Here is a 56607-nt window from a genome sequence, read left to right as displayed (position 1 = left end):
GACACGAACACCCCACCGAGCGCCACCACCCGCTCCTTCATGCCGACCAGCCCATTGCCCCCCGACGGCAACCGCGCCGACGACGCCGACCCCACCTCCGGCGGCGGCCCGTTCTCCACCTGCATCGCGATCTCCGACACCCGGTACGCCAGACGCACCCGCGTCTTCGCGCCCGCCGCATGCTTGTGGACGTTCGTCAGCGCCTCCTGCACCACCCGGTACGCCGTCGCCTCCACCTCCGCGCCACACGAGCGCGCCTCTCCCTCGACCGACAGCTCCACCACCATCCCCGCGGCCGCCGACTGCCCGATCAGCTCCTCGATCTCCGCCAGACACGGCCCCTCGACCGCGGCCTCGTCACCGGCCGCCCGCGACGCCGCGGCCGCGGCCGCCACCCCCACGGCAGCCAGCGGCACGGACTCCTTCCGGGCACCCCCACCACCGTCGGAACTGCGCAGCACCCCCAGCATCTCCCGCAACTCCGTCAACGCCTGCCGCCCCATGTCCCCCACCAGCGCGGCATTCCTCACCGCCTTCTCGGGGTCCTTCCGCGCGACCGCCTGCAACGCCGCCGCATGCACCACCATCAGACTCACCCGATGCGCGACGACGTCATGCATCTCCCGCGCGATCCGCGTCCGCTCCTCGTTCCGCGCCCACTCGGCGCGCTCCTCGGCCCGCTCCGCCAGCAACTGAAGCTCCCGCTCCAGCGAATCGGCCCGTTCCCGCAGACTCTCCATGAGCCGCCGCCGCGCCCCCACGTACAGCCCCAGCAGCACGGGCGGAGCCGTCATCCCCAACGCCATCGAGATCGAGGCGAACGGCACGAACCAGTCCCCGACCTCCATGTCCCCGGTGTCCGAGGCCTGCCGCAACCGCACCAAGGTCACGATCAGCATGGCCACCAGCGACATCCCGGCGAGGGAGGCGATGATCCTGCGCGGCAGCTCGGAGGCGGCGAGCGTGTACAGCCCCACCACACCCATCAGGAACCCCATCTGGGCGGGCGTGACCGCGATCGACACCAGCACGACGGCGATCGGCCACCGCCGGCGCACCAGCAGGGTGACCCCGGCGAGGAACCCGAAGACGACCCCCGCCGAAACCGGAATCCCCGCATCCCGCGCGAACGGAATGCCCTCCACGGCACACTCCACCGCGGACACGGCCGCGAGCCCCCAGTCCAGCACCGCGGAACGCCACCGCGCCCACCACCACGGCCCGGTCCCGGCCGCGGAGTGGTCTTCCCCCGTCGTGGTCATGCCCCCAGCCTACGATCGCCCCCCGAGCGTTTTCCGGCGAGTTTCGAGCAGGACCGGAGGCGACGACTGCCACGGCTGCCTGGTCATCGGCGTGGCCCGCGGCGCCGACCTCTGCAACCGCATCGAGGGCTGGTGGAACGGAATCGTCACCCAGGGGCAGGCACGTCTCCGGTAAGGTCTGATGCGCTGTCCCCCGTGGTGTAACTGGCAGCACACTGGTTTTTGGTACCAGCAGGACAAGGTTCGAATCCTTGCGGGGGAGCTCTCAGCACACAAGACCTGGGTTCGGGCCCTGACAGCACTGTCGGGGCCCACTCTCATGTCCCTCACCAAACACCCCGGTATCCTGCGGATGTCCACCCCCACCCCACCACCAGCCGAAGGGCACCCCCGTGAGCGTCATCCGCCCGGCAGCCGTCGTCGTACTCGCAGCGGGTGAGGGCACCCGTATGAAGTCGGCCACACCGAAGGTGCTGCACGAGATCTGCGGTCGCAGCCTCGTCGGCCATGTGCTGGCCTCCGCCCGTCAGTTGGACCCCGAGAACCTGGTCGTCGTCGTCGGGCACGCGCGCGAGAAGGTCACCGCGCATCTGAACGAGATCGACCCCGGCGTCCGCACCGCCGTGCAGGAGCAGCAGAACGGCACCGGGCACGCCGTGCGGATCGCGCTGGAGCAGCTGGGCGGGGCCGTCGACGGGACCGTCGTGGTCGTGTGCGGGGACACCCCGCTGCTGACCGGCGAAACCCTCACCGCGCTGGCCGCGACGCACTCCGCGGACGGCAACGCCGTGACCGTGCTGACGGCCGAGGTGCCGGACGCGACGGGGTACGGGCGGATCGTGCGGGACGACTCCGGCGCGGTGACGGCGATCGTGGAGCACAAGGACGCCTCCGAGACGCAGCGGGAGATCCGGGAGATCAACTCCGGGGTCTTCGCGTTCGACGGTGCGCTGCTGGCGGACGCGCTGAAGAAGGTGCGGACGGACAACAGCCAGGGTGAGGAGTACCTGACCGATGTGCTGGGCATCCTGCGCGAGGCCGGGCACCGGGTCGGCGCGTCGGTGGCCGGTGATCACCGGGAGATCGCGGGGATCAACAACCGCGTGCAGCTGTCCGAGGCGCGGCGGATTCTGAACGAGCGGCTGCTGACGGCCGCGATGCTCTCCGGCGTCACGGTGATCGACCCGGCGACCACCTGGGTGGATGTGACGGTGACCTTCGAGCAGGACGTCGTCGTGCATCCGGGGACGCAGCTGACCGGTGCCACCCACCTGGCGGAGGGCGCCGAGGTGGGTCCGAACAGCCGGCTGAAGGACACGCGGGTCGGCGCCGGGGCGCGGGTGGACAACACCGTGTCGGACGGGGCCGAGGTGGGCGCGGAGGCGTCGGTGGGTCCGTTCGCGTATCTGCGGCCGGGGACGCGGCTGGGCCGCAAGGGCAAGATCGGTACGTACGTGGAGACGAAGAACGCCGAGATCGGCGAGGGGACGAAGGTTCCGCACCTGTCCTACGTCGGTGACGCGACGATCGGCGAGTACTCGAACATCGGTGCCGCGAGCGTGTTCGTGAACTACGACGGTGAGAAGAAGCACCACACGACGATCGGCTCGCACTGCCGTACCGGTTCGGACAACATGTTTGTGGCGCCTGTCACGGTCGGGGACGGTGCCTACACGGCTGCCGGCTCTGTGATCACCAAGGATGTGCCGCCCGGTTCGCTGGCCGTGGCCCGTGGTCAGCAGCGGAATATCGAGGGTTGGGTGGCGCGCAAGCGTCCCGGGAGCGCGGCGGCGAAGGCGGCCGAGGCGGCGTCCCGGGAGTCGGGCAACGAGGACTGACCGGAAACAGGTGCGTCGAAGACGGCGTACCGTGATAAGTGCACACACCCGCACCCACCAGCTGAGACGGCCTGCCGCCGCGCCCCAGCGGCGAGGTCTCTCGACACCCAGCTGAGAACACCTCTGAGGAGACAGTGCTGTGACCGGGATCAAGACGACCGGCGAGAAGAAGATGATGTTCTTCTCCGGCCGCGCCCACCCCGAGCTTGCCGAGGAGGTCGCCCAGCAGCTGGGTGTCGGGGTCGTCCCGACGAAGGCCTTCGACTTCGCCAATGGTGAGATCTATGTCCGTTACCAGGAGTCCGCTCGTGGTGCGGACTGCTTCCTGATCCAGAGCCACACGGCTCCGATCAACAAGTGGATCATGGAGCAGCTGATCATGATCGACGCGCTGAAGCGCGCGTCGGCCCGCTCCATCACGGTCATCGTGCCGTTCTACGGTTACGCGCGGCAGGACAAGAAGCACCGGGGTCGTGAACCGATCTCGGCGCGTCTGATCGCGGATCTGATGAAGACGGCGGGTGCGGACCGCATCCTGACCGTGGATCTGCACACGGACCAGATCCAGGGCTTCTTCGACGGCCCCGTCGACCACCTGTTCGCGCTGCCGCTGCTGGCGGACTACGTGGGTGCGAAGGTGGACCGGGAGAAGCTGACGGTGGTGTCTCCGGACGCGGGCCGGGTGCGGGTGGCGGACCGGTGGTGCGACCGTCTGGGTGCGCCGCTGGCGATCGTGCACAAGCGGCGTGACAAGGACGTGGCGAACCAGGTGACCGTCCACGAGGTCGTGGGTGAGGTCAAGGGCCGGGTCTGTGTGCTCGTGGACGACATGATCGACACGGGTGGCACGATCTGCGCCGCCGCGGACGCGCTGTTCGCGCACGGTGCGGAGGACGTCATCGTGACGGCGACGCACGGTGTGCTGTCGGGTCCGGCCGCGGACCGGCTGAAGAACTCGCGGGTCAGCGAGTTCGTGTTCACGAACACGCTGCCGACGCCGGGTGAGCTGAACCGTGAGCTGGACAAGATCACGGTGCTGTCGATCGCGCCGACGATCGCGTCGGCGGTGCGTGAGGTGTTCGAGGACGGTTCGGTGACGAGCCTGTTCGACGAGCAGTAGGCGTGCACTGGACGTGCAGTAAGGGTTCTGCAGCCCTGGGCTGTTGATCCTTTTGGTGCGGCCTCCCTGTGCCGAGTAGACTGCTGCAGTTGCTCGGCGAGGGAGGCCGTATCCATGTGGTGCGGCGGTCCGTAATCGACGCGCTCTTCGTAGCAGGCCGTTCGTTGGCCGGGTGACCTCCCCCAAGCTCCAAGGAGCAGGGGGTACCCCCAGTCCGATTTTCCGCTTCCTACGAGGAGTGATCAGCATGTCCGAGGTGAAGCTCGCCGCCGCCACGCGCACCGAGTTCGGCAAGGGTGCCGCGCGTCGTATCCGCCGTGACAACAAGGTCCCGGGTGTTCTGTACGGTCACGGCGCCGAGCCGCTGCACCTGACCCTGCCGGGCCACGACCTGCTGCTGGCGCTGCGTACGCCGAACGTCCTGATCGCCCTGGACATCGACGGTCAGCGCACCGAGCTGGCGATCCCGAAGGCCGTGCAGCGCGACCCGCTGAAGGGCTTCCTGGAGCACGTGGACCTGCTGCTGGTCAAGCGCGGCGAGAAGGTCACGGTCGAGATCCCGGTGCACACCGAGGGCGAGCTGGCCCCGGGTGGCAACCTGCTGGAGCACGTGCTGAACGCCCTGCCGGTCGAGGCCGAGGCGACGCACATCCCCGAGGCCGTCACGGTGTCCGTGGAGGGCCTGGAGGCCGGTGCCTCCGTCCACGCCAAGGACATCGCCCTGCCGAACGGCGTGACCCTGGCCGTCGACGAGGACGCCGTCGTCCTGCAGGTCCTGGCCGCGCAGGTCGAGGAGGCCGCCGAGGGCGCCGAGGGTGAGGGCGAAGAGGCCGCCGAGGCCTGATCCTCGCCGTCGTCATCGACTGACCAGCCGCCGCTTCCCTCGCAGGGAGCGGCGGCTGGCGCGTATCAAGGAGACATGGACGTGACCACCCCTGCCAGTGCCCCCTGGCTGATCGTCGGGCTCGGCAACCCGGGCCCCGAGTACGCCATGAACCGGCACAACGTCGGTTTCATGGTGGCGGACCTGCTCGCCGAGCGGATCGGGGGGAAGTTCAAGCGGGCCGGCAAGGCGCAGGCGCAGGTCGTCGAGGGGCGGATCGGTCCGCCCGGGCCGGCGGGCCGGCGGGTGGTGCTGGTGAAGCCGATGTCGTACATGAACCTGTCGGGCGGTCCGGTGAACGCGCTGCGGGAGTTCTACAAGGTGCCGCTCGGCAACGTGGTGGCGGTGCACGACGAGCTGGACATCGACTACGGGACGCTGCGGCTGAAGCTGGGTGGCGGGGACAACGGCCACAACGGGCTGAAGTCGATCTCGAAGGCGCTGGGGCGGGAGTACCACCGGGTGCGGTTCGGGATCGGGCGGCCTCCGGGCCGTATGCAGGTGGCGGACTTCGTGCTGAAGGACTTCTCCTCGGCGGAGCGCAAGGAGCTGGACTACTTCGTGGACCGGGCGGCGGACTCGGTGGAGTGTCTGGTGACGGAGGGTCTGGAGCGGGCGCAGAGCGCGTACAACTCCTGATTTGTCCCTTACGTGAGTTGACCGGTGCGCGGGGATGGCGAATGATCCCGGCCATGCCTGCTGCCATAGCCACTCGGTCCCGCCAGGCCTCCGTCGCGGCGCTGCGTTTCGGCCGCCTCGCCGCGATGGGCACGGTCACGGCGCTGATCCTCATCGCGGGGGTGTGGGCGTCGTGGGGGACGGCGCAGCACGTGATGCTGACCAAGGGGCGGGAGCGGGGCACCGTCGTGGTGACGCGGTGCGGTGAGCATGTGTGCAGCGGGCCGTACACGCCGGCGTCGACGGGGTCGCAGGCTCGGCGCAGCGTGGTGATCGACGACACGCTCGCGGTGCGCAAGGGCCGTACGTACGCGGTGGTGGTGAAGCCGGGCAGTGACGAGGTGGTGCGTTCGGGTCCGGCCGGGGTCCTGTACGCGTGGGTTCCGCTGGGCGGGGCGCTGCTGCTGGCGTCGGTGGTGGTGGCGGGCGGGCTGCGGCTCACGCGGGCGGCCTGGGTGCTGGCGGGGGCCGGGGTGGCGTTGCTGACGGCCGCGTTCGTGACGGTCTGAGGGGTATTGGCGTTCTCCAGGTTGTGGAGAGTGTGAGTGTTGCCTGTTCGTGATTGACCTGGTCATGGCACTGGCAGGAAGCTGAGCCGCCCCCTCCACATCTTCCCGTTCGTTTCTCGAAGATGGACTGCCCATGCGTACCCCCACTCGCGTCGGCGCCGTGTGCGCCCTCGCCGCCGCCGCTTTTCTGACGGCCCCCTCCGCGCACGCGACCGCGCCCGGCGACAACGGCACGGTCAAGATCCACGATGCGTCGACCGGCGAGGAACTGCGCCGGAACGAGCCGCACGTGTGCACGTTCTATCTGGACGCCTTCGGTTTCGACGGCGGTCAGCAGGTGTCCTGGCACATCGAGTCCTGGGCGCCGACGGCCGGTGTGAAGGGCGAGACGGTGAAGTCCGGCTCGCTCGCACTGGACGGTTCCGGTCACGGCCGGACAGAGGATCTGTCGCTGCCCGACGGGCACTACAAGCTGTTCTGGAACTTCGCCGGTGAGAAGGGTGCGGCGAAGCACAAGGTGTTCTGGACGGACTGCGAGAAGTCCGAGGGCGGTGCGGCGCCGTCGGCGTCCGCGTCGGCGTCGGTCTCGGCGTCGGCCGGGGTGTCGGCGTCGGCGGCTCCGTCGGCGTCCGCGTCGGCGGCCGCCGGTGAGGCCGCCCCGTCGGCGTCCGCGTCGCCGTCGGCGCAGGGCGGTGTGGGCTCGGGTGACCTGGCCGAGACCGGCAACGGCGCCCCGGTGGGGCTGCTGTCGGGTGTGGCGGCCGCGCTGGTCGCGGGCGGCGGGTTCCTGGTGCTGCGGCGCCGTAAGGCGGCGCGTGGCTGACGCCCGCTGAAGACGGACGGTGCCCCCGAGCAGCGTGGCTCGGGGGCACCGTCGTGTCCGGGGCCGGGTCAGCCGGTGTTGCGCAGGCCGGCCGCGACTCCGTTGACGGTGAGCAGCAGGGCGCGGGAGAGCAGCGGGTCGGGCTGCTCGCCGGCCGCGACGGCGTCGCGCTGCCGCTTGAGCAGGGCGACCTGGAGGTAGCTGATCGGGTCGAGGTAGGCGTCGCGGATGGCGAAGGTCTGCTTCAGCACGGGCTGGGCGTCGAGGAGCTCGCTCTCCCCGGTGACGCGCAGCACCTCGGCGACGGTCAGCTCGTGTTCGGCCTTGATGGTGTCGAAGACGTGCTTGAGCTCGTCGGGGACGAGGGTGTCGACATAGTGCTGGGCGATGCGCAGGTCGGTCTTCGCCAGCGTCATCTCGACGTTGGAGATGAAGTTGCGGAAGAAGTGCCACTGCTCGTGCATCTCGTCCAGGACGGTGTCGAGGCCGGCCTCGCGCAGGGCCTTGAGGCCGGAGCCGACGCCGAACCAGCCCGGGACGATCTGCCGGGACTGAGTCCAGCCGAACACCCACGGGATGGCCCGCAGTCCGTCGAGGGAGACGCCGGAGCCGGGGCGGCGGGAGGGCCGGGAGCCCAGGTGCAGTTCGGCGAGCTGGTCCACCGGCGTCGAGGCGAGGAAGTACGTCGGCAGGTCCGGGTCCTCGACGAGGCGCCGGTAGGCGGCGTGGGCGGCTTCGGAGACGACGTCCATGGCGGCGTCCCAGCGGGCGAGGGCCTCGGTGGACTGGCGGGGGGCGGTGTGCAGGGCGGACGCCTGCAGGGTGGCCGCGACCGTCAGTTCCAGGTTCTCCCGGGCCAGGGAGGGGATGAGGTACTTGTCGGAGATGACCTCGCCCTGCTCGGTGACCTTGATCTCGCCCTCCAGGGTGCCCCAGGGCTGGGCGAGGATGGCGTCGTGGGAGGGGCCGCCGCCGCGGCCGACGGTGCCGCCGCGGCCGTGGAAGAGGCGCAGGCGGACGCCGTAGCGGTGGGCGACGTCGCGCAGGCGGCGCTGGGCGCGGTGGATCTCCCACTGGGAGGTGGTGATGCCGCCGAACTTGGAGGAGTCGGAGTAGCCGAGCATGACCTCCTGGACGTCGCCGCGCAGGGAGACCAGGCGACGGTAGGAGGGGTCGGAGAGCATGTCCTCCAGGATGGTGTCCGCGGCCTTGAGCTCGTCGGTGGTCTCCAGCAGCGGCACGATGCCGATCTTGGCCCAGCCGGCGTGCAGGTCGATCAGCCCGGCCTCGCGGGCGAGCACGGCGGCGGCGAAGACGTCGTCGGCGCCCTGGCACATGGAGATGATGTAGGACTCGATGACCTCGGGGCCGAAGACCTCCAGGGCCTTCTTCACGGTCTGGAAGACGCCGAGGGTCTTCTCGCCGGCCGCGTCGACGGGGGCGGGGCTGGGCGCGAGGGGCCTTCTGGAGCGCAGCTCCTTGGCGAGGAGCTTGGTGCGGTAGTCGCGGGGCATGTCGGCGTAGCGCCAGGACTCCTCGCCGAGCCGGTCGAAGAGCTGGCCGAGGGCGTGGTGGTGGGCGTCGGCGTGTTCGCGGACGTCCATGGTGGCGAGCTGGAGGCCGAACGCGGCGAGGGTGCGGATGGTGCGGGCGAGGCGGCCGTCGGCGAACAGCCCGCCGCGGTGCTCGCGCAGGGAGGTCTGGATGATGCGCAGGTCGGCGACGAGCTCGGAGGTGCCGAGGTAGTCGCGGCCGGCCTCATGGGGGGTGCCGGTGGCCAGGCGCTGCTTGGTGTTCTGCAGCTTCTGCCGGATGCAGGTGGCCTTGAGCCGGTAGGGCTCCTCGGCGTTGAGGCGCTTGTAGCGGGGGCTGATCTCGGGGAGCAGCTCCAGGTCCTTGTCCAGGGAGTCGAGGAGTTCCTGGGTGGCGCCGGTGTAGCGGATGGAGTTGGACAGCAGGCCGCGCAGCTCGTCGATCATGTCGAGGGCGTCGTTGATGCCGTGCTCGTGCTGGAGGATCAGCACGTCCCAGGTGACCTGCGGGGTGACGTTGGGGTTGCCGTCGCGGTCGCCGCCGATCCAGGTGCCGAAGGTGAGGGGGCGGGTGTCGTCGGGCAGCTTGACGCCGACGCGCTCCAGTTCCGCGGTCAGGTCCTCCAGGACGTCGCCGACGGCACCGGCGTGCAGTTCGTCCAGGTAGTAGATGGCGTTGCGGGCCTCGTCGGCCGGCTCGGGCCGTACGACGCGCAGCTCGTCGGTCTGCCAGACGAGGTCGATGTTCTCGGCCAGCCGGGTGTCGTGACGGCGGCGGTCGGAGTCGAGGACGGGCTCTTCGAGGAGCGCTGCGATGCGCCGGAGCTTGTTCAGCACGGAGCGGCGCGCGGCCTCGGTGGGGTGCGCCGTGAACACGGGGCGGACGTTCAGGTTCTGAACGGTCTGGCGCAGGTGCTCGGGGTCGGCGTCCTTGAGCCGGTCGGCGGTGCGGGCGAGGAGGCCGCCCTCGGCGGCACGCCTGGCGCGCAGTTCGCGGCCTCGGTGGACCTGTTCGGTGACGTTGGCCAGGTGGAAGTAGGTGGAGAAGGCGCGGACCAGCTTGGCCGCGGTCTCCAGTTCCGTGCCGCGCAGCAGTTCGGCGGCGGCGTCGCCGTCCTCTCGGGTGAGGCGGCGGACCTTCTCCACCAGTTCCAGGAGCTCGGGGCCTTCCTGGCGGACGAGTGTCTCGCCGAGGAGATCGCCCAGCCGGCGGATGTCGGCGCGCAGCTCGGTGCTGGTGGTGGTCCGGTCGTCGGCACTGCTCACAGGTGCGGCTCCTTGCAGTGTTGAAGCTCGTCTGGGAGGGGAACCCGGACGAGCGTCTCGCGCGGCGGGCGCCGCTTACGGGCCGGACGTCCGGGAAAAACTTCAGAGCGGACCGCGCTGTCCGACCGACTACAGGATAGGTGCCGGTCGGAAGGCCCAGGCCCTTGGGCTCTTGCCGCCGCGCAACACGCTGACATACTTACGATGCCGTAGGTTACGGAACCGTAGGAACGAGTGCGGGTTCCCGCAGCTCGGCATCGCCCAGACCCTCTACCCCACAGGGGACCGCGTATGACCACTAGTTCCGATGTGATCGCAGACGCTCCGAAGGCGCCCGACGACACCCTCGCACCGCCCGCCACGCTCGGCGGCGAGCAGAAGCGTTCGATCGAGCAGATCGCGCTGCTGCTGTTCATCACCGTCCCGTTCCTGGCGCTGGTGGCGGCCGTGCCGTTGGCCTGGGGATGGGGCGTGAGCTGGCTGGACCTGGGCCTGATGGTCTTCTTCTACTACCTGGGCTGCCACGGCATCACCATCGGTTTCCACCGTCACTTCACCCACGGTTCCTTCAAGGCCAAGCGCCCGCTGAAGATCGCTCTGGCGATCGCCGGGTCGATGGCGGTGGAGGGGCCGCTGGTGCGCTGGGTGGCGGATCACCGCCGGCACCACAAGTTCTCCGACGCCGAGGGCGACCCGCACTCGCCGTGGCGCTACGGGGAGACGGTTCCGGCGCTGATGAAGGGCCTGTGGTGGGCACACATCGGCTGGATGTTCGATGAGGAGCAGACTCCGCAGGACAAGTACGCCCCGGATCTGATCAAGGACCCGGCGCTGCGGGCGATCTCCCGGCAGTTCGTGCTGTGGACGGCCGTGTCGCTGCTGCTGCCGCCGCTGATCGGCGGGCTGGTGACGATGTCCTGGTGGGGCGCGTTCACCGCGTTCTTCTGGGGTTCACTCGTCCGGGTGGCGTTGCTGCACCACGTGACGTGGTCGATCAACTCGATCTGCCACGCGGTGGGCAAGCGCCCGTTCAAGTCGCGGGACCGCTCGGGCAACGTGTGGTGGCTGGCGATCCTGTCCTGCGGTGAGTCCTGGCACAACCTGCACCACGCCGACCCGACCGCGGCGCGGCACGGTGTGATGCGCGGCCAGCTCGACTCCTCGGCGCGCATCATCCGCTGGTTCGAGCAGCTGGGCTGGGCCTACGACGTGCGCTGGCCGTCACGCTCCCGTATCGATTCGCGCCGCAACGGCGGTGAGGACGGCTCCCGGCGGCGGAAGGTGACGGCCGAGGCGGCATGATTGACGCCGTGGCGACCGACTCCAGCAGCAGCTCAAGCACCGACAAGCCGCGGCGTACGCGCCGTACCCGGATGACCGGCGCGGAGCGCCGCCAGCAGCTGCTGGAGATCGGTCGGACCCTGTTCGCGGCGAAGGGCTTCGAGGGCACGTCGGTGGAGGAGATCGCGGCGAAGGCCGGGGTGTCCAAGCCGGTGGTGTACGAGCACTTCGGCGGCAAGGAGGGTCTGTACGCGGTGGTGGTCGACCGCGAGATGCGGCGGCTGCTGGACATGGTCACCAGCTCGCTGACGGCCGGCCACCCGCGTGAGCTGTGCGAGCAGGCGGCCTTCGCGCTGCTGGACTACATCGAGGAGTACACGGACGGGTTCCGCATCCTCGTCCGTGACTCCCCGATCCCGCAGTCCACGGGCTCCTTCGCCTCGCTGATCTCGGACATCGCCACCCAGGTGGAGGACATCCTGGGGCGTGAGTTCAAGTCCCGGGGCTTCGATCCGAAGCTGGCGCCGCTGTACGCGCAGGCGCTGGTGGGGATGGTGGCGCTGACCGGGCAGTGGTGGCTGGACGTGCGCCGGCCGAAGAAGGCGGAGGTCGCCGCGCATCTGGTGAACCTGGCGTGGCACGGGCTGGACGGGCTGGAGCCGAAGCCCCGGCTGATAGGTCACCGCAAGAGCTGACCCCGTAGAGCGCGTGCGAAGGCCCCCCGGATCGTCCGGGGGGCCTTCCCATTAGGCGGCTCAGTGCTTGAAGACGTCCTTGGTCTTCTCCTTGGCCTGGCGGGCGTCGCCCTTCATCTGGTCGGCCTTGCCCTCGGCGGTCAGGCGCTCGTTGCCGACGGCCCTGCCCGCCGCCTCCTTGGCCTTGCCCTTCATCTGTTCCTTCTTCGACCTGGACTTCTCCTCGCCTGCCACGATCATCACTCCCAGTGAGGTCGTCGTCTGTGTCGTCACACCGGGTGGCCAGGCAGGCCGGGCTCAAACCTGGGGCTGTCGTGGGGCTGGAGAAACTCCAGGCGGTTGCCGACCGGGTCCCCGGCGTAGAAGCGCAGGTGGCCGGGCAGGCCGTCGTCCCAGGTGACCTCGGTGCCGCACGCGGTGAGGTGGGCGGCGTAGGCCCGGATCCGGGTGACGCGCAGGCCGGGGTGGGCCTTGCGGGCGGGACGGAAGCCGTCCTCGATTCCGAGGTGGAGCTGGACGGCGCCGGCCTGGAACCAGCAGCCGCCGCGGGCCGCGAGCACCGGCGGCTTGGGGATCTCGGTCATGCCGAGGACGCCGGTGTAGAAGGCGCGCAGGGCGTCCTCGCTGCCGGGCGGGGCGGCGAGCTGGACGTGGTCGATCGCGGCGATCACCGTCAGGCCTCCTTCACGGCCACGGCGAACAGCCGGCGGAAGGGCAGGACGGTGCCGTAGTCCTGGCGCGGGTAGGCCTCGCGGAGCAGGTCGCGGTACTCGGCGAGGAAGGCGTCGCGGGCCTCGGGGTCGTCGGCGAGGGCGGTGAGGGCGGGACGCAGGCCGGTGCCCTTGACCCAGTCGAGGACGGGGTCGTCGCCGGTCAGGACGTGGAAGTACGTCGTCTGCCACACGTCGGTGGTGCAGCCGAGGCGGGCGAGCCGGTCGAGGTAGGCGCCAGGGGTGTGCACCGAGTCGGTGCGGCGCAGCACGTCGGCGAGGCGGGAGCGCCAGCGGGGCGTGGCGGCGAGGTCGCGCATGAGGGCGTGCAGCGGGGCGTCGATGTTGTCGGGGATCTGGAAGGCGAAGGTGCCGCCGGGGCGCAGGGCGGCGGTCCAGGCGGCGAACCTCTCGGCGTGTCCGGGCACCCACTGGAGGGTGGCGTTGCTGACGATCACGTCGTACGGCTCGGAGGGCGTCCAGTGGCGGACGTCGGCGTGGGCGAAGTCGAGGTGTCCGCCTCCGGCCGTCGGTCCTTCGTGGCCGGTGTGGGCGGCGTCGAGCATCTGGGGTGAGTTGTCGTAGCCGGTGATGTGGGCGGTGGGCCAGCGCTGGGCGAGCAGGGCGGTGACGTTGCCGGGGCCGCAGCCGAGGTCGGCGATGCGGGGCCGGCCGCCGGGTGGGGCGGGGATACGGGCGAGGAGGTCGGCGAAGGGGCGGGCACGGTGCCCGGCGTGGCGGAGGTACTGGTCCGGATCCCAGGTCGGCGTGGTCATGGAGCCACTCTCCTCCCGGATCTATCTTGACGTCAAGAGACTCGACATCAAGAGACTCAATGTCGACACAACCACTACACTGATCGCCATGGAGGACGAGGTCGATCGGCTGGTCGCAGCGTGGCGCCGGGAGCGCCCGGACCTCGACGTGGAGCCGCTAGAGGTGCTCAGCCGGGTGAGCAGACTGGCCCGGCACCTGGACCGGGCACGCCGTCTTGCCTTCTCCGAGCACAGCCTGGAGCCCTGGGAGTTCGACGTGCTGACGGCCCTGCGGCGCGCGGGGTCCCCGTATCAGCTCTCCCCCGGCCAGCTGCTGACGCAGACACTGGTGACTTCGGGGACGATGACCAACCGGATCGACCGCCTGGCCAAGAAGGGCCTGGTGGAGCGCCTGCCCGATCCCAGCGACCGCCGCGGTGTGCTGGTCCGGCTGACCGACGAGGGCCGGGACCGCGCCGACCAGGCCCTGGCCGGGCTGCTGGACCAGGAGCGGGCGATCCTGGCCGAGCTGTCCCGCGCCCAGCGCGGCGAGCTGGCCGGCCTGCTACGCCAGCTGACCGCCCCGTTCGACAACATCCCCGGCTAGGTCGGCGGGCCCGACCCCGGCCCGCCGGGCGAGCGCGACGGCGGCCAGGGTGGAGTGGACACCCAGCTTGCCCAGCACGTTCTGCATGTGCGTACGCACCGTGTGCGGGGAGAGGAACAGCCGCTCGGCGACCGCCTTGCGGCCGAGCCCGGCGACCATGCAGCGCAGCACCTCCCGCTCGCGCGGGGTGAGGGACTCCACCAGGGCCTCGCTCTCGGTGCGGTGCTTGCGTGCGGCCGTCAGCTCGCGCAGGACGCCGGTCAGCAGGGCGGGCGGCAGATGCGTCTCGTCGCGCAGCACGCCGCGGACCACGGTCAGCAGCCGGGACAGCGAGCAGTCCTTGGCGACCCAGCCGCAGGCTCCGGCCTGCAGGGCGAGCGCGGCCCGGCGCGGGTCGTCCCGCTCGGCGAGCACGACGACCCTGACGTGCGGCTGCGCGGTGCGGACCCCGGCGACCAGGGAGATCCCGTCGACGACGCCGTCCTCCGCGCCGTTCGCCGCCCGCACCCCGGGGGGCATCGCCCCCAGGTCGGCGTCGACGAGAGCCACGTCGAAGCGGCGCCCCTCGGTGGCCGCCCGCTCCAGCGAGCGCAGCGCGGCCGGGCCGCTGCCGGCCGCGGCCACCTCGACGTCGGGCTCGGCGGCCAGTGCCGCGGCGAGCGACTCGGCGAAGATGCGGTGGTCGTCGACGACCAGGACTCGGATGCGCACCACGGATGACCCCCACTGGCCCTCTCAACGACGACCGTCGCGGGTACGGCGCCCGAGGGGTCACCGAACCGTACGGCCGCCGCCGTACCGGACTGCTTCCCCCCGCCGCGAGCACCGCACCCGACCGACTCGCCCCCTGAACGAACACCGGCCCCCACCGGTGCTGTTCACAGGGTAGGGCCGCAGGCGAGGAGGGGAAGCAAAATTACAGAACTGGCCGTATCCCGGCGTTTAGGGTGAGCCGCATGTTTCGTATTGAGGCAGAAGTAGACAAGGCACGACGCGATCTGCTCCGCTCCCGCCTCCGCGACACGAACACCGCGGCCTCCCCGGTGCTGCGCGCCCTGCGCGGCGAGCGCGAGCGGGACGTCCCCCTGCACCTGTGGGCCATGGACGACACCGACGACCTCGCGGGCGGCCTGGTCGGCCACACCTGGGCGGGCTGGCTGCACATCACCTACCTCTGGGTCGCCGCCCCCCACCGCGGCACGGGCCTGGGCTCCCACCTCCTGACCCAGGCCGAACACCTGGCCCACACGGACCGATCCTGCACAGCCGCCCGCGTGGAGACCTGGGACTTCCAGGCCCCCGACTTCTACCGCAAACAGGGCTACGAGGTGGCCTGCACCATCCCGGACTACCCCCCGGGCCTGACGGAGTACACGCTGATCAAACGACTGGGCTGAGCCCCGCACGCTGCGGCTGCCGACAGGGCAGGTCTTGGGTCTGTCACGTCCAGCGCAGCGACTTGGCGATCGCCTCGAAGAGATCCACCATGGCGTCCGCGAACGGATCCAGCGGCGTCGAGAAGGTGAGGAGCAACGAGGCCGACGTCAGCGGCACCCTCACCGCGTAGTCGACGGTCGTCACCGGAAGCTGGTTGCCCGAGGCCTCCTCCGCCTCGGGGATCACCCGCCTACGGCGTCGCGTGGCCGTCCCGGCGAAGGGCAGCTGAACGGTGCTCACCTCTTGTGCACGGCGTTTGCCGGTGACCGCCGATCCGATCTCCTCGCCCGGCGGAACGACACTCACGAGCAGGGAGGCTGCCAGCGGGACCGGTCCGACGGAAGCCGTCGACACATAGAGCTCGACACCCCCGTTCCGGTAGCCGGCCTCGGCTCGCTCGCGCAGGCTTCTGGACAGCTCACGCTTGAGTACGACGGCGTCGTCCCGCCCATCGAAAACCCTGTCCGTGAACGCCCGGATCGAGGATTTCCACTGGTCCGGCTCAAGCGGAATCCTGAACCAGCCGTCGGGAACGATCAGGCTGTAGTCCTCCGGAGGCGCCTGGGAGGGAACTCCCTCAGCAATCGACTCCGTCACGCCTCATGCTCCTTCACTTCGGCCAGCTCCAGTGATTCGGCGAGGGTCTGAGCCAGTTCCAGCAGTGCCTCGCTGAAGACGAGATTCGTCCAGGACATCCGGAAGACAAGGACGTTCTCCACCTGCGGCGGAAGCACCGCATAGGTAACGGATTCGACCATCGTCTTCTTCTTGAACACCGAGCCCGTGTCAACGGCTTGGAGTTCTTGCACCCTGATCCCGGGCCCCGCCGGGAGACTCACCTCTTCAGTGCTCCGACGGACCGGAGAAGTGGGCAGCACATCCCTCAGCAGATCGGGCAGGCGCTGCGGCGTCCGATACCCCTCACCGTCGTAGTCATGGACCTCGTAGACAGCCGTTACCGCCTTTGCCGCATCCACCACGTAGGCGTAAGCGAAGGTGGGATCGGCGAGTTCGGACGACTCGGCCAGGCGGGTCAGGACAGACGCCAGTTCCCGCACCTGGCCGCGCGGGGACGAGGGACCGAGATACGTCTGCGCCGCCTGCTTGGCCCATGCCCTGAGGTCGATTCCCTCGCCCACCGGCAACCTGATGCCGCCTTCCGGCTCGTGGATCAGGCACTGCCACACCGCGTCATCGTCCACTGCGGATTCTCCCGGTTGTCGTCATCCCACGGTCCAGGCTTGTTTCCACTTGTTGTACGCGTCGTCCCATTCAGTCAGTCCGTGCACCTTGTCGTTTCCGTCCACCGCAGTGGCCGCAGCAGTGTACGCAAACCAGCGATGACCGGCTGACCGTACGTAATCCGTGAACTTAACGCCTGCCATGCTCTCGAACTTGCCCAGGATCGGGATCTCTTTCAAGGCCTTGCTGGATTCGACCCACTCCGGGTTTCCGAACGGCCGTGCACCTGCCCAGGCGTCCCGACTCAGCAGCTTTCCGATGTTCTTGAAGTCCTTGAGACCCTTCACGGCGTCCACAGAGTCCTTGAGGACGACCTTCGGATTCACCACATGCGCGAACTCGTCCAGCTTGCCGAAGGCACCAGGAAGGTTCCCCGCCAACCGTTCCGCCGCGTCCTCGGCCGCCCGGTTGGCAACTTTCGTCGCCTTTCCTTTCAGCGTGTTCGCAGCTTTGGCCGAACGCCCTGCGAGCGAGTTCGCCGCCAAGAAGTCGGCGCGGGCACTGCGGCTCGCCGCCTGCACTCCGCGCACCCCTGCCGCAGCGGACTTCCCCGCACTCAGGGCCGCCCGGCCAAGTCCCAAGGTCAGCAGCGCGATGCCGTCCAGTACGAGGTCGGCGATGCTCGCGTCCCCGGTAAACACCAGTACGAGGTGGCATGCGAGCGAGACCAAGGTCGCCAACAGCGCGATCGCGTCCAGTACACCGGCCAGCGCCCAACCGATGACAGGTATCCAGCCGACCAGCAAGGAAGCCAACGCGCAGAAGGTCGCCACCCAGCCGGCGATGTCGGCGATGCTCTTGAGCGCGCCTTTGATGTTCTCCCAAGGAGAGTCCTTGAGCTTGTCGTGGTCGATCAAGTCCTCAAGAGCCCGGGCCGCGTTCTCACCGGCCTGGTTCCGCGCGTCCTTGGCCGCGTGGACCCGCTTGATCGCACCCTGAATACGTGCCTCGGCCGCATCCCGTTTCCGCGTCAGATCCCGCTTCTGCTGCTCGTAGTCGTCAGCCGACTCGTCGAGGGCGTCGATGGCCCGGTTGAGCCGGTCGCGCTCGGCGCAGTCCTGCTCGGCGTCGGTGCGGGCCCGGTCCGCGCTCTCCTGGGCGGACTTGAGCACGGAGGCGTACTTCGTGTCCGGCTGATCGCACTGCTCGCCGAGCACGTCCGCGGCCTTCTCATAGCGGGCGAGTACCTTCTTCAGGCGCCCGACGGTTCCTTCAGACGTCTTCCGGAACTCGTCGGCCGCATCGCTCTGCCAGCCCTCCACGCCGCAGAGCGCCTCGATGTTCCCCGACTGCCTTCTGATGGTGTCGGCGACCGCGCGGAAACGCCGGCCGAGCTTCGCCACCGCCTCGGGATCCCCGGACACCGGGTCGGAATCCAGCCCGACAGGCGACCAGTCCTTGGGGCGCGACACCGGTCACCCCCGGCCCTTCGAGGCTTTTTCCTGCCGGCGCACCGCATTGGCGAGATCGGTGTCGATCTGTTCGTAGGCCTCCGCCGCAGCCTTGGTGATGCCCGCCAGTTTCTTCAGCTCCTCTTCGAGCTTCGACCGCTTGTAGTCCCAGTTGGTCGCGAAGTCGTTGAGTCTGTTCGCGAGTTCCTCGTGACCGATGACCTCCCGGCTCCAGCCGTACTTGTCATCGTCATCGAGCCGCTCCAGCTCGTCGACGATCTTCTGGAGACCGGTGGACACGCTCTTGATCACGTTCAGGTCGTCGATCCTGGTCCCGTCTGCCACGGCAACCCCCACTGCGTTCTCTTGGCCGTCGTCAACGGTTCACAGCCTGAATCTCCTGGACCACGACCTGCTGTGTGGCGCCGAACGCGCCATCAGGCAGATCGCCGCCTGGCGCGTTGGTGCCCGTCCAGTGGATGTGCCAGGTGACGGTGGCTGTGAGTCGGTAGGAGCCGGTGCCGGAACTGCGCAGGTACCTCACTCCACAGGGCGGCTCCCGGTCCGCTTTGCCCTTGGCGTACGGCTCGCCGACCCGTCCGGAGGCCACCTGGCAGACACCGCTCGCCGGGTAGGTCTCGGCGTCCGCGGTGCCGCGATCGATCCTCACCGACACAGGTTCCGCGGTGGTCGTGGCCGAGATGCCGAGCAGGGGGACCGAGGCGGTCACCGACACCGGCTTGAACGTCGCGGCATCCAGCCAGGCCCAGGTAGGCAGATTCACCTTGGTCACGCCTGCGGGCGCGAGAGTGACCTCTGTGGACGGAACCCTGATCTCGGCGTAGGCGAGTTCGGCCAGCATCCGCGCACTGATCGCCTGGGGAGCGTCGGCGGGAGGAGCCTCGCCCTTGTCGACCCAGAAGATGTCCTTGTCGCAGTCCAGCGCGTGGGGGTCGCCCTCACGGCCCGGAGTGACGTACGAGTCCCACCAGTAGCCCTTGCCGGCCTTGTCCTTGTTGAAGTCCTTGTAGGGATCGCCGTCGACGTACTTCTTGCGCTGCCCCAGCTCCCACTCGTGGCCCGTCGACTCGGCCCCCCAGATGGCTTCCAGGTACTTCTGCAGCTGCTCAGGCGTGTACTTCGGCGCGTAGTAGCAGGCCGGCGGGGTCCATGTGGTCGTCGACGTCACGGGCCCTGCAGCCGGTCCGGAGCCGTTGCGGGAGCGGTCGAAGACGACAGCCCCCGCAGTCGCCGAGAGGTTGCCGGCGCCGTCGGTGTCACCGTGCGCGTCCGTGCTCGGCGCGGGCGCCTGTGCACCACCCCGATCTTGTTGTCGGCGAAGGCCGGGCTGCCGACCGCCATCACCAGGCCGACGGCCATGCACGCCGGAAGGATGCGTAACCGTGCGGTCAGGGCTGGCACCGGTCGCTCCCCCGCTGCGACAGCATCTTCTCGATGACCCAGACGCCCTTGGTGTTCCGGTGCAGCTGGGTGTTGTAGAGGACGTAACTGTTCTTCGTGACCGGCGTCTTGTCGACCTTCTTGGTCGCGAGGTACATGTCGTACGCCTTGCCCTGGTCCTCGCAGTACACGAGGGAAGCCGATTCCGGTCCGCGCAGGCTGACGACGGCGCCGTAGTAGCGGTACGCACCGGTGACGCGGGCCTTCGCCTTGACGTACGCCTTGATGAACCGCTCGGTCTCGGCGGCCGCCTCGCCCTCGTAGTAGTACCGGTAGCCCTCATCGAGGGCGTTCTGACGGACGATGGCCATGTCCACGGCTTTGATCGACTGCTCGCCGTCGGCGAGAACCGCGTCCTTGTCCTTGTCGCCGGTCTTCGGCCAGTCGAAGGTGTACGTCAGATCCGCCGGCAGTTCGATCGCCGGCCGGTCCGCGGCCTCGGCGGCCGAGGGGCTCGGTGACGGCACCGGCGAGCTGCCGGTGTCTGCTCCCGCGATCTTGTCGTTGCCCTTCGTACTGTCGTCACCGCTGCCGCAAGCGGTCAGCGTAAAGGCCGCCGCAGCGCTCAGGGCGACCGCTGCGAGCAGGGTGGGGCGGCGGATCACTATGACTCCCGGTGGGGCGGATTCTCAACGAGTGACCCAACGTTACCGATGGTGCCGTTGATGTCACCAGGCGCTGCCCGGCCATCAGGCTCGGCTGTCGGTGAACGCCGACGCCCCCGCGTCCACGAGGGGTGCGGGGGCGTCGGTTGTCGGGGGCTGGGCCTCAGCGAAGGCGTCGGGCGCCCGGGGACGGGGTCGCTTCGAACGTGCGGGGCTGTGTGAAGCCCGCCGTGGTGAAGGCCTTTTCGATCGCTGTGGTGATCGTGTCGACCTCCGTCGCCTCCGTCAGGACGATCGCCGAGCCGCCGAAGCCGCCGCCGGTCATGCGGGCGCCCAGAGCGCCGGAGGCCAGGGCCGTGTCGACGACCAGGTCCAGTTCGGGGCAGGAGATGCGGAAGTCGTCGCGCAGGGAGGCGTGGCCCTCGGTCAGGAGGGGGCCGATGGCGCGGGTGCCGCCCGACTCCAGGAGGGAGACGACCTGTTCGACCCGGTGGTTCTCCGTCACGACGTGGCGGACCAGGCGGCGGACCTCCTCCTCGTCGCCGAGGCGGGACAGTGCGTCGTCGAGCTCGTCGTACGGCACGTCCCGCAGGGCGTCGACGCCCAGCAGGGCCGCGCCCTTCTCGCAGCCCGCGCGGCGCTTGCCGTACTCGCCCTCGCTGTGCGCGTGCTTGACCTGGGTGTCCACCACCAGCAGGCGCAGGCCCTCGGCGGCGAGGTCGAAGGGGATCTGGCGCTGGGACAGGTCGCGGGTGTCGAGGAACAGGGCGTGGCCCGCCTCGCAGCAGGCCGACGCGGTCTGGTCCATGATGCCGACCGGTGCGCCGACGTAGACGTTCTCCGCGCGCTGGCACAGGCGGGCCAGTTGCCAGCCGCGCAGGCCCAGGGAGAACAGGTCGTTCAGGGCGAGGGCGACCACCACCTCCAGGGCCGCCGAGGAGGACAGGCCCGCGCCCGCCGGGACCGTGGAGGCCAGGTGGATGTCCGCGCCGGTCACCGGATGGCCGGCCTCGCGCAGGGCCCACAGCACACCTGCCGGGTAGGCCGTCCAGGCCGTGTCCGACTCGGGGGTCAGGGAGTCGAGGCGCAGTTCGCTCACGCCGCCTTCGACGTCCTGCGAGTGCAGGCGTACGACGCCGTCCTCGCGGCGGGACACCGCGGCCACCGCGGTGTGCGGCAGGGCGAACGGCATGACGAAGCCGTCGTTGTAGTCGGTGTGCTCGCCGATGAGGTTGACGCGGCCCGGCGCCGCCCACACCCCTTCCGGATCGGCTCCGTACAGCTCCTTGAACCGCTCGGCTACGGCGCCGGCGACGGCCTCGCTCATCCCTGACCCTGACCTTTCGTACCTTCTGCTCGAAAGTGCGTTACTTTGCGCGGTTCTGCGCGAACTCCCACGCGTCCGCGACGATCCCGGCGAGGTCCGCGCGGCGCGGCTGCCAGCCCAGGCGCTCGCGGGCGGTGTCCGCGGAGGCGACCAGGACGGCCGGGTCGCCGCCCCGGCGCGGCGCGACCACCTCGGGGATCGGGTGGCCGGTGACCTGGCGGACGGTCTCGATGACCTCGCGGACGGAGAAGCCGTTGCCGTTGCCGAGGTTGCAGATCAGATGCTCGCCCGGCTGTGCGGCCTTCAGGGCCAGCAGGTGGGCCTCGGCCAGGTCGGCGACGTGGATGTAGTCGCGCACACAGGTGCCGTCCGGCGTCGGGTAGTCGTCGCCGTAGACGGAGATCGCGTCGCGGCGGCCCTGGGCGACCTGGAGGACCAGCGGGATCAGGTGCGACTCCGGGTCGTGGCGCTCGCCGTAGGCCCCGTAGGCGCCGGCGACGTTGAAGTAGCGCAGGGAGACCGCGCCCAGGCCGTGCGCGTTCGCCTCGCTGGTGATCATGAAGTCCACGGCCAGCTTGGAGGCGCCGTAGGGGTTGGTGGGCTTCGTCGGAGCGGTCTCGACGATCGGCACCTGCTCCGGCTCGCCGTAGGTGGCCGCCGTGGAGGAGAAGACCAGCTTCTTCACGCCCGCCTCGCGCATGGCGCCGAGCAGGGCCATGGTGCCGCCGACGTTGTTGTCCCAGTACTTCTCCGGCTTCACCACCGACTCGCCGACCTGCGAGAACGCGGCGAAGTGCAGCACGCCGTCGAAGGAGGAGTCCAGCCACTTCGCGGCGTCGCGGATGTCGCCCTCGACGAAGGCGGCGCCCGCCGGGACACCCTCCCGGAAGCCGGTCGTCAGGTTGTCCAGGACGACGACCTCGTGGCCGGCCTCCAGCAGATGCTGGGCCACCACACTGCCGACGTACCCCGCACCGCCCGTCACCAGGTACTTACCGCTCATGAACTCGCTACCTCTCGCAGTCGCTCGGCCGCGCGCTCCGGAGGCACGTCGTTGATGAACACGCTCATGCCCGATTCGGAGCCCGCGAGGTACTTCAGCTTGCCGGACGTACGGCGAATGGTGAAAAGCTCCAGGTGGAGCGCGAAGTCGTCACGGCTGACGCCGTCGAACTCCGCCAGCGGGCCGAACGGCGCCTGGTGCCAGGCGGCGATGTACGGCGTCGGCGGTTCACCGCTTCCGAAGATCCGGTCGAAGCGCCTCAAGAGTTCCAGATAGACCTGGGGGAACTCTGTGCGGGCCCCCTCGTCCAGCGCCAGCAGGTCCGGCACGCGCCGCTTCGGGTACAGGTGGACCTCGTACGGCCAGTGCGCCGCGTACGGCACGAAGGCCACCCAGTGTTCACCCTCCAGGACGACCCGCTCACCGGCGAGCTCACGCTCCAGGACGGCGTCGAAGAGGTTCTCCCCGCCGCTCGCCTCTTTGTGCGAGGCGACCTGGCGCAGCATCAGCGCGGTGCGCGGGGTGGTGAAGGGGTAGGCGTAGATCTGCCCGTGCGGGTGGCCCAGGGTCACGCCGATCTCGGCGCCGCGGTTCTCGAAACAGAACACCTGCTCGACGGAGGGCAGATGCGACAGCTCCGACGTGCGGTCGGTCCAGGCGTCCAGCACCAGCCGCGCCTGCTCCTCGGTCAGGTCGGCGAAGGAGGCGTGGTGGTCGGAGGTGAAGCAGACCACCTCGCAGCGGCCGGAGTCGCCGGCGAGCGAGGGGAAGCGGTTCTCGAAGACGACGACGTCGTAGGAGGAGTCCGGGATCTCGCTGAGGCGCTCGCCCTCGGACGGGCACAGCGGGCACTCGTCGGCCGGGGGGTGGTAGGTGCGGCCCTGGCGGTGCGAGGCGACGGCGACCGCGTCACCGAGCAGCTCGTCGTGGCGGACCTCGGAGGTCGTCACGGTCCGCTCCAGGGGGCGGCGGTCGACCGCGGCCCGCACCGAGTCGTCGCGCAGGTCGTAGTAGATCAGCTCACGACCGTCGGCCAACCGGGTCGAGGTCTTCTTCACGCCGGACTCCCTCTGTCCGCACCACACAACTCTTACTCAACATAATCAAACATAACACGCCACAACCCACCAGCCCTCGTCACATCACAATCCAACAAAGGTCATCATCAGAAGTGTTCAAATTCTGAAGGCGGAGGCGTAGGTTCCGCTGAGGATCAGTTCGCGCAACGAAGCGAGTACGCATGCAGACCCCCACATATCTGGCCGCCGAGCTACGGCTCCCCACGAACTGGCTCGACTACACGATCCTCGCGATCTACTTCGTCGTCGTGCTGGGCATCGGCTTCGCCGCCCGGCGCTCGGTGAAGACGAGCCTCGACTTCTTCCTGTCCGGGCGCTCACTGCCCGCGTGGGTGACGGGCCTGGCGTTCATCGCGGCCAACCTCGGCGCCACCGAGATCCTCGGCATGGCCGCCAACAGCGCCCAGTACGGCGTCTACACCACCCACTGGTACTGGATCGGCGCCATCCCGGCGATGGTCTTCCTGGGCCTGGTGATGATGCCCTTCTACTACGGCAGCAAGGTCCGCTCGGTCCCCGAGTTCCTGCTGCTGCGGTTCGACAGGGGCGCGCATCTGCTGAGTTCGATCCTGTTCGCCTTTGCGGCGATCCTGATCGCCGGCGTCAACCTCTACGCCCTCGCGATCGTCGTCGAGGCGCTGCTGGGCTGGCCGCAGTGGGTGGCGATCGTGGTCGCCGGGTTCTTCGTGCTCGCCTACATCACCCTCGGCGGCCTGTCCTCGGCGATCTACAACGAGGTGCTGCAGTTCTTCGTGATCCTCGCCGCGCTCATCCCGATCACCGTGCTCGGTCTGAAGAAGGTCGGCGGCTGGGACGGGCTGTCCGACTCCCTGACCAAGAGCCGCGGCGGTGATTTCCTCACCTCCTGGGGCGGCACCGGCATCGGCCACGCCAACCCGCTCGGCGCCAACTGGCTGACGATCGTGCTGGGCCTCGGCTTCGTGCTCTCCTTCGGCTACTGGACGACCAACTTCGCCGAGGTGCAGCGCGCCCTGTCCGCGAAGAACCTCTCGGCGGCCCAGCGCACGCCGCTGATCGCCGCGTTCCCGAAGATCTTCATCGTGTTCCTGGTGATGATCCCGGGCCTGGTCGCTGCCGTCCTGGTGCCGAAGATCGGTACGTCCGGCTCCGACCTGCAGTACAACGACGCCATCCCGTACCTGATGGAGCAGCTGCTGCCCAACGGCGTGCTCGGCATCGCCGTCACCGGGCTGCTCGCCGCGTTCATGGCCGGCATGGCGGCCAACGTGTCGTCCTTCAACACCGTGTTCACGACCGACATCTGGGCCAAGTACGTGGTCAAGGACCGCGAGGACGTGTACTACGTGCGGTTCGGGCGCCTGATCACCGCGATCGGTGTGCTCGCGTCCATCGGTACGGCGTTCCTGGCCTCGTCGTTCTCGAACATCATGGCCTACCTGCAGACGCTGTTCTCCTTCTTCAACGTCCCGATGTTCGTCGTCTTCATCATCGGCATGTTCTGGAAGCGGGCCTCGATGAAGTCCGGCTTCTGGGGGCTGCTGGCCGGCACGGTGACCGCGATGCTGAACTACTTCTGGATCTACAAGCAGGGCATCATCGACATCCCCTCCGACCAGGGCGCCAACTTCGTCTCCGCGATCGCCGGGTTCGTGGCGGGTGCGGTGGTGATGGTGGTGGTGACGCTGTTCACCAAGCCGAAGCCGGTCGAGGACCTGCAGGGGCTGGTCTACGGCACCCGGTCGCCGGGCATGGCCGAGCCGCCCGCCGCCGGGGACGACGCATGGTACCGGCGGCCGGCGCTGCTGGGCTGGGGTGCGGTGGTGCTGGCCGCCGTCTGCTACATCCCGTTCTCGTTCTGACGGCCGCTGTGACGAAGAGGGAGTTTGAGAGAGCATGAGCGACAATTCCGGGCGTCACGAGTACTCCGAGCGGGATGTGCAGCGTGAGGTGACCGAGCTGGAGGGGAAGTCGGCGACCGCGGCGCGGCTGTTCGACATCCGTCGGATCATCGGGGGGTTGTTCGTCGTCTACGGCGTCATCGTCACGATCACGGGGCTGACGGATTCCGATGCGGCGATCGACAAGGCCCAGGGGGTCAATATCAACCTGTGGACGGGGCTGGGGATGCTGGCCCTGGGTGTCTTCTTCCTGGCCTGGCTGAAGCTGCGGCCTGTGGCTCCGCCGACTCCGGATGAGCCTGTGGAGTAGGGCGGTCGGGGCGCGGGGTGCGTTGCCGGGTGCGGGTACGTCGTGGCCGGTCGCGCAGTTCCCCGCGCCCCTTGGTTGACGTAGCTGCGGGCAGTCGTGCCGCTGGGGCGGCACGGGTGGGCGCTGGGGCCCCCTGCTCGAAGAGCTTGGGGGAGGCACCCCGTCGCGCCGGGTTGCGCTACCCACCCTCGGACCGCCCCAGCCGGCGGTCAGTCGTCCGTGCCGGGGTGCGCAGCCCGTTCCAACAACCCCGTTCTCGCTGCCAGGGCCGCTGCCTCCAGGCGGGAGCCCACCCCCAGTTTCATCAGGACCCGTTGGACATGGGTCCGGGCTGTCGACGGGGCTATCCCCATGCCCGCCGCGATCACCCTCGTGTCCTCGCCGTCGGCGACCCGGACCAGGACCTCCACCTCCCGCGGCGTCAGCATCTGCAGCAGCCGGCGGCCCTCGTCGTCCGGCTGGGCCGCCGGGTTCAGCAGCTCTCCGAACGCCTGCTGCAGCAGCGCCGGCGCCACCGCCGCCTCACCCGTCCGCGCCTTCATGATCGCCCGCTCGACGCCCTCGATGCGCTCGTCGTGCCGGACGTACCCACAGGCCCCCGCCGCGAAGGCCGCGGCGATCCCGTGCGGGTTCGGCACCGGGCCCAGCACGACCACGGCCACCTGCGGCCGCTCCCGCCGCACCCGCACCACCGGGTCGAAGACCCCGGGCTGGGCCGGCGCGGCCGTGCCCAGCAGGCACACCTCCGGCGCCCGCGAGATCATCAGCTCCGCCGCGCCCGCGACGGGCGCCGCCGCGGCGAGCACCCGGTGCCCCCGCAGCTTCAGCGCCGAGGCCAGCGCCTCGGCGTGCAGTCGGTGGTCGTCGACCACCATCAGCCGCACTCCCAAGTAAACCCCCCAGTCCCCCGAGCCATTGCACCCGGAAGCTACACGCTTGTACGACTTCGCGCGCCCCCAACGGAACGAAAAGTGGCCCCGCCCCCTGAGCAGGGGCGGGGCCGCACCGTGCGGATCACCCGGTCGTCAGCGCGTACCGAAGGCGATCGCCAGGTAGTTCTTCTCGCCCGCCGTGGGCTTACGGGCGTACACGTCCGCCATGTACAGGCGGCCGTTGGCGAAAATCAGCTCGGCGTGGTCGGGGAGCATGCTGGTCTCCACGTCCCGCACCGACTCCGTGGCCGGGTTCTCCAGCAGCGTGGTCGCCTTGAAGCTGGTGCCGTCGATGCTGACGATCTGTCCGCCCTTGTCGTACGGCGGCCGCTTGTACGCGATCACGTTGGAGCCGTCCATGCGCAGCGGCGTGTAGGCGTAGCCGTCGCCGGCGTCCGCGCGCTGGCCGGTCTGCTTGCCGGTGGTGAGGTCGAAGGAGACGATCTCGTTGGTGCGGCCGTGGTCGCCGGTGCCGTCGTGCTCCTCGGTGGAGACGTACAGCTTGCCGTTGCCGACCACCAGGCCGTGGCAGTTCTCGACCTCGTCGAGGGTGTCGCAGTCCTCCGCGTATCCGTCGCCGGACAGGGAGATGCGCGCCTTGAGCTGCCCGTTGGTGTTGTCGATGGAGAAGATGTCCGACACCCCGCTGCCGTTGCCGGTGTCACCGACGTCGGCGCCGACGACGAGCGGGTTGCTGGAGACGATGGCCGCGTCCTCGATGCCCGGGGACATCTTGTAGTCGGAGAACACCTTCCCGGACTTCGGGTCGATGGTCTGGATGTGGACCGTCGGGTTGTCGTACGACCCGCACTTGCGCACCGCGACCAGCTTCTCGCCACCGCCGTAGCCGGCGTCCTCGCAGGTGTCGGCCGGCTTCGGGGCCCACAGGGCCGCGCCGGAGGTCGCGTCCCAGGCGGCGCCGCCGTCCAGGCCGCCCGCGGCGATGGTGCCGCCGCTGAGGGTGACGTTGTCGAACGTGGCGAGCTCGTCGCCGTTCTTCGCGGTCTTCGTCCACAGCTTGCGGCCGGTCGTCAGGTCGATGGCCGCGACCTGGCTGCAGCCGTGCGACGGCTTGTCCTTGGTCGGCATCGCCGGCTCGTAGACGACGGCCGCCTTGCCGTCGGCGGAGGCGTACTTGCTGGCCGTGCACACCGGGCCGGACAGCGGGATCTTCCACATCGGGGAGCCCTTGACGGGGTCGTAGCCGACGATCTCGGCGGCGCCGGTCTTGGCGTACACCTTGTCGGTGAGCCAGGAGCCGTTCACGCTCATGCTGTCGTCGTCCGCGACCGGCGGCATCGGCACCTGGAACAGCACATGGGACGCGGGGTTGTCGGGCGCCTTCTCGCTGCCGCCACCGCCGCCCTTGTCGCCGCCGGTGCTGGAGTGGGCGGTGGGCTCGTTGCCGTCGTCCTTGGAGCTGGAGTACCAGACGCCGCCGCCGATGATCAGCGCGATGGCGGCGACCGCGGAGACGATGATCGCCACGTTGGGGTTGATCTTCCGCCCGCCGCCGGTGGTGGCGGCCTGCGGCTGCTGCGGCGTCGTCTGCTGCGGGTAGCCGTAACCGGGCTGCTGCCCGTACGGCGGCTGCGGCTGGCCCGGGTAGCCGTAACCGGGCTGCGGCTGGGGCGGCGTGGGGGCCTGGCCCGGCGCCTGGCCGGCCTGCGGGTAGCCGTAGCCGGGCGCGGGCTGCTGCCCGGGCATGGGTGGCGGAGGCGTCTGCGGAGCCTGCGGAGCCGGGGGCTGCTGCGGGGCGCCCTGCGGCTGCTGCGGGTACTGCGGCGCACCCTGCGGCTGCTGCGGGTAGCCGTAACCCGGCGCCGGCTGCGGGCCCTTGTCCAGGCTCGGGGGTACCGGCGCGGCGGCGGGCGGGGTGTGCGGGGCGGCCGGCGGAGCCTGCGGCGGCTGGGCGGGCTGCGGCGTGCCGTAGCCACCCTGCTGCGGAGACTGCGGGGGCTGCGGCGGCTGCGGCGGCTGCTGGTCCTGGGGCGGGCCGAAGCCACCCCCCTGCTGCGGGGGCTGGTTCGGGGGCGGGGGCGGCTGGGTCATGACGTGGAATACCTCAGGTCGGACGACGAAGGTCGTCGGCGGGGCGGACGGGTGGAGAGGCGGACGCGACAGCGGGGCCCGGCAACGGGCCCCGCGTCAGGCTCACTTGCCGAAGGCGAGCATCAGCTTCTCCTTGGCGTCGTCGTCGCCGCCCAGCCGGGTGGTCGCGATGTAGAAGCGACCGTCGACCCAGTCGTAGGTCTTGTCGAAGAAGCCGTTCTCGATCTCCGCGGTGGCCGCGGGCATCTGCAGCAGCTTGGCCGGCTGGTGCGCGGTGCCCGCCGTCGGGACGCCCACGACCTGGCCGCCCGCGTCGTAGGACGGCTCGACGTAGGCGACGAGCTGGCCGCCGCCGACGTGCATCGGCAGCATCGACTCGTCCGCCGGGGACTTCACGCGCCACTTCTCCTTGCCGTTGGCGAGGCTGATGGCGACGACCTCGTTGGCTCCGGTGGTGGCGTCGGTGGGCAGGTAGAGCGTGTCGGCGTCGGCGGCGGTGCCCGCGCAGCCCTGCAGGTTGCGCTGGAAGATGCTCCAGCCGCACTGGAAGTCGAACTTCTCGTCCACGTTGACGTGGGTGCGCAGCTTGCCGTCGGCGCCCAGGACCACCATGTCCCAGACCTTCTTGTCCTCGTTGGTGAGGTAGACGACCAGCGGGTCCATCGAGAAGACCTTCTTGGCCTCCCAGCCCTTCTCCAGCGGCTGGGTCCACAGCACGGCCCCGGTCTTGGGGTTGAGGCCCTGCAGTTCCTCGTGCTCGTTGGACGTCATGGCGCCGCAGCTGGCGACCTGGATCAGCTTGGTCGGGCTGCCCGCGAAGGCGGCCGGGAAGCAGGCGTCGCCGTAGCGCTTCTTGTCGTACAGCTTGTGGCCGCTGTGCACGTCGAGGGCGACGCCGGACTGGGAGCGGCCGATCATCAGCGTGTCACCGGCCAGCACCAGTTCGACGTTGAGGGTGCTGTCGAACAGGGCGCCGTCGTCGATCGAGCCGGTCCAGCCCTTCTGGCCGGTGGCGAGGTCGATCTCCTGGAGCTGGTTGCACTTGGCGCGCTCGCTGGTGCCGCTCATGTACGCGACGATGATCTTGTTCTGGGCCGTCTTCTCGCGGGTGGCGGCGCAGATCTTCGACGCGAAGGTGATGGGTGCCCAGGCGGGCTTGCCGTCGGAGATGTTGTAGCCGAAGACCTGCTTGTACGCGGCCTTGACGGCGACCTTGTCGGTGATCCACAGGCCCGGGGCGTCGGCGCCGCCCTTGGGCGCGTCGGGCGCCGACTCGTACCACAGCACCTTCGCCTCGCCGGGCTGGCGGCCGGCGTTGAGGTCCTCGGGGTCGTCGCCGCCGCGGCCACCGGGGGTGTCGCCGCTGCTCTCGGAACCGGACGGCTTGGGGTCGTCGCTCTGCTGGGCGACCGGCTTCTTCGGGTCGTCGTCGCCGCTGACCGCCCACACCGTGCCGCCGATGACCAGCAGCGCGGCGACGGCCGCGCCGATGATGGCGAGCGGCTTGCCCTTGAGGCCCTTCCCGCCGCCGAGGGCCGGCGGCGGGGTGCCGGGCGCCCCGGGGAACTGCGGCTGCGGCGGGTAGCCGTACCCGGGCTGCGGCTGGCCGTACGGGCCGGGCTGCTGCGGCGGGCTGTACGGGCCGGGCTGCTGGCCGTACGGGCCGGGCGCGGGCGGCGTGCCGGGGGCGCCCGGTGCCGCGTAGGGTCCGCTCGGCTGGGCGTAGGGCCCGGGCTGCTGCGGGTAGCCGTACCCCGGCTGCGGTGCGCCGGCGGGCGGGGTCTGCGGTGGAGGCGGCGTCTGTGGTGCGCCGGCCGGCGGGGGTGGCGGGCTCTGCGGAGCGCCGAACCCGCCACCGCCCTGCGGTGGCTGGTCCTGCGGTGGGCCGAACCCACCCTGCTGCGGCGGCTGGTTGGGCGGCTGAGTCATCAGCGTCTCCCCCTACCTCACTGATTTTCACCCACGCCCTGAGGTACGCGATGGACCCAGAGTCGTTCGACAGACAGTTCTCAGACGGCCCTTTCTATCACCCGCCGCCGACAGTCCACCGGAGTCGGCCCACGGCTGTACCGAACGGAGGACCGGCCCGTGATGCCCTTGTTACGCGCCTTCACGCCCCCTTCACGCGACCTGCGCGCCGGGCGCATGCGCCGCCGAACGGTCAGGCGTCCTCGGCCAGTTCCAGCCAGCGCAGCTCCAGCTCCTCGCGCTGGCCGGCCAGCTCCCGCAGTTCGGCGTCGAGTTCGGCGACCTTCCCGAAGTCCGTGGCGTTCTCGGCGATCCGCGCGTGCAGCTTGGTCTCCTTCTCGGAGATCTTGTCCAGCTGCCGCTCGATCTTCTGCAGTTCCTTCTTCGCGGCACGCTGGTCGGCGGCGCTCTTCTCGGTGCCGGCCGGCTTGGGCGCGGTGGGGGCGGCCTGCGCGGCGACCGCCTCCTCCATGCGCTTGCGCCGCTCCAGGTACTCGTCGATGCCGCGCGGCAGCATGCGCAGGGTGCCGTCACCGAGCAGGGCGAAGACGCGGTCGGTGGTGCGCTCCACGAAGAACCGGTCGTGGGAGATGACGATCATCGAGCCGGGCCAGCCGTCGAGGAGGTCCTCCAGCTGGGTGAGGGTCTCGATGTCGAGGTCGTTGGTGGGCTCGTCGAGGAAGAGGACGTTGGGCTCGTCCATCAGCAGCCGCAGCAGCTGCAGCCGGCGCCGCTCACCGCCGGAGAGGTCCCCGACCGGCGTCCACTGCTTCTCCTTGTTGAAGCCGAACGTCTCGCACAGCTGCCCGGCGGTCATCTCGCGGCCCTTGCCGAGGTCGACGCGCTCGCGGACCTGCTGCACGGCCTCCAGCACCCGGGTGTTCGGGTCGAGTTCGGCGACCTCCTGGGAGAGGTAGGCGAGCTTGACGGTCCTGCCGACGGCGATCCGGCCGCCCGCGGGCTGCGTCTCGCCCTCGGTGCGCGCGGCGGCGGCCATCGCCCGCAGGAGGGAGGTCTTGCCGGCGCCGTTGACGCCGACCAGGCCGATGCGATCGCCCGGGCCGAGCTGCCAGGTCACGTGCTTCAGCAGGACCTTGGGCCCGGCCTGGACGGTCACGTCCTCCAGGTCGAAGACGGTCTTGCCGAGCCGGGAGGAGGCGAACTTCATCAGCTCGCTGGTGTCCCGGGGCGGCGGCACGTCCTTGATCAGCTCGTTGGCGGCCTCGACGCGGAAGCGCGGCTTGGAGGTGCGCGCGGGGGCGCCGCGCCGCAGCCAGGCCAGCTCCTTGCGGACCAGGTTCTGCCGCTTGGCCTCCTCGGTCGCGGCGATGCGCTCACGCTCGGCCCGGGCGAAGACGTAGTCGGAGTAGCCGCCCTCGTACTCGTAGACGTCACCGCGCTGCACGTCCCACATGCGGGTGCAGACCTGGTCCAGGAACCAGCGGTCGTGGGTGACGCACACCAGCGCCGAGCGGCGGTTGCGCAGGTGCTCGGCCAGCCACGCGATGCCCTCGACGTCGAGGTGGTTGGTGGGCTCGTCCAGGACGATCAGGTCCTGCTCCTCGATGAGCAGCTTGGCCAGCGCGATACGGCGCCGCTCGCCACCGGAGAGCGGGCCGATGACGGTGTCCAGGCCCTTGGGGAAGCCCGGCAGGTCCAGCCCGCCGAACAGCCCGGTGAGCACGTCGCGGACCTTGGCGTTGCCCGCCCACTCGTGGTCGGCCATGTCGCCGATGACCTCGTGGCGGACGGTCGCCTCCGGGTCGAGGGAGTCGTGCTGGGTGAGCACGCCGAGCCGCAGCCCGCCGGAGTGGGTGACCCGGCCGGTGTCGGCCTCCTCCAGCTTGGCGAGCATCCGGATCAGGGTGGTCTTGCCGTCGCCGTTGCGGCCGACGACGCCGATCCGGTCCCCCTCGGACACGCCGAGCGACACACCGTCCAGCAGGGCACGGGTGCCGTACACCTTGCTGACGTTCTCGACATTGACCAGGTTGACGGCCATTTCACTCCTGCCCGGGGGGATCGATCAGCCTTCAAGCGTAGGCCCTGCGGGGTGGGGAGCGGCGCGCGCGGGGTCGGTCACTCTTCGTGATGACGTGATCGGGATGCGGCGGCTACCGTGGAGGGCAGGCAGCAGGATCCCGTCCATGGGAGGAACCATGACCGCCGAGTCCGTGAAGCACCAGGGCCAGTGGCCGGTGCCGCCGCCGGACGGCTACACCGTGGACGACCTGTTCACGCTGCCCGATCTCCCGCCGCACACCGAGCTGATCGACGGGAGCCTCGTTTTCGTGAGTCCGCAGCGCCGCTTCCACTACCTGGTGGTCAATCTGCTGTTCAACGGCCTGTGCAGTTCTCTCGGGCCAGAGTTCAGTGTCGAGCGAGAGATGACCGTCCTCCTCGACAACCGAAATGGGCCTGAGCCGGATGTCAGCGTGGTCCGAGCCGACGCGGTCACCGGGCTGGACCAGACGAGTTTCCAGGCCGAGGATGTCCTGCTTGCTGTAGAGGTCGTCTCGCCCGACTCGGAATCTCGCGACCGTACGACCAAACCGCAGAAGTACGCCGCCGCGGGGATCCCCAATTTCTGGCGCGTCGAGCAGAACGGAACCACCGGCGGGCCCGTGATCCATGTCTACGAACTCGACCCACTCACCAAGTCATACGTGCACATGGGCATGCACCGCGACCGGATCAAGGTCGACAAGCCGGCCCCCATCGACATCGATGTGACCGCCATCGACAGCCTCTGAACCGTCAGAGAACCGTCGCCCCCGGCACCGCCCCCGAAGCCACCCGCACGCTCCGGCACGTGCCGGACTCCCGCAGCGCCTCCGCCACCGCATCGGCGGAGGCGCCGTCGCGCACCAGGAACGCCGTGGTCGGGCCGGACCCGGAGACCAGCCCGACGAGCGCTCCCGCCGAGCGGCCCACCGCCAGGGTCTCCGCCAGCTCGGGATAGAGGGACAGCGCGGCCGGCTGCAAATCATTGGTGACCGCTGCCGCCAGCGCCTCCGCGTCGCCCTTGGCCAGGGCGTCGAGCACGTCCTCCGACGCCACCGGCTCCGGGATCTCCCGTCCCTCCGTCAGCCGGTCGAACTCGCGGAACACCGCCGGTGTGGACAGCCCCCGCTCGGCCATCGCGAACACCCAGTGGAAGGTGCCGCCGGTCTCCAGCGGCGTCAGCTTCTCGCCGCGCCCGACGCCCAGCGCCGCCCCGCCGACCAGGCTGAACGGCACGTCGCTGCCCAGCTCGGCGCAGATGGCCAGCAGCTCCTCGCGGGTGGCGCCGGTGTTCCACAGCGCCTCGCAGGCCAGCAGGGCGCCCGCGCCGTCCGCGCTGCCGCCCGCCATGCCGCCGGCGACCGGGATGTCCTTGGCGATGTGCAGGTGCACGGCCGGCTCGATGCCCGCGCGGGCGGCGAGCGCGATCGCCGCGCGTGCGGCGAGGTTGGTGCGGTCCAGCGGGACCTGACCGGCGTCCGGCCCCTCGCAGGTCACCCGCAGCTCGGCGGCCGGGGTCACCGTGACCTCGTCGTAGAGGCCGACCGCCAGGAAGACGTTGGCCAGGTCGTGGAAGCCGTCGGGGCGGGCGGCGCCCACGGCGAGCTGGACGTTGACCTTGGCCGGGACGCGGACGGTGACGCTCACTTAGGCCTGCTCCTTGTGCTCGGCGATCCGCGCGAACTCCTCCACGGTCAGGGACTCCCCGCGGGCCTGCGGGGACACGCCCGCCGCGACCAGCGCCGCCTCGGCCGCCGCAGCCGACCCGGCCCAGCCCGCGAGCGCCGCGCGCAGCGTCTTGCGGCGCTGGGCGAAGGCCGCGTCGACCACCGCGAAGACCTCCCGCTTGGAGGCCGTCGTCTTGATCGGCTCGGTGCGCCGGACCAGGGAGACCAGCCCGCTGTCCACGTTCGGCGCGGGCCAGAAGACGTTGCGGCCGATCGCGCCGGCCCGCTTGACCTCGGCGTACCAGTTGGCCTTCACGGACGGCACGCCGTACACCTTCGAGCCGGGTCCGGCGGCGAGCCGGTCGGCGACCTCGGACTGGACCATGACCAGGGTGCGCTCGATGCTCGGGAAGGTGTCGAGCATGTGCAGCAGCACGGGTACGGCCACGTTGTAGGGCAGGTTGGCGACCAGCGCGGTGGGCGGCGGGCCGGGCAGCTCGGTGACGTGCATCGCGTCGGAGTGCACCAGCGCGAACCGCTCGGCCCGCTCCGGCATCCGCGCGGCGATCGTCGCGGGCAGCGCGGCCGCGAGCACGTCGTCGATCTCGACGGCGGTGACCCGGTCGGCGACCTCCAGCAGGGCGAGGGTCAGGGAGCCGAGCCCCGGGCCGACCTCGACGACCACGTCCTCGGGCCGGACCTCGGCGGTGCGGACGATCCGGCGGACCGTGTTGGCGTCGATGACGAAGTTCTGTCCGCGCTGCTTGGTGGGGCGCACGCCGAGGGCGCCCGCCAGCTCGCGGATGTCGGCGGGACCCAGCAGGGCGTCCGGGGTGGGGCTGCTCACGGGACAAGGGTACGGGGGTGCGCGGACCCGGCCGGCCAGGGCCGCTCAGCCGTGCAGCCGGGCCCCGCAGTGCGGCCAGGGGCTCGCGCCGCGCCGCAGGTACAGCTTCTTCGCCCGGTACGTCTGCTCCGCCGCGGGCGCGTCCTGCGGGCGGCCGCTGCCGCCCAGGGCGTGCCAGGTGCGGGTGTCGAACTGGTACAGCCCGCCGTACGTGCCCGACGCGTCCACCGCGTCCGGACGGCCGCCGGACTCGCAGACCGCGAGGGACTGCCAGTTCAGCTGGTCGGCGCCCCGCACCGAGGTCGGCAGCGGTTTCGTGCCCACCCGCACCACCTGCGTACGCGGCTCGCGCACCACCTCGCTGCGCTCGCGCCGCGGTTTGAGCCGTACGCCGTTGACGGTCCGCAGGGTGTACGTCACCCGGCGCAGGCCGGGGCGGCCCTGCTGCTCGACGACCTCGGTGCCCTTGAACAGGGACGGGTCGTCGGTGCGGCGCTCCCGGAACGGGATCGGCTCCTCCCGCACCTCCCGGCTGCCGGTGATCCTCAGCACGGTCACGGTCTGCCCGTCGCGCGGGAAGCTGCCCGGCGCGACGGAGGTGGTGTCCTGGCCGCGCAGGGTGAAGCCGGCCTCCTCCACGGCCTCGCGCACGGTCGCGGCGTTGGTGCGGACGGTGCGGGCCTGCCCGTCCGCCATGACGGTCACGGCGCGTTCGGTGCGCACGTCCAGGGCGAGCCCGGCGCGTCCGATGCGCTGGGAGCGCGCGGCGGACAGATAGGCGCCCTCCGCCCGCACCCCGAGCTGGCGCAGCGCCGCCTCCACGGTGTGGGCCGTCGTCCACACCTCGCGGCGGTGCCCGTCGATGGTGAGCCGCACGGGGCGGGCGTGGTGGACGGCGATCTCGTCACCGCTGGCCAGCGGTTCGCCGGGGGCGGGGGCGATCACGTCGTGCTCGCCCACCTCGACGCCCTCTTGCGCGAGCAGGTCGGTCACGTCGTCGGCGAAGGTGTGCAGGGTGCGCGGCCGGCCGCCGTCGACGCTCAGCTCGACCGCCTTGTCCTGGGCGACGAAGGCGGTGGTGCCGCCGGCCAGGAAGGCGACGACGAGGGCGCGCGGGAGCAGGCGGCGCACGGAGCCGTCCACGCGCTCGGCGTACCGCGCCCTGCGCCGGCGCGCGGCCCTGCGGTTCGCAACGGTTCGCGGGGCGGGGGTGGCGGTGGGAGCAGGGACCGGGGCCGTGGTGGCGGGGATCGGGGCCGTGGGGGCGTCGTACACCTCGCCGTACCCCAGGGTCTCGGCCGTGTACGGGTCGAAGGCGGGGTCCTGCGGCGGATACGGCGGCTGCGGCTGCCCCCACTGCGGCGCCGCCTCGTGCCACTGCGCCTGCGGCTCCGCGTCCTCCCGGCGCGGACGCGGCTGATACGGCGAGTACTGCGGGTACGCGTACGGGGAGTTGTTCACGCCGCCACTCCAGGGTCCGAGAGGTCCGGATCGGGCCCAGAACCTAGCGGAGCCGCGGTCACTCTCCAAAGCGGCGCGGCTACCGAGGGTGGCGAACAGATGGCCAGTGGCGGTCAGTAGCCGAAGGCCCGGGCGGTGTTCGCCCCGAGGGCGCCCGCGAGCGTGTCCTCGTCGACGCCGCGCACGGCCGCCATGGCCCGCACGGTGACCGGGACCAGGTAGGGCGCGTTGGGGCGGCCGCGGTAGGGCACGGGCGTGAGGAAGGGCGCGTCGGTCTCGACCAGGACCAGCTCCAGCGGGGCGACGGCGAGGGCGTCGCGCAGGTTCTGGGCGTTCTTGAAGGTGACGTTCCCGGCGAACGACATGTAGTAGCCCGCGCTCGCGCAGACCTTGGCCATCTCGGCGTCCCCGGAGTAGCAGTGGAAGACCGTCCGCTCGGGGGCGCCCTCCTCCTTCAGCACGCGCAGCACGTCGGCGTGGGCGTCGCGGTCGTGGATGACGAGGGTCTTGCCGTGCCGCTTGGCGATCTCGATGTGGGCGCGGAAGGACCGCTCCTGCGCCTCCTTGCCCTCCGGGCCGGTGCGGAAGTAGTCCAGGCCGGTCTCGCCGACGCCCTTGACCTGCGGGAGTGCGGCCAGCCGGTCGATCTCGGCGAGCGCCTCGTCCAGGGCCGCGTCCCCGCCGGCCTGCCGGGCGCCCTGCCGGGACCACCCGTCGGGGTCGCCGTGGACGATGCGCGGGGCCTCGTTCGGGTGGAGGGCGACCGTGGCGTGGACGGCGTCGTAGCGCGCCGCGGTCTCGGCGGCCCAGCGCGAGCCGGCCAGGTCGCAGCCGACCTGCACGACCTGGGTCACGCCCACCGAGGCGGCCTTCGCCAGCGCCTCCTCGACCGTGCGGGACTGCATGTCGAGGTGGGTGTGGGAGTCGGCGACGGGGACCCGCAGGGGCTCCGGGAGGGGCGGCGCGGCGTTCTTGTCGCGCGGGTCGGCCGGGTCGGGGGCGTTCGAAGGCATGCCCCGATCCTACGAAAGGGGCATGCCCGGCTCCCCATGCGTGTGACGCGGGACTCAGACCGCCTTGCGGTGGAAGACGTGGAGGAGGTCGGACAGGTGCCAGTGGTGCGGCTCCTTGGGCTGCGCCTGCTCGGCGGCCTGCTCCGCGACCGTCGTCGGTGCCTCGACCGGTCCCGCCGGGGGCGCGAGGCGGTGTGCCGCCGACGTCACACGGCCGGGCCGCATGATGCGGACCACATGGCTGTCGCAGTGCTGGCACCGGGGCCGTTGCAGCGGCGACGGCACGACGCGGCCGTCGACGACGTACATCACGACGTCCTGGCCGTCGGCGTCCGTGTGGTGCTCTATCTCGTACGACTGCTCCCAGCCGAGGCCGCAGCGCATGCAGGCGAAGGAATAGGACTCGTGAACGACGGCCTTCGCGGCGCTGCGCAGGCTCGTCCGCCCGGTGATCTCACTCATGCCAGCTCCTGTTGTCCGCTGGATGGGGCTGTGCGTCCCTTCATCAAGTGGACGCCTCCCTGTCCGGAAACGCACGGGTCCTGTCGAGTCATGGACCCGATTTGGAGCTTCCTTGCCGAAAGCGACCTGTTCGGTGCGTTTGGCCTTTGCCTTCGACGACGGCCGTTTACCCCGCCATGGGGCGCACGCTCAGCCGAGATGCGCCCTGCTCAGAGGGGTTTCACGCCCCCTCGCCGAGCGCCCCGGGGTCGAGCGCCCGGGGCCGAAGGTTCACGCCCCCTCGCCGAGTGCCCCCGCGTTCTTCGCCGCCACCACCGCGTCGAACACCTGCCGCTTGGGCAGCCCGGCCTCGGCCGCGACCGCCGCGATGGCCTCCTTGCGGCGCTCCCCGGCCTCCTCGCGCACGCGCACCCGGCGCACGAGTTCCTCCGCGCCCACCTCCTGCGCGCCCCGCTCGGGCGCCCCCTCCACGACGACGGTGATCTCGCCGCGCACGCCCTCGGCCGCCCACGCCGCCAGCTCGCCGAGCGGGCCCCGCTTGACCTCCTCGTACGTCTTGGTCAGCTCCCGGCACACCGCCGCGCGCCGCTCGGCGCCGAACACCTCGGCCATCGCGGCGAGGGTGTCGTCGAGCCGGTGCGGGGCCTCGAAGTAGACCAGCGTCCGCCGCTCCTCGGCGACCTCGCGCAGCCGTCCCAGCCGCTCGCCCGCCTTGCGGGGCAGGAACCCCTCGAAGCAGAACCGGTCGACGGGCAGCCCGGACAGCGCCAGCGCGGTGAGCACGGCGGACGGCCCGGGCACGGCGGTGACCTTGACGTCCTTCTCGACGGCGGCGGCGACCAGCCGGTAGCCGGGGTCGGACACGGACGGCATGCCCGCGTCGGTGACCAGCAGCACCCGGGCGCCGCCCAGCAGCTCCTCGACCAGTTCGGGCGTACGGGCGGACTCGTTGCCCTCGAAGTACGACACGACACGCCCCTTGGGTGTCACCCCGAGGGCCTGCGTCAAACGCCTGAGCCTGCGCGTGTCCTCGGCGGCGACCACGTCCGCACCGGCCAGCTCCTCCGCCAGCCGGGGCGGCGCGTCCGCGATGTCGCCGATGGGGGTGCCCGCCAAAACAAGGGTTCCAGTCACGCCCCCATCCTCCCAGGACGCGCCGGGCCGGGGCGCATCCCGGCCATGCACGGGACTCACACAGCGCCGTTCCCTACGATGGCGCGGTGACCAGTACCGCGTCCTCCACGGACACCCGGCAGGGAACGGCCCCGCACGACCGGCGGCCGTCGTGGCCGCAGCGGCTGCGCCGTTTCGGCTATGCGGCGCCGCCCGCCGCCGACGTGCGCGACCGGCTCGTGCCGCCGTACGCCGAACCGAGCCCGCGGCTGTGGCACGTGCTGGGCGTGCCGCCGGTCCTGGCCGACCGGATCGGCCGCTGGTCCGGCTGGGGCGGCCCGCTGCTGGTGACGCTGCTCGCGGGTGTGATCCGGTTCTGGAACCTGGGCAGCCCGAAGGCGGTGATATTCGACGAGACGTACTACGCCAAGGACGCCTGGGCGCTCGTCCACCGCGGCTTCGAGGTCAACTGGGACAAGAACGTCAACGATCTGATCCTGTCCTCGAACGGCCATGTCCCGGTCCCGACCGACCCGGCGTATGTCGTGCATCCGCCGGTCGGCAAGTACGTCATCGGGCTCGGTGAGCTGATCTTCGGCTTCGACCCGTTCGGCTGGCGGTTCATGACGGCCCTGCTCGGCACGCTGAGCGTGCTGATGCTGTGCCGGATCGGCCGGCGCCTGTTCCGCTCGACCTTCCTCGGCTGTCTGGCGGGCGCGCTGATGGCGGTGGACGGGCTGCACTTCGTGATGAGCCGCACCTCGCTGCTGGACGGGGTGCTGATGTTCTTCGTGCTGGCCGCGTTCGGCTGCCTGGTGGTCGACCGGGACAAGGCGCGCGAGCGGCTGGCGGCGGCGCTGCCCGTGGACGCCGACGGCCGGGTGCGCCCGCACGCGCACACCGCCGACACGGCGGGCCTGGGCCTGCGGCCGTGGCGCTGGCTGGCGGGCCTGATGCTGGGCCTGGCGATCGGCACCAAGTGGAACGGCCTGTACGTGCTGGTGGCGTTCTGCGTGATGACGGTGCTGTGGGACGTCGGCTCCCGCAAGGTGGCCGGCGCCCGGCGCCCGTACGCGGCCGTGATCAAGCACGACCTGGGGCTGGCGTTCGTCGCCACGGTGCCCGTGGCGGTCGTCACCTACCTCGCCTCCTGGACCGGCTGGATCCTCTCCCCGACCGACGGCTCGGGCGGCTACTACCGCAACTGGGCCGCCACCGACGGCAAGGGCGGCAGCTGGACGTGGCTGTTCCCGGACTGGTGGCGCAGCCTGTGGCACTACGAGCACGAGGTGTACGAGTTCCACCTCAACCTGCACTCGCCGCACACCTACCAGTCCAACCCCTGGAGCTGGATCGTCCTGGGCCGCCCGGTGTCGTACTTCTACGAGTCGCCGGCGCCCGGCAAGGACGGCTGTCCGGCGGACGCGGGGGAGAAGTGCGCGCGCGAGGTGCTGGCGATCGGCACGCCGCTGCTGTGGTGGGTGGCCTGCTTCGCGATCCTGTACGTGCTGTGGCGCTGGTTCTTCCGCCGCGACTGGCGCGCGGGCGCCATCGCCTGCGGCATCGCGGCCGGCTATCTGCCGTGGTTCCTGTACCAGGAGCGCACGATCTTCCTCTTCTACGCGGTCGTCTTCGTGCCGTTCCTGTGCCTGGCGGTGGCGATGCTGCTGGGGGCGATCGCCGGCTCCCCGGGCGCCAGCGACACGCGCAGGGTGGCGGGCGCGACGAGCGCGGGCGTCCTGGTCCTGCTGATCGCGTGGAACTTCATCTACTTCTGGCCCCTGTTCACCGGCACGGCGATCCCCATCGACCAGTGGCGGTCGCGGATGTGGCTGGATACGTGGGTATGACACGGATTGACTGAGCGCTTCGCGTCTCTCTTCGGACAACTTCCGGAAACTGCCGCCCCACTCGGCCCCCGGGCCGCATACAGTGCGAGGCGGCAGAGTCTTTGAACGCGTTCAATAAACGGCGTGGGCGAAGACCTCATGGGGAGGACACGGGGAGGAACGCGTCATGCGTACGGGGGTCAAGGCCGGCATCGTGACCGCGGTGCTGGCCGCCATGGTGGGCGGAGCCGGGTACGGGGCGTACAACATCGTCTCGGCGCTGAACGGCGACGGCGGGAGCGGGGCGAGCGGGCCGGCGCCCGCGCGGACCGGGCCGCCCAGTGGCGACGAGGTGCAGGAGACGGCGCGGAAGTTCTTCGCCGCGTGGGCGAAGGGGCAGGCGGCCGAGGCGGCGTCGTACACGAACAACGCGGCGAAGGCCGAGCCGCTGCTGACCTCCTACGGTCAGGCCGCGCACATCACCGGGGTGCGGATCACGCCCGGTGCGGCGAGCGGCGCCACCGTGCCGTTCACGGTGAAGGCAACGGTGTCATACGGCGGCAGGAGCAAGCCGCTGGACTACAGCAGCCGGCTCACCGTCGTGCGCGGGCTGACCACCGGGCGGGCGCTGGTGGACTGGCAGCCGTCCGTGGTGCACCCGCGGCTGACCGGCATGGACGACACCCTGGTCACCGGGGAGGCCGCGTCCCCGCCGGTGCAGGCGGTGGACCGGGACGGCGTGGTCCTCACCAAGGACGCCTACCCCTCGCTCGGCCCGATCCTGGACGAGCTGCGCGCCAAGTACGGCGAGCAGGCGGGCGGCAGCCCGGGCGTCGAGCTGAGCGTGCACCACGCGGATGCGAGCGTCCCGGACACCAGTCTGCTCACCCTCGCCGAGGGCAAGGCGGGCAAGCTGACGACCACGCTGAGCGCACCGGTGCAGGCCGCCGCGGAGAAGGCCGTGAAGAACTACGCCGAGTCCTCGGTGGTCGCGGTCAAGGCGAGCACCGGCGAGGTGCTGGCCGTCGCCAACCACCGGGGCGACGGCTTCAACGCCGCCTTCCTCGGCAAGCTCGCCCCCGGCTCCACCATGAAGATCGTCACCGCGGCCACGCTCATCGACAACGGCCTCACCACGGCGAACGGGCCCGCGCCCTGCCCGGACGACGTGATGTGGGAGGGGCAGACCTTCCACAACCTCAAGAGCATGAAGCCGGACCCGGACGCGACGCTCGCCGACAGCTTCGCCCGCTCCTGCAACACCGCCTTCATCAAGTACGTGAAGCAGCTGAAGAACGAGTCGCTGAACCAGGAGGCCACCGAGCGCTTCGGGCTCGGCCAGGACAACTGGCAGACCGGCATCCCCTCGTTCGACGGCTCCGTCCCGGCCGTCGAGGGCCCCGACAAGGCGGCGGCCCTCATCGGCCAGGGCCAGGTGCAGATGAGCCCGCTGAACATGGCCTCGGTCACGGCGACCGCGATGACGGGCGCCTTCCACCAGCCGGTGATCGTGCCGCGGAGCCTGGACGACCGTGAGCTTGCCCACGCCCGGGGGCTGTCGCCGGACACCGTGCGGCAACTGCGCGCCATGATGAACCGCACCGCGACCAGTGGCACGGCCGCGCAGGCGATGGCCGGGCTGCACGGCAGGATCGGCGCCAAGACCGGATCGGCCGAGGTCGACGGGCAGTCGAAGTCCAATAGCTGGTTCACCGGCTACCGGGGCGATGTCGCGGCGGCCGCGATGACCCAGGAGGGCGGACACGGCGGCGACGCGGCCGGGCCGATTGTCGCAAGCGTGCTACGGGTGGGCGGCTGACGTCACCCGCTCAGGACGGGACTCTAGGGTGGTTGCCGTCGTTGGGGTGTGTGAGGGCAACGAGGGCAATGGGGCGTGTGGCGCCCTGGGGAACGCGCGGAGGAACACGGAGCAGTGGGTAAGAGACGACGCGTCGCCGAGCGGCGCAGGACCGGACCCGCCGTCGTAGGCGGAATGATCGCCGTGGTCGTCGGCGGCGCCGGGGTCGGCGCGTACGCGCTGTACGGCGGCGGCGCGGCGGCCGAGGACAACAAGGCCACCACGGCCGCGGCCCACAAGAAGGCCGTCAAGACGGGCCCGTTGTCCGCGGCCGAGGTCGCCACCACCGCGCAGACGTTCCTCACGACGTGGCAGCAGGGCCGCCTCCCCCAGGCGGCGGCCGCCACGAACGACCCCGCGGCCGCGACCGCCCTGCTCACCGGCTACGCCAAGGACGCCCACATCCAGGGCCTCACCCTCACCCCGGGTGCGCCGCAGGGCGCCAAGGTCCCGTTCACCGTCAAGGGAACGGTGTCCTACCAGGGCGTCAGCAAGCCCCTCACGTACAGCAGCGCCTTCACCGTGGTGCGCCGCGCCGAGGACGGCAAGCCGTACGTGGACTGGCACGCGAACGTCGTCCACCCCGACCTCGCCGACGGCGACACCCTGGTCACCGGCGAGTCGGGCACGCCGCCGGTGAAGGCGCTGGACCGCGCGGGCGGCGAGATCACGGAGGCGAAGTACCCGTCGCTGGGCTCGGTCCTGGACGGGCTGCGCGAGAAGTACGGCAAGAAGGCCGGCGGCAAGGCGGGCATCGAGCTGCGCGTGGTGCGCGGCAAGGAGTCCAAGGCGAAGAAGCTCTCCGACAAGACCGTGCTGGAGCTGAGCAAGGGCACGCCGGGCACGGTGAAGACGACGCTGAGCCCGCGGATGCAGGCGGCAGCGGAAGCGCAGGTGGCCAAGCGGGCGCGGGCCTCGGTGGTCGTGGTGCGGCCGTCGACGGGTGAGATCCTCGCCGTCGCCAACAGCGGCCACGGCTTCAACACCGCGCTGCAGGGCTCGCTCGCGCCCGGCTCCACGATGAAGATCGTCACGTCGTCGCTGCTGATCGACAAGGGCCTGGCGTCGTCGGAGAAGCAGCACCCGTGCCCGAAGTACTTCACCTACGGCGGCTGGAAGTTCCAGAACGACGACGAGTTCGAGATCAAGAACGGCTCGTTCAAGGCGAGCTTCGCCCGCTCCTGCAACACGGCCTTCATCAGCCAGGCCCCGAAGCTGGACGACGACGACCTGACCCGGCAGGCCCAGCAGGTGTTCGGCCTGTCGATGAACAACTGGGCGATCGGCGTGCCGTCCTTCGACGGGGCGGTGCCGGTGCAGTCGGCGGCGCAGAAGGCGGCCTCGCTGATCGGCCAGGGCGGGGTGCGGATGAACCCGCTGAACATGGCGTCGGTCGCCGCGACCGTGCAGTCCGGCTCCTTCCACCAGCCGTACCTGGTCTCCCCGGAGGTGGACGGCCGCAGCCTGGCCCACGCCTCGCGCTCGCTGTCGCCGTCGACGCTGTCGCAGCTGCGGGAGCTGATGCGCTACACGGCGGCGGCCGGTACGGCGGCCGAGGCGATGTCCGGGCTCGGCCCGGACTACGGCGCGAAGACCGGCTCGGCGGAGGTCGACGGGCAGGAGAAGCCCAACGGCTGGTTCACCGCGTACAAGGGTGATCTCGCGGCGGCCGGTGTGGTGCAGGCGGGCGGTCACGGCGGCGACACGGCCGGGCCGATCGTGGCCTCGCTGCTGCGGATGGGCTGAGGCCCACCCCCTTGGGCTGAGGCCCACCCCATTGGGCTGAGGCCCACCCTGTGAGGGCTCAGACGGCGGCGAGATAGGTGCGCCGCAGGAAGCGGAGCAGCGTCTTCGACTCGAACTGGACGACGGAGACGCCCCGCGCGGAGTGGAACTCGACGACGGCGCCGACGCGCCCGCACGGCCACACCCGCACCTCACCGGTGCCGACCGGAGCGCGCAGGCCCTGTTCGAGCAGGGTGCGGGAGAAGGTCCACTCGTCGGTTCCGGGCAGGCCGACGCGCACGGAGCGCGGGTCGGCCTCGGGGTCGTAGCGCAGGACCACGGGTATCGCCGTGTCCTCGTCGGGGTCCGCGTCCGTGACGACGTGGGCTCGGGCGTACTGCTCGACTACAGACATCGGACGGCCCCTTACGCTCAGTGACCTATGTGAAAGCTATCAATCCGCTTCCCTTACCAATGTCCCACATGAGGCGCCTTACGCCCTGTTGAGCGTTCCGGTCTCGGATCTCAAGCAACCACCGACTCGCTCTTGCAAGTAGTTCGCATTAAGCCACTATCATCGAACGGTGCACGTACCTGACGGATTCATCAACGCCCCGGTCTCCGCCGCGACCGGCGTCGTCGCCGCCGGCGCGATAGCCGTGAGCCTGCGCGGCGCCCGCCGTGAGCTGGACGAACGCACCGCGCCGCTGGCCGGCCTGGTCGCCGCGTTCATCTTCGCGGTGCAGATGCTGAACTTCCCCGTCGCGGCCGGCACCAGCGGCCACCTGCTGGGCGGAGCGCTCGCCGCGATCCTCGTCGGGCCCTGCACCGGCGTCCTGTGCGTCTCCGTGGTCCTGCTGATGCAGGGCATCCTCTTCGCCGACGGCGGCCTGACCGCCCTCGGCGTGAACATCACCGACATGGCGATCGTCACCACCGTCGTCGCCTACGCCGTCTTCCGCGGCCTGGTGAAGGTGCTGCCGCGCGGCCGCCGCTCGGTCACCGTCGCCACCTTCGCCGCCGCGCTGCTGTCGGTGCCGGCCGCCGCCCTCGCCTTCACCGGCATCTACGCCCTGGGCGGCACCACCGACGTCTCCCTGGCCAAGGTCGCCACCGCGATGATCGGCGTGCACGTCCTCATCGGCCTCGGCGAGGCCGCGATCACCGCGCTGACCGTCGGCGCCGTCATCGCCGTACGCCCGGACCTGGTGTACGGGGCGCGCGGCCTGCAGCAGCGGCTGAAGCTGCGGGTGAACGGGGAGCTGGTTGACGCCCCGACGCCGGTCACCGTGCCCGCCGCCGCGCGCACCTCGCGCCGCAAGCTGTGGGTCACCGGGCTGGTCACCTCCCTGGTCCTCGCCGGCTTCGTGAGCTTCTACGCCTCCGCCAGCCCCGACGGGCTGGAGAAGGTCGCCCACGACCAGGGCATCGACGCCAAGGCGAAGGAGCACGCCTCCGCCGACTCGCCGCTCGCCGACTACGGCGTGAAGGACATCGGCAACGCCCGGCTGTCCGGCGGTCTCGCCGGTGTGATCGGCGTGGGTATGACGGTCGTCGCGGGCAGCGCGGTGTTCTGGGCCGTGCGCCGGCGCCGCGGCGACGACGTGTCGCCGGCGTCGACGACCGTGGAGAACGTCTGACATGGGCGCCGGGCACGCGCACCGGCTCTACCGGCACGGGCACACCCCGGTGCACGCGCTGCCGCCGCACACCAAGCTCGCCGCCGCGTTCGCCTTCGTCGTGGTCGTCGTCTCCACGCCCCGGGAGGCGCTGTGGGCGTTCGCGCTGTACGCCGCCCTGCTCGGCGTGGTGGCGTACCACGCGCGCGTGGGGGCCGGGTTCCTGCTGAAGCGGCTGCTGATCGAGGTGCCGTTCGTCGCGTTCGCGGTGCTCATGCCGTTCGTCGCGGAGGGCGAGCGGGTCGACGTCCTCGGGCTGTCGCTGAGCGTCAACGGCCTGTGGGGCGCCTGGAACGTGCTCGCCAAGGGCACCCTCGGCGTCGCCGCGTCCGTACTGCTGGCCGCCACCACCGAGCTGCGCGAACTGCTCCTCGGACTGCAGCGGCTGAAGCTGCCGCCACTGCTCGTGCAGATCGCGTCCTTCATGATCCGCTACGGCGACGTCATCACCGACGAGATGCGCCGCATGCGCATCGCCCGCGAGTCGCGCGGCTTCGAGGCGAAGGGCGTACGGCACTGGGGGGTGCTCGCGAAGTCGGCGGGCGCCCTGTTCATCCGCTCCTACGAACGCGGCGAGCGCGTGCACCTCGCCATGGTCAGCCGTGGGTACGCCGGTTCGATGCCGGTGATCGACGAGGTGACCGCCTCCCGGGCGCAGTGGTCGTACGCGCTGGCCCTCCCCTGTTCGGCCCTGGTCGTCTGTCTGCTGGGATGGTTCCTGTGACCCCTTCACTGGAAGTGGCCGGACTGGCCTTCGCGTACCCCGACGGGCACCAGGCCCTGTTCGGCGTGGACTTCTCCCTGGCACGCGGCGAGCGCGTCGCGCTGCTCGGGCCGAACGGCGCCGGCAAGACGACCCTCGTGCTGCACCTCAACGGCATCCTGTCCGGCGGGACCGGCACGGTCACGGTGGCCGGACTGCCCGTGGACAAGCGGAACATGGCGGAGATCCGGCGCAAGGTCGGCATCGTCTTCCAGGACCCCGACGACCAGCTGTTCATGCCGACGGTCCGCGAGGACGTCGCCTTCGGGCCGGCCGCCGCCGGGCTGAAGGGCGCCGAGCTGGAGGAGCGGGTGGACCGGGCGCTGGAGCGGGTCGGCATGCTCGCCTTCAAGGACCGCCCGCCGCACCACCTGTCCTTCGGGCAGCGCCGCCGGGTGGCGGTCGCGACCGTGCTGGCGATGGAGCCGGAGATCCTCGTCCTGGACGAGCCGTCCTCCAACCTCGACCCCGCCTCGCGCCGCGAACTGGCCGACATCCTGCGCTCCCTGGACGTCACCGTCCTGATGGTCACCCACGACCTGCCCTACGCCCTGGAGCTGTGCCCGCGCTCGCTGATCCTCAGCGACGGCGTGATCGCGGCCGACGGCAAGACGGCCGAGCTGCTCGCCGACGAGGAGCTGATGCGCGCCCACCGCCTGGAGCTGCCCTTCGGCTTCGATCCCCGCTCCGTGACAATGGGCGCGTGACGCGCCACGACGAGGACTCCCCGCGCCTGGACCACCAGCTGTGCTTCGCGCTGTACGCGGCCCAGCGCGCGGTGACGGCCGCCTACCGCCCGCTGCTGGACGAGCTGGGCCTGACCTATCCGCAGTACCTGGTGCTGCTGGTGCTGTGGGAGCGGGGCGAGACCACGGTCAAGGAGCTGACCGAGGCGCTCCACCTGGACTACGGCACGGTGTCCCCACTGCTCAAGCGCCTGGAGTCGGCGGGCCTCGTGCGCCGTGAACGCGCCCCGCACGACGAGCGGACGGTTCTCGTGGCGTGCACGGGTCGCGGTGAGCAGCTGAAGGACCGTGCCGCGCGCGTGCCCGGGGCGCTGCTCACGGCGACCGGCCTGGAGGCGGCGGAGGTCGCCCGGCTGCGCGAGGAGCTGCACCGGCTGGCGGCCCGCGCCCAGGCCGCCGCCGAACGCCGCTGACCTCGCGTTACCCCGGGTCGCCACCCCCTGCCGGGGACCGGGAGGCTACCGGCCAGTACCTTGTGCGCAATGTACTTGTGCGCACTTGTTTCTGGGGGGTCCCACCATGACTGACGGCGCCGCGGCGGACACCCGCCCCGACACCCGTCCTTCGAAGATCATGTACGTCGCCGAGGCCACCGCGCACGGCGGCCGCGACGGGTACGTCACCAGCCAGGACGGGCAGCTCGACCTGAAGGTGGCGATGCCCCCGGAGCTGGGCGGGGACGGCAACGGCACCAACCCCGAGCAGCTCTTCGCGGCCGGTTACGCCTCCTGCTTCCACAACGCCCTGATCCTCGTCGGCAACCGCTCCGGCTACGACCTCACCGGCTCCACCGTCGCCGCGAAGGTCGGCATCGGGCCCAACCGGCAGCGCGGCTACGGGCTCGCCGTCGCCCTGAGCGTGTCGCTGCCGGTGCTGGACCCCAACCTCGCCGCCCAGCTCGTCGACGCCGCCCACGAGGTCTGCCCCTACTCCAACGCCACCCGGGGCAACATCGATGTAACGATCCTGCTCGGGTAGTCCCGCCACGGAATCGCAGGCCCTCCCCCACTGTTGCCCTCTACGTCGCAGGCGAGCTGGAGGGAAGTGCGGACGTGGACGTGCACGGAGCGGTGGCCGAGGGCTTCGAGCCGGTCAGGGAGGCGTTCGCCCGCAACTTCGCGGCGCTCGGCGAGCGCGGCGCCGCGGTGACCGTCTACCGGGACGGGCACAAGATCGTCGACCTGTGGGGCGGCACGAAGGACGTCGACGGCACCGAGCCCTGGGAGCGCGGCACGGCCCAGATCGTGCGCTCGGCCACCAAGGGCGTGGCCGCGGCCGCCCTGCTCCTGCTGCACCAGCGCGGGGAGCTGGACCTGGACGCGCCGGTCGGCGCCTACTGGCCCGAGTACAAGGCGGCCGGCAAGGAGCACACCCTGGTGCGGCACCTGCTCGCGCACCGGGCCGGCGTGCCGGTCCTGGACCGCCCGCTGACCCTGGCCGAGGCCGCCGACCCGGACCGTGCCGCGGCGGCGGTCGCGGCGCAGGCACCCGTGTGGGAGCCGGGCACCGACCACGGCTACCACGCGCACACCTACAGCTGGCTCACCGGCGAACTGGTGCGACGCGTCACCGGGCGGCCGATCGGCGAGTGGATCGCCGACGAGATCGCGGGGCCCGTGGGCGCGGACTTCTGGCTCGGACTGCCGGAGGACGCCCGCCCGCGCGTGGGCCGCGTCGGGCCCGTCACGGCACCCGAGGCGGGCGGCCTGAAGACCCGGCCCAAGCGCGCGGTCGCCGAGGCGTACGCGGACCCCGCGTCGCTGACCCTGCGCGCCTTCGGGGCGATCGCCCCCGCACCCGACGAGAACGACCCCGCCTACCACGCGGCCGGCCTGGCGGGCTCCACCGGCATCGCCACCGCCGACGGGCTGGCCCGCGTCTACGCCTCACTGATCGGCGAGGTCGACGGCGGAACGCGGCTGTTCACCCCGCACACCACGGAGCTGGCCCGCGGCGAGCAGTCGGCCGGCCCGGACCGGGTGCTGGTGGTCACAACCCGGTTCGGCCTCGGCTACATGCTGCACGGCGGCGCCTCCCCCTTGCTCGCCGACGGCTCCTTCGGCCACCCCGGCCGCGGCGGCGCCCTCGGCTTCGCCGACCCCGACGCGGGCATCGCGTTCGGCTATGTCACCAACGGCTTCAGGAAGAGCGTGACGGCGGACCCCCGCGCACAGGCCCTCGTGCGGGCGGTGCGGACAGCCCTGTCCCGGTGAGGCGGGCGCCGGAGCCGAAGGAGGCCCGGCCTCACACGTGGATCGGGTGCGACGTGCGGCCCGACGCCTCGTCGATCTCGTCGTGCGCCTTGGTCAGCAGCCGCATCGCGAGCTCGTTCAGCGCCCGCGCACCGGCGATCTCCTCCCCGACCCTGGGCTGATTGGAGTCCGTGCGGTGGCGGGTGGCACTGCCGTGGGCCCGTACCTCCGAGCCGTCCGGCAGCCGCACCAGCGCCACCGCGCGCGTGTGCTGGTCGTCCTCGATGAACTCCAGCTCCACGTGCCATCCCACAGCGGTGTGCATCGTCATGCCGATCACCTCCGGAACACTTGCTTCCAGGGTGCGCCTCTCGACGCCGGGACGCATCCATGCGACCGGGACCGGGCGGTCAGTCCGGCTCGGCGTGGGCCTCGGTGCGCGGGGCCGGGGCGCGCGGCGGGGTGCGCGGAGGCGCGGCGAGCCGCGTGACCCGCGCGTCCAGCGCCGCCAGGTGCCCGGCGGCCTCGGCGACCAGGTCCTCGCGCATCCGGCGCTGGCGGCGGTGACCGAGCTCCAGCGTGCCGGCGGTGGCGCCCGCGCCGATCAGCACCGTCGCCGCCAGCGCCCCGAACACCCGGGGTATACCGCGCCCGGCCGCGTCGAAGGTGAGCGCCGCCGCGACGGCCAGGCCCAGCGTCCCGGCCAGCCACAGCACGTACCAGCCCAGCAGCCAGGGATGGTCCTGGCGCAGCCATGCCCGCCGTGACCGCCGGGCCTCGCCCGTCAGGCGGGTCAGCGCGGCCCGCAGGTCGGCGAGTTCCCAGGCCGCCTTCTCCCGCTGCTCCCGGGAGAGCGGAGCGCGCCAGCCGTCGACCCGCCGGTGCAGACGGGCCACCGCCCGGCGCAGCGCCGCGCGCGGCACCCGCTCGGGCAGGCCCTGCGGCCAGTTCTCCCACTGGTCGCGTTCGCGCTGCCGGGTGCGGAAGAAGTGCGCGACGGCCTGTCCGAGTCCCAGCACCACGATCAGCACCATGACCAGCGCGGCCTCCACGCCCGTGCCGCCCCGCCCCGCGAAGACGACGGCCAGCGCCGCACCGGCCAGCGCCGCCGCCATCGGCCAGGTCAGCCGCACATACGTCTCGTGGCGCAGCTTGTGCAGCTCGCGCTCGACGGCGTCGACACCTCGGCGCAGCAGCAGCTGCATCAGGCCGACCGTCACCAGCGGCACGCCCATCGCCAGGCACGACCACACCACGCCCCACAGGGGCAGCGGCAGTTCGTCGTCGGTGGCGGGCGCCCAGTGCCGGTCGGTCAGCAGCACCGGCAGTCCGACCAGGGCGAGGGCACCGGCGACGGCGGCGACGGCCTCGGTCACCCGCCCGGGGCCGGGCCGCGGCTCGGGCGCCGGGATCTCCCGCCAGCTCCGGCTGACGTCGGCCTCCACGACCGCGACCAGTGCCGCCAGGTCCTCTTCGAGCCGCGCCTCGCGCAGCCGCTGCGCCTGCCGGTGCGCCAGGTCGCGCACCGGCTCGGGCAGCTCGTCGGGCAGCGGCGGCAGGGCGGCGTCCAGCAGGACGGGCACGATCGTCTTGCCGCCGCGCAGCGCCTGCTCGATCTCCCGGCGCACCCAGTCGCCCGGCTGCTCCAGGCGCCGCGCCCCGGTGTCGGTCCGGTCCCCGGCCCACCCCTCGTGCATGACGACGAGCAGGACGTCGCAGTCCTCGACGCGCTCGCGCAGGGCGTCCGGGTAGCGCGCACCCGGCACGAGCGAGGGGATGTCCTGGAACACGCGGTCCGCGCCGAAGTGCTCCTGCAGGCGCTCGTACAGCCGGGCGACCAGATGGCCGTGCGGCCCCCTGCGGTAGTTGATGAAGACACCGCCCTCGGCGCGCATCCCCGGCCCCCTCAAGCTCACGTCCCTGTCTGCTCGAACCCCGTACGTATCACAGGGGTGGCCGCGCGGACCGCGGGTACCGTGAACCTTCCCGTCATACGGGGGACGGCCTCCGACGGAAAGGGGAGACGGTGATGGCTGCGGACACCGGGGACTGCGTCTTCTGCGCCATCGCCGCGCACCGCGATCCCGCGCGCATCGTCCACGAGGACGCCCACACCGTGGCCTTCTTCCCCCTCGCACCGGCGGTCCCCGGACACACCCTGGTGGTGCCCCGCGCACACGCCGCGGATCTGTGGGAGATGGACGAGGTGGCGGTGGGCCGGGTGATGCGGACCGTGCTGCGGGTGGGGTCGGCGCTGCGCGCGGTGCTCGCTCCGCAGGGGCTGAACATCATCCACTCCTCCGGGACGGCGGCCACCCAGACCGTCTTCCACGCGCATGTGCATGTGGTGCCGCGCCACGCCGGGGACGCGATGGGGCCGATCTGGCCGCCGCGGCGGGAGGGTGACGCGGCCACGCTGGACGACCTGGCCGGCCGCCTCACCGAGGCTCTCGCCTCACCCTGACCCGGGCCCTCACAGCGCGACGCCGAGGATCACCAGGTCGGCGGCGACCAGCGGGCCGTAGTAGAGCACGAGGGTCTGCGACAGGGCGGTGGGCAGCCACGGGGTCTGCGCCAGATAGGGGCCGACGTTCATGGACATCGGCTCGACGGCGCTGCCCGGGCGGCGGACGTCGTCGTAGAGGCGGCGGAAGAGGCGCTCCTGGCGCAGGAAGAAGGTGTCCAGGTACCAGAAGCACAGCAGCGGCACCAGGCCGACCGTGGCGATCGGCCAGCTCAGCCGGCTCGCCGACACCGCGAGCAGTGCGGCCGTCAGGGTCAGCGCCCAGCCCTTGACCAGGAACGAGTTCGTGCCCAGCCGGGTGACGACCTGCTGGATGAACTCCAGGTGCTTGATCCGGTCCTCGCCCAACACCACGACGCCGGGCTCCCCTCCCGCTCGACGCGGCGTCACATGCCCCTGGGTGAGCCGCGGTTCACCGATCGTATCCGCCGGGGAGGACCGGCGAGAAGGGCTCCCTCTCCGCCGTCGTGGCCGCTCACCCCGCGTGCAGCATGAGCCCGATGCCCACGACGAGCAGGCCCGCCGCGGCGATCCGCGGTGCGCCGAAGCGCTCCTTGAAGAAGACCGCGCCGATGGCCGCGCCCACGATGATCGACGACTCACGCAGGGCGGCGATCGGTGCGAGGTCCGCCCTGGTCTGCGCCCACAGCACCAGCCCGTAGGCGAAGACGGACAGGGCGGCACCGAGGAGACCGAGCGCGGCGCAGGGGCGCAGCACCGCCGGCGTGCGCCTGCGCCAGCGCAGCACGGCGTACGCCGGGACGACCGTGCCCTGGACGATCATCAGCCAGGCGATGTACCCCACGGAGGAGCCGGAGGCCCGCACGCCGAGCCCGTCGACGACGGTGTACGCGGCGATGGTGAGCCCGGTGGCGAGCGCCGCGCCGATCGCCGCCCAGTCGGGGCGGCGCCCGCGCAGTCCCCACAGGGCCACGCCGGACAGTCCCGCGCAGGAGACGGCGATGCCGGCGGTGGCCCAGCCGCCGGGCACCTCGTGGGCGAAGACGGCGGCGAGCACGGTCACGACCAGCGGTGCCGAGCCGCGGGCGATCGGATAGGCCTGCCCGAAGTCGCCGAGCCGGAAGGACCGCATCAGCAGCGCGTAGTAGGCGACATGGACGGCCGCGGAGACCAGCAGATACGGCCAGGCCCCGGCCGCCGGGACGGCCGTGAACGGCGTCAGCGCGAGCCCGATCAGGACACCGCCGCCGGTGATGAGCGTGAACCCGACCAGCTTGTCGGTGATCCGGTGCGCGATGGCGTTCCAGCCGGCGTGGGTGACGGCGGCGAGCAGGACGGCCGCCGTGACGAGGGGCGTCACGAGGCGCGCTCGCGCACGTCCACGGCGGCGTCGGCGGTGGCGATGACGGTCGCTGTTGTCATGCACAGCACGGTAGTCGTGGAACGAGGAAGCCGGTGAGGGCGCCCCGTCCCCACGGAACCCTCACCGGCGGCTTGTGCGGTGTGCGTCAGGCGCGCACCAGTTCCTTGTCCTCGTCCGGGTCGCGGCGCCCGTCGAGGGCGCGCAGGCCCTCGCCCTCGACGTCCACGTTGGGCAGGGCGCGGTCCAGCCACTTCGGCAGCCACCAGGCCCGCTTGCCCAGCAGCGCGAGGACGGCCGGAACGATGGCCATGCGGACGACGAACGCGTCGAAGAACACCGCGATGGCCAGGCCGAAGCCGATCATCTTCACCATGGACTCGCTGGAGCCGATGAAGCCGGAGAACACGGCGATCATGATGACGGCGGCGGCCGTGACGACCCGTGCGCCGTACTTGAAGCCGGTCACGACGGCCTGGCTCGGCTTCTCGCCGTGGACGTACGCCTCCCGCATCCGGGTCACGAGGAACACCTCGTAGTCCATCGCGAGGCCGAAGACCACGCCGACCATGAAGATCGGCATCATCGACATCACCGGACCGGTCTCCTCGACGCCCATCAGGCCGGACAGCCAGCCCCACTGGAAGACCGCGACCACGGCGCCGAGCGCGGCGAGCACGCTGAGCAGGAAGCCGAGGGCCGCCTTCAGCGGGACCAGGATCGAGCGGAACACCACGATCAGCAGCAGGAACGCCAGGCCCACGACCAGCACCAGGTACGGCACGAGCGCGTCGTTCAGCTTCTGCGAGACGTCGATGTTCATCGCCGTGGAGCCGGTGACCAGCACCTTGGCGCCGGTGTCGGACTCGATGCCCGCGCCCTTGCCGCGGATCGCGTGGACCACGTCCTCGGTCTGCGTGGACGACGGCTTGGAGTTCGGGATCACCGTGATGGTGGCCGTGTCACCGGCCTTGTTCGGCTGCGCCGGGGTGACGGTGACGACGTCCTTCAGGCCCTTGATCTCGGCGCCGACCTTGTCGAAGGCGGCGCCCGGGGCGGACGCGCCCTTGGCGTCGACCACCACCATCAGCGGGCCGTTGAAGCCCGGGCCGAAGCCCTCCGACAGCAGGTCGTAGGCCCGGCGCTGGGTGGTGGACACCGGCTGCGAGCCGTCGTCCGGCAGTCCCAGCTCCAGGGAGGCCGCCGGGACGGCCGCCGCGCCGAGGCCGACGATGCCCAGGAGCAGCACGGCGACCGGGCGGCGTACGACGAAGCTGGCCCAGCGGGTGCCCATGTTCGGGCGGCCCGTCTTCCTCGCGGCGCGGCCACCGCCGAGCAGCTTGGACTTCTGACCGGCCGGCTTGACCTTGCGGCCCGCGTAGCCGAGCAGCGCCGGGATCATCGTCAGGGCGATGAGGACCGCGATGGCGACCGTGCCCGCGGCGGCGATGCCCATCTTGGTCAGCATCGGGATGTTGACGACCGAGAGGCCGACCAGGGCGATGACGACGGTCAGGCCCGCGAAGACCACCGCGGAGCCCGCGGTGCCGACGGCCCGGCCGGCCGCCTCCTCGCGTTCGCGGCCCTCGGCGAGCTCGGCGCGGTAGCGGGAGACGATGAACAGGGCGTAGTCGATGCCGACCGCGAGGCCGATCATCGTCGCGAGGGTGGACGTGGTGGAGCCGAGGTCGAGGGTGGACGCCAGCGCGGTGATCGAGGAGACGCCGATGCCGACGCCGATGATCGCGGTGAGCAGCGGCAGACCGGCCGCGAGCAGCGAGCCGAAGGTGATGACGAGGACGACCGCGGCGATGGCAATGCCGATGACCTCGGTGGATCCGGTCTCGGGCGTGGCGGACAGCGCGTCGCCGCCGATCTCCACGGTCAGTCCGGCGTCCCGCGCGTGCTGCGCGGTCTCCTTCAGGGCGTCGCGCGAGGAGTCCTCAAGCTCCATGCCGGAGACCTTGTACTTCACCGAGGCGTACGCGATCGTGCCGTCCTTGCTGACGGCGTGCCCGGTGTAGGGGTCGGCGACGGAGACGACCTCGCTGCCGGTGGACAGCTCCTTGACCGTCTTCTCGACGGTGGCCTTGGTGCCGGCGTCGGTCATCTTCTGGCCGGCCGGCGCCTTGAAGACGACGCGGGCGGTGGCGCCGTCGGCGCTGGCCCCGGGGAAGCGCTGTTCCAGCAGGTCGAAGGCCTTCTGGGCCTCGGTGCCCGGGATGGAGAAGGACGTGGTGCCCGGTGCGGGCGCGGACGCGGCGCCGACGCCGGCGAGCGTCAGCAGCGCCACCCAGATCAGGGCGACGAAGTGCCGTCGCCTGAAGGCGAGGCGGCCCAGTTTGTAGAGGAACGTGGCCACGAGGGCGTTCTCCCGGTCATGTCGTGGGGTTGCAGGGCAGGGATGATCAGCCCGACGACGTGAGCGGTGACGTCAGAGGGTGGGCTTGCAGGGAGGGGACTGTCAGGAGGTGGGGACGCCGAGGGCGGGGAGGACCACGGCGTCGATGTACGAGGTGAGGAAGGCCTGCGTGGGTGGCTGGTCGTCGAGCAGCGCCCGGGTGGCGAAGCCGCCGACCATCATGTGCAGCAGGAAGTCGAGCGCGGGACAGTCCGGCCGGACCTCGCCGCGGTCGATCGCCCGCTGGAGCACCTGGTGGAATCCGGACATCTCAGGCTCGACGAGCTGGGCCCGGAACGCCTCCCGCAGGTCCGCGTTGTGGTGCATCGCCATGGCGACGCCCCGCATCAGCGCGG

The 56607-nt window shown here is 71.1% G+C and carries 55 protein-coding genes and 1 tRNA gene (2 of these 56 only partly in view); 24 read left to right on the top strand and 32 right to left on the bottom strand.

Features of this window, described 5'->3' with window-relative positions:
* A protein-coding gene (locus tag C3489_RS02315) for a sensor histidine kinase (RefSeq protein WP_103779263.1) crosses the window boundary here: on the bottom strand, nt 1-1262 show its 5' portion. Its footprint begins 55 nt before the window's first position; only the first 1262 of its 1317 coding nucleotides appear in the window; it begins with the start codon at nt 1260-1262; its stop codon lies beyond the left edge, outside the window.
* Nucleotides 1263-1451: 189 nt separating this feature from the next.
* Between C3489_RS02315 and C3489_RS02305 the strand changes: the two genes are divergently transcribed.
* The 7 genes from C3489_RS02305 (at nt 1452) to C3489_RS02275 (ending at nt 7113) form a co-directional block, all read left to right on the top strand.
* Nucleotides 1452-1524, top strand: a tRNA-Gln gene (locus tag C3489_RS02305).
* A 130-nt stretch (nt 1525-1654) separates the two neighbouring features.
* A complete protein-coding gene (glmU, locus tag C3489_RS02300; RefSeq protein WP_103779259.1) occupies nt 1655-3100 on the top strand; it encodes a bifunctional UDP-N-acetylglucosamine diphosphorylase/glucosamine-1-phosphate N-acetyltransferase GlmU in 1446 nt (481 codons plus the stop codon).
* 139 nt (nt 3101-3239) lie between these two features.
* Complete coding sequence (locus C3489_RS02295; RefSeq protein WP_103779257.1) at nt 3240-4220, top strand: ribose-phosphate diphosphokinase; 981 nt, start codon at nt 3240-3242, stop codon at nt 4218-4220.
* A 247-nt stretch (nt 4221-4467) separates the two neighbouring features.
* Nucleotides 4468-5064, top strand: a complete 597-nt coding sequence (locus C3489_RS02290; protein WP_103779255.1) for a 50S ribosomal protein L25/general stress protein Ctc — start codon at nt 4468-4470, stop codon at nt 5062-5064.
* Nucleotides 5065-5139: 75 nt separating this feature from the next.
* Entirely contained in the window at nt 5140-5742 is a 603-nt protein-coding gene (gene pth / locus C3489_RS02285) for an aminoacyl-tRNA hydrolase (RefSeq protein ID WP_103779253.1), read from the top strand.
* A 41-nt stretch (nt 5743-5783) separates the two neighbouring features.
* Nucleotides 5784-6290: a hypothetical protein gene (locus tag C3489_RS02280; RefSeq protein WP_103779251.1), complete on the top strand. Its 507-nt coding sequence runs from the start codon at nt 5784-5786 to the stop codon at nt 6288-6290.
* A gap of 133 nt (nt 6291-6423) precedes the next feature.
* Nucleotides 6424-7113 carry an LPXTG cell wall anchor domain-containing protein gene (locus C3489_RS02275; protein WP_103779249.1) on the top strand — a complete coding sequence of 230 codons (690 nt, stop codon included), beginning with the start codon at nt 6424-6426 and terminating at the stop codon, nt 7111-7113.
* A gap of 68 nt (nt 7114-7181) precedes the next feature.
* On the opposite strand, the gene ppc is transcribed toward C3489_RS02275, so the two are convergent.
* On the bottom strand, nt 7182-9911 hold the full coding sequence (ppc, locus tag C3489_RS02270) for a phosphoenolpyruvate carboxylase (protein ID WP_103779247.1): 2730 nt from the start codon (nt 9909-9911) through the stop codon (nt 7182-7184).
* A gap of 291 nt (nt 9912-10202) precedes the next feature.
* Between ppc and C3489_RS02265 the strand changes: the two genes are divergently transcribed.
* Nucleotides 10203-11213, top strand: a complete 1011-nt coding sequence (locus C3489_RS02265; RefSeq protein WP_103779245.1) for a fatty acid desaturase — start codon at nt 10203-10205, stop codon at nt 11211-11213.
* Nucleotides 11210-11887 (top strand): TetR/AcrR family transcriptional regulator, encoded by a 678-nt coding sequence (locus tag C3489_RS02260; protein ID WP_103779243.1) that lies wholly within the window; start codon nt 11210-11212, stop codon nt 11885-11887. The genes C3489_RS02265 and C3489_RS02260 overlap by 4 nt, the downstream gene beginning before the upstream one ends.
* A 60-nt stretch (nt 11888-11947) precedes the next feature.
* On the opposite strand, the gene C3489_RS02255 is transcribed toward C3489_RS02260, so the two are convergent.
* Genes C3489_RS02255 through C3489_RS02245 form a run of 3 tightly spaced genes read right to left on the bottom strand, consistent with a single transcriptional unit; the run spans nt 11948 to nt 13373 of the window.
* Nucleotides 11948-12121 carry a CsbD family protein gene (locus C3489_RS02255; RefSeq protein ID WP_103779355.1) on the bottom strand — a complete coding sequence of 58 codons (174 nt, stop codon included), beginning with the start codon at nt 12119-12121 and terminating at the stop codon, nt 11948-11950.
* 35 nt (nt 12122-12156) lie between these two features.
* Nucleotides 12157-12558 carry a VOC family protein gene (locus C3489_RS02250; protein ID WP_103779241.1) on the bottom strand — a complete coding sequence of 134 codons (402 nt, stop codon included), beginning with the start codon at nt 12556-12558 and terminating at the stop codon, nt 12157-12159.
* A gap of 2 nt (nt 12559-12560) precedes the next feature.
* Nucleotides 12561-13373, bottom strand: coding sequence for a trans-aconitate 2-methyltransferase (locus C3489_RS02245; RefSeq protein ID WP_103779239.1), 813 nt, complete (start codon nt 13371-13373; stop codon nt 12561-12563).
* A gap of 88 nt (nt 13374-13461) precedes the next feature.
* Here C3489_RS02245 and tamR point away from each other — a divergent pair, with 88 nt between their 5' ends.
* Complete coding sequence (gene tamR, locus C3489_RS02240) at nt 13462-13959, top strand: MarR family transcriptional regulator TamR (RefSeq protein WP_103779353.1); 498 nt, start codon at nt 13462-13464, stop codon at nt 13957-13959.
* Here tamR and C3489_RS02235 read toward each other — a convergent pair.
* The gene (locus C3489_RS02235; protein WP_103779237.1) at nt 13918-14673 is read right to left on the bottom strand and encodes a response regulator transcription factor; all 756 of its coding nucleotides are present in this window, start codon (nt 14671-14673) and stop codon (nt 13918-13920) included. The genes tamR and C3489_RS02235 overlap by 42 nt on opposite strands.
* Before the next feature lie 242 nt (nt 14674-14915).
* Between C3489_RS02235 and C3489_RS02230 the strand changes: the two genes are divergently transcribed.
* Nucleotides 14916-15356, top strand: coding sequence for an N-acetyltransferase (locus C3489_RS02230; protein ID WP_103779236.1), 441 nt, complete (start codon nt 14916-14918; stop codon nt 15354-15356).
* Between the two features lie 43 nt (nt 15357-15399).
* On the opposite strand, the gene C3489_RS02225 is transcribed toward C3489_RS02230, so the two are convergent.
* From C3489_RS02225 to galT, 9 genes are all read right to left on the bottom strand, one after another.
* The gene (locus C3489_RS02225; RefSeq protein WP_258054533.1) at nt 15400-15993 is read right to left on the bottom strand and encodes a hypothetical protein; all 594 of its coding nucleotides are present in this window, start codon (nt 15991-15993) and stop codon (nt 15400-15402) included.
* Nucleotides 15990-16598, bottom strand: coding sequence for a hypothetical protein (locus C3489_RS02220; RefSeq protein WP_103779234.1), 609 nt, complete (start codon nt 16596-16598; stop codon nt 15990-15992). Before C3489_RS02220 ends, C3489_RS02225 begins: the two co-directional genes overlap by 4 nt.
* 21 nt (nt 16599-16619) lie before the next feature.
* Nucleotides 16620-18050 (bottom strand): putative T7SS-secreted protein, encoded by a 1431-nt coding sequence (locus tag C3489_RS02215; protein ID WP_103779232.1) that lies wholly within the window; start codon nt 18048-18050, stop codon nt 16620-16622.
* 3 nt (nt 18051-18053) lie between these two features.
* Nucleotides 18054-18374 carry a hypothetical protein gene (locus C3489_RS02210; protein WP_103779230.1) on the bottom strand — a complete coding sequence of 107 codons (321 nt, stop codon included), beginning with the start codon at nt 18372-18374 and terminating at the stop codon, nt 18054-18056.
* 31 nt (nt 18375-18405) lie between these two features.
* A complete protein-coding gene (locus tag C3489_RS02205) occupies nt 18406-19413 on the bottom strand; it encodes a hypothetical protein (protein WP_374936711.1) in 1008 nt (335 codons plus the stop codon).
* 25 nt (nt 19414-19438) lie between these two features.
* Nucleotides 19439-20095, bottom strand: coding sequence for a hypothetical protein (locus C3489_RS02200; protein WP_103779228.1), 657 nt, complete (start codon nt 20093-20095; stop codon nt 19439-19441).
* Nucleotides 20096-20258: 163 nt separating this feature from the next.
* A complete protein-coding gene (gene galK / locus C3489_RS02195) occupies nt 20259-21422 on the bottom strand; it encodes a galactokinase (RefSeq protein WP_103779226.1) in 1164 nt (387 codons plus the stop codon).
* 40 nt (nt 21423-21462) lie between these two features.
* The gene (gene galE, locus C3489_RS02190; protein ID WP_103779224.1) at nt 21463-22425 is read right to left on the bottom strand and encodes a UDP-glucose 4-epimerase GalE; all 963 of its coding nucleotides are present in this window, start codon (nt 22423-22425) and stop codon (nt 21463-21465) included.
* Nucleotides 22422-23483 (bottom strand): galactose-1-phosphate uridylyltransferase, encoded by a 1062-nt coding sequence (galT, locus tag C3489_RS02185; RefSeq protein ID WP_103779222.1) that lies wholly within the window; start codon nt 23481-23483, stop codon nt 22422-22424. The genes galE and galT overlap by 4 nt, the downstream gene beginning before the upstream one ends.
* 182 nt (nt 23484-23665) lie before the next feature.
* Here galT and C3489_RS02180 point away from each other — a divergent pair, with 182 nt between their 5' ends.
* Together C3489_RS02180 and C3489_RS02175 are read left to right on the top strand one after the other, a co-directional pair.
* Nucleotides 23666-25345: a sodium:solute symporter family protein gene (locus tag C3489_RS02180; RefSeq protein ID WP_103779220.1), complete on the top strand. Its 1680-nt coding sequence runs from the start codon at nt 23666-23668 to the stop codon at nt 25343-25345.
* A gap of 34 nt (nt 25346-25379) precedes the next feature.
* The gene (locus C3489_RS02175) at nt 25380-25694 is read left to right on the top strand and encodes a hypothetical protein (protein WP_103779218.1); all 315 of its coding nucleotides are present in this window, start codon (nt 25380-25382) and stop codon (nt 25692-25694) included.
* A 209-nt stretch (nt 25695-25903) separates the two neighbouring features.
* Here the strand turns inward: C3489_RS02175 and C3489_RS02170 are convergent, their stop codons facing one another.
* From C3489_RS02170 to C3489_RS02155, 4 genes are all read right to left on the bottom strand, one after another.
* Entirely contained in the window at nt 25904-26569 is a 666-nt protein-coding gene (locus C3489_RS02170; protein WP_258054531.1) for a response regulator transcription factor, read from the bottom strand.
* A gap of 150 nt (nt 26570-26719) precedes the next feature.
* A complete protein-coding gene (locus tag C3489_RS02165) occupies nt 26720-28678 on the bottom strand; it encodes a PQQ-binding-like beta-propeller repeat protein (protein WP_103779214.1) in 1959 nt (652 codons plus the stop codon).
* A gap of 102 nt (nt 28679-28780) precedes the next feature.
* Complete coding sequence (locus tag C3489_RS02160; RefSeq protein ID WP_103779212.1) at nt 28781-30607, bottom strand: PQQ-binding-like beta-propeller repeat protein; 1827 nt, start codon at nt 30605-30607, stop codon at nt 28781-28783.
* 232 nt (nt 30608-30839) lie between these two features.
* Entirely contained in the window at nt 30840-32648 is a 1809-nt protein-coding gene (locus C3489_RS02155) for an ABC-F family ATP-binding cassette domain-containing protein (RefSeq protein WP_103779210.1), read from the bottom strand.
* A 157-nt stretch (nt 32649-32805) separates the two neighbouring features.
* Here C3489_RS02155 and C3489_RS02150 point away from each other — a divergent pair, with 157 nt between their 5' ends.
* Entirely contained in the window at nt 32806-33399 is a 594-nt protein-coding gene (locus C3489_RS02150) for a Uma2 family endonuclease (RefSeq protein WP_103779208.1), read from the top strand.
* Nucleotides 33400-33403: 4 nt separating this feature from the next.
* On the opposite strand, the gene C3489_RS02145 is transcribed toward C3489_RS02150, so the two are convergent.
* The 6 genes from C3489_RS02145 to rsmI all read right to left on the bottom strand — a co-directional run bounded on the left by C3489_RS02145 (nt 33404) and on the right by rsmI (nt 39234).
* Nucleotides 33404-34297: a 4-(cytidine 5'-diphospho)-2-C-methyl-D-erythritol kinase gene (locus C3489_RS02145; RefSeq protein WP_103779206.1), complete on the bottom strand. Its 894-nt coding sequence runs from the start codon at nt 34295-34297 to the stop codon at nt 33404-33406.
* A complete protein-coding gene (gene rsmA / locus C3489_RS02140) occupies nt 34298-35164 on the bottom strand; it encodes a 16S rRNA (adenine(1518)-N(6)/adenine(1519)-N(6))-dimethyltransferase RsmA (protein WP_103779204.1) in 867 nt (288 codons plus the stop codon).
* Nucleotides 35165-35209: 45 nt separating this feature from the next.
* Complete coding sequence (locus C3489_RS02135) at nt 35210-36625, bottom strand: resuscitation-promoting factor (protein WP_103779202.1); 1416 nt, start codon at nt 36623-36625, stop codon at nt 35210-35212.
* A gap of 113 nt (nt 36626-36738) precedes the next feature.
* Entirely contained in the window at nt 36739-37638 is a 900-nt protein-coding gene (locus tag C3489_RS02130) for a TatD family hydrolase (protein ID WP_103779200.1), read from the bottom strand.
* 54 nt (nt 37639-37692) lie between these two features.
* Nucleotides 37693-38100, bottom strand: coding sequence for a hypothetical protein (locus C3489_RS02125; protein WP_103779198.1), 408 nt, complete (start codon nt 38098-38100; stop codon nt 37693-37695).
* A gap of 270 nt (nt 38101-38370) precedes the next feature.
* A complete protein-coding gene (gene rsmI, locus C3489_RS02120) occupies nt 38371-39234 on the bottom strand; it encodes a 16S rRNA (cytidine(1402)-2'-O)-methyltransferase (protein ID WP_103779196.1) in 864 nt (287 codons plus the stop codon).
* A gap of 86 nt (nt 39235-39320) precedes the next feature.
* Between rsmI and C3489_RS02115 the strand changes: the two genes are divergently transcribed.
* From C3489_RS02115 to C3489_RS02105, 3 genes are all read left to right on the top strand, one after another.
* Nucleotides 39321-41063 (top strand): dolichyl-phosphate-mannose--protein mannosyltransferase, encoded by a 1743-nt coding sequence (locus C3489_RS02115; protein ID WP_103779194.1) that lies wholly within the window; start codon nt 39321-39323, stop codon nt 41061-41063.
* Between the two features lie 166 nt (nt 41064-41229).
* On the top strand, nt 41230-42861 hold the full coding sequence (locus C3489_RS02110; RefSeq protein WP_103779192.1) for a penicillin-binding transpeptidase domain-containing protein: 1632 nt from the start codon (nt 41230-41232) through the stop codon (nt 42859-42861).
* A 114-nt stretch (nt 42862-42975) separates the two neighbouring features.
* Entirely contained in the window at nt 42976-44646 is a 1671-nt protein-coding gene (locus C3489_RS02105; RefSeq protein ID WP_103779190.1) for a penicillin-binding transpeptidase domain-containing protein, read from the top strand.
* Nucleotides 44647-44704: 58 nt separating this feature from the next.
* Here C3489_RS02105 and C3489_RS02100 read toward each other — a convergent pair whose 3' ends face one another.
* Nucleotides 44705-45040, bottom strand: a complete 336-nt coding sequence (locus C3489_RS02100; RefSeq protein ID WP_103779187.1) for an SsgA family sporulation/cell division regulator — start codon at nt 45038-45040, stop codon at nt 44705-44707.
* Between the two features lie 169 nt (nt 45041-45209).
* On the opposite strand from C3489_RS02100, the gene C3489_RS02095 reads away from it, so the two are divergent.
* The 6 genes from C3489_RS02095 to C3489_RS02070 all read left to right on the top strand — a co-directional run bounded on the left by C3489_RS02095 (nt 45210) and on the right by C3489_RS02070 (nt 50026).
* Nucleotides 45210-46265 carry an energy-coupling factor ABC transporter permease gene (locus C3489_RS02095; protein ID WP_103779185.1) on the top strand — a complete coding sequence of 352 codons (1056 nt, stop codon included), beginning with the start codon at nt 45210-45212 and terminating at the stop codon, nt 46263-46265.
* A 1-nt stretch (nt 46266) separates the two neighbouring features.
* Complete coding sequence (cbiQ, locus tag C3489_RS02090; protein ID WP_103779183.1) at nt 46267-47028, top strand: cobalt ECF transporter T component CbiQ; 762 nt, start codon at nt 46267-46269, stop codon at nt 47026-47028.
* On the top strand, nt 47016-47774 hold the full coding sequence (locus C3489_RS02085) for an energy-coupling factor ABC transporter ATP-binding protein (RefSeq protein ID WP_103779181.1): 759 nt from the start codon (nt 47016-47018) through the stop codon (nt 47772-47774). Before cbiQ ends, C3489_RS02085 begins: the two co-directional genes overlap by 13 nt.
* Nucleotides 47771-48226, top strand: coding sequence for a MarR family winged helix-turn-helix transcriptional regulator (locus C3489_RS02080; RefSeq protein WP_103779179.1), 456 nt, complete (start codon nt 47771-47773; stop codon nt 48224-48226). Before C3489_RS02085 ends, C3489_RS02080 begins: the two co-directional genes overlap by 4 nt.
* Nucleotides 48227-48332: 106 nt before the next feature.
* On the top strand, nt 48333-48791 hold the full coding sequence (locus C3489_RS02075) for an organic hydroperoxide resistance protein (protein WP_103779177.1): 459 nt from the start codon (nt 48333-48335) through the stop codon (nt 48789-48791).
* A gap of 74 nt (nt 48792-48865) precedes the next feature.
* Nucleotides 48866-50026, top strand: a complete 1161-nt coding sequence (locus C3489_RS02070) for a serine hydrolase domain-containing protein (protein WP_103779175.1) — start codon at nt 48866-48868, stop codon at nt 50024-50026.
* Nucleotides 50027-50057: 31 nt separating this feature from the next.
* Here the strand turns inward: C3489_RS02070 and C3489_RS02065 are convergent, their stop codons facing one another.
* Together C3489_RS02065 and C3489_RS02060 are read right to left on the bottom strand one after the other, a co-directional pair.
* Nucleotides 50058-50336: a DUF1876 domain-containing protein gene (locus C3489_RS02065; protein WP_103779349.1), complete on the bottom strand. Its 279-nt coding sequence runs from the start codon at nt 50334-50336 to the stop codon at nt 50058-50060.
* Between the two features lie 79 nt (nt 50337-50415).
* The gene (locus tag C3489_RS02060; protein ID WP_103779173.1) at nt 50416-51900 is read right to left on the bottom strand and encodes a toll/interleukin-1 receptor domain-containing protein; all 1485 of its coding nucleotides are present in this window, start codon (nt 51898-51900) and stop codon (nt 50416-50418) included.
* 134 nt (nt 51901-52034) lie between these two features.
* Here C3489_RS02060 and C3489_RS02055 point away from each other — a divergent pair, with 134 nt between their 5' ends.
* Entirely contained in the window at nt 52035-52469 is a 435-nt protein-coding gene (locus C3489_RS02055) for an HIT family protein (RefSeq protein ID WP_103779171.1), read from the top strand.
* Between the two features lie 9 nt (nt 52470-52478).
* On the opposite strand, the gene C3489_RS02050 is transcribed toward C3489_RS02055, so the two are convergent.
* The 4 genes from C3489_RS02050 to C3489_RS02035 form a co-directional block, all read right to left on the bottom strand.
* On the bottom strand, nt 52479-52883 hold the full coding sequence (locus tag C3489_RS02050; protein WP_258054530.1) for a hypothetical protein: 405 nt from the start codon (nt 52881-52883) through the stop codon (nt 52479-52481).
* A gap of 121 nt (nt 52884-53004) precedes the next feature.
* Entirely contained in the window at nt 53005-53850 is an 846-nt protein-coding gene (locus C3489_RS02045; protein WP_103779167.1) for an EamA family transporter, read from the bottom strand.
* A 148-nt stretch (nt 53851-53998) separates the two neighbouring features.
* Nucleotides 53999-56212, bottom strand: coding sequence for an MMPL family transporter (locus C3489_RS02040; RefSeq protein WP_103779165.1), 2214 nt, complete (start codon nt 56210-56212; stop codon nt 53999-54001).
* A 102-nt stretch (nt 56213-56314) separates the two neighbouring features.
* On the bottom strand, nt 56315-56607 hold the final stretch of the coding sequence (locus C3489_RS02035; RefSeq protein WP_103779163.1) for a TetR/AcrR family transcriptional regulator. It continues 307 nt past the right edge of the window; 293 of the gene's 600 nt are visible here — the last part of the coding sequence; the start codon falls outside the window, past its right edge — the gene reads right to left on this strand; the stop codon is at nt 56315-56317.

Source organism: Streptomyces sp. Ru71 (genome assembly GCF_002920535.1).
Lineage (GTDB): Bacteria > Actinomycetota > Actinomycetes > Streptomycetales > Streptomycetaceae > Streptomyces.
The sequence above is the reverse complement of the archived record's forward strand: the minus strand, read 5'-3'. Positions and strand labels throughout refer to the sequence as shown.

Bases quoted from the DNA above. Each gene is read 5' to 3' on its own strand.
- tamR (WP_103779353.1), top strand. From the start codon at position 13,462: ATGGAGGACGAGGTCGATCGGCTGGTCGCAGCGTGGCGCCGGGAGCGC.
- C3489_RS02160 (WP_103779212.1), bottom strand. From the start codon at position 30,607: ATGACTCAGCCGCCCAACCAGCCGCCGCAGCAGGGTGGGTTCGGCCCA.
- C3489_RS02230 (WP_103779236.1), top strand. From the start codon at position 14,916: ATGTTTCGTATTGAGGCAGAAGTAGACAAGGCACGACGCGATCTGCTC.
- C3489_RS02055 (WP_103779171.1), top strand. From the start codon at position 52,035: ATGGCTGCGGACACCGGGGACTGCGTCTTCTGCGCCATCGCCGCGCAC.
- C3489_RS02245 (WP_103779239.1), bottom strand. From the start codon at position 13,373: ATGACCACGCCGACCTGGGATCCGGACCAGTACCTCCGCCACGCCGGG.
- C3489_RS02130 (WP_103779200.1), bottom strand. From the start codon at position 37,638: ATGCCTTCGAACGCCCCCGACCCGGCCGACCCGCGCGACAAGAACGCC.
- C3489_RS02110 (WP_103779192.1), top strand. From the start codon at position 41,230: ATGCGTACGGGGGTCAAGGCCGGCATCGTGACCGCGGTGCTGGCCGCC.
- C3489_RS02165 (WP_103779214.1), bottom strand. From the start codon at position 28,678: ATGACCCAGCCGCCCCCGCCCCCGAACCAGCCCCCGCAGCAGGGGGGT.
- C3489_RS02150 (WP_103779208.1), top strand. From the start codon at position 32,806: ATGACCGCCGAGTCCGTGAAGCACCAGGGCCAGTGGCCGGTGCCGCCG.
- cbiQ (WP_103779183.1), top strand. From the start codon at position 46,267: ATGGGCGCCGGGCACGCGCACCGGCTCTACCGGCACGGGCACACCCCG.
- C3489_RS02170 (WP_258054531.1), bottom strand. From the start codon at position 26,569: ATGGTGGTCGACGACCACCGACTGCACGCCGAGGCGCTGGCCTCGGCG.
- galE (WP_103779224.1), bottom strand. From the start codon at position 22,425: ATGAGCGGTAAGTACCTGGTGACGGGCGGTGCGGGGTACGTCGGCAGT.
- C3489_RS02275 (WP_103779249.1), top strand. From the start codon at position 6,424: ATGCGTACCCCCACTCGCGTCGGCGCCGTGTGCGCCCTCGCCGCCGCC.
- C3489_RS02290 (WP_103779255.1), top strand. From the start codon at position 4,468: ATGTCCGAGGTGAAGCTCGCCGCCGCCACGCGCACCGAGTTCGGCAAG.
- C3489_RS02060 (WP_103779173.1), bottom strand. From the start codon at position 51,900: ATGCGCGCCGAGGGCGGTGTCTTCATCAACTACCGCAGGGGGCCGCAC.
- galK (WP_103779226.1), bottom strand. From the start codon at position 21,422: ATGAGCGAGGCCGTCGCCGGCGCCGTAGCCGAGCGGTTCAAGGAGCTG.
- C3489_RS02265 (WP_103779245.1), top strand. From the start codon at position 10,203: ATGACCACTAGTTCCGATGTGATCGCAGACGCTCCGAAGGCGCCCGAC.
- C3489_RS02085 (WP_103779181.1), top strand. From the start codon at position 47,016: ATGGTTCCTGTGACCCCTTCACTGGAAGTGGCCGGACTGGCCTTCGCG.
- C3489_RS02175 (WP_103779218.1), top strand. From the start codon at position 25,380: ATGAGCGACAATTCCGGGCGTCACGAGTACTCCGAGCGGGATGTGCAG.
- C3489_RS02155 (WP_103779210.1), bottom strand. From the start codon at position 32,648: ATGGCCGTCAACCTGGTCAATGTCGAGAACGTCAGCAAGGTGTACGGC.
- C3489_RS02260 (WP_103779243.1), top strand. From the start codon at position 11,210: ATGATTGACGCCGTGGCGACCGACTCCAGCAGCAGCTCAAGCACCGAC.
- C3489_RS02065 (WP_103779349.1), bottom strand. From the start codon at position 50,336: ATGACGATGCACACCGCTGTGGGATGGCACGTGGAGCTGGAGTTCATC.
- C3489_RS02180 (WP_103779220.1), top strand. From the start codon at position 23,666: ATGCAGACCCCCACATATCTGGCCGCCGAGCTACGGCTCCCCACGAAC.
- C3489_RS02075 (WP_103779177.1), top strand. From the start codon at position 48,333: ATGACTGACGGCGCCGCGGCGGACACCCGCCCCGACACCCGTCCTTCG.
- C3489_RS02125 (WP_103779198.1), bottom strand. From the start codon at position 38,100: ATGAGTGAGATCACCGGGCGGACGAGCCTGCGCAGCGCCGCGAAGGCC.
- C3489_RS02100 (WP_103779187.1), bottom strand. From the start codon at position 45,040: ATGTCTGTAGTCGAGCAGTACGCCCGAGCCCACGTCGTCACGGACGCG.
- pth (WP_103779253.1), top strand. From the start codon at position 5,140: ATGGACGTGACCACCCCTGCCAGTGCCCCCTGGCTGATCGTCGGGCTC.
- C3489_RS02280 (WP_103779251.1), top strand. From the start codon at position 5,784: ATGATCCCGGCCATGCCTGCTGCCATAGCCACTCGGTCCCGCCAGGCC.